Below are 56,735 nucleotides of genomic sequence, written 5' to 3' on the forward strand. Positions count from 1 at the left end.
CAGGCCGGGCACAGCCGACAGGCGGGCCGCAGCACCCGCTCGCGCTCCGGCGGCTGGCGCCCTGAGAGTCTGGTCATCCCGCACCTCCCATCAGGTACAGAAGACCCCCACCACCACACTCTACCAGACAGCCGGCTTTGCCGTCCTAGAAAAAAACTTTGCGGGCCAGCGAACAAGAACGCTCCGACGTGCGCCAAGCCCGCGAGCATTGGCACACGAAACGCCAGCCGCGCATGCGCCGGGAGCCGCACCGGCTGGTGTTTCTCGATGAGACCGGCACCTCGACCAAGATGACGCGCTTGCGTGGCCGCTGTCTGAAAGGGCAGCGTCTTTATGCAAGGGCACCATTCGGCCACTGGCTGACCCAGACCTTTGTGGCTGGGCTCCGTTGCTATGGTCTAACGGCGCCTTGGGTGATCGATGGGCCGATGACCCGCCAGATCTTCGAGACTTATGTGGAGACCCAGCTTGCTCCGACGCTGTCCAAGGGCGACGTGGTGATCCTCGACAACCTGCCGGCGCACAAGAGTGAGAAAGCTGCGCAGTGTCTGAAGCAATGCGGCGCCTGGTTCCTGTTCCTGCCACCGTACAGTCCGGACATGAATCCAATTGAGCAACTCTTCGCTAAGATCAAGGCGCACCTGCGCAAAGCCGAAGCCCGCACCTTTGACGCGCTCTGGCGGGCCATCGGGGACATCTGTGATGGGGTCGAGGCTGAGGAATGCCGCAACTACTTCACTGCCGCAGGTTATGGATTCGTCTGAACAGCCGATGCTCTAACGATGGAAGCCAAGACGTTGGTTGACCTGCCTCAACTCGGACTGAACAATGGTTCAAGGGAATCTGCTCGCAGCTTCGGATGTTGAGCTGCATGTAAAACTCAAACTCGCTCAGAAATGCTTCATGACCAACCTTCACCAGCAAATCTCCGACCTTGAGGCTGAAATAGATGCTTTAACTGATGATGCGGAGCAGTGCCGGAAGAGCATGGTCGTGGCGAAGGCGGCAGTGGGGCTAGGTATTCTTCTGTTCGCGGCGTCTCTCCTGGGCTTACTTCGGTTCGATGCCATTATTCTGGTCGTTGGCATCGCCGCCGCACTCGGCGGAACGGTCTTTTATGGATCCAGCCGGAGCAGCCTCGAGGGAATTTCGGCGAGGGATCCGGACCTATGAAGGCCGCCGCGCCGAGATGATCGACGAACTGAATCCCCGGACGATAGAGGAGCCGTAAAACCTGGAGGAACGCGGCCGAAACCAGGGGCAACCTTAGCGCTTCCGCACGCAATGGTCCAATAACCGACACCGCTGCGTGTTTGCTCAGAAGAGGCCGCGTCGCTTGGCGAATTGGGCGACCAGCTCCGGATATAGCTCCATCGGCGGCAGCGTCTCGAAACTGTAGGGAGCGGGTGTTGACGCCCAGGGAAGCTTCTCGCGAGTCCAGGTTTCGATAAAGGGCGCGAAATCCGCAGCATCATCCAGCATGGTGGTGCGCACGTTGATGAACTCGTCCATGCCCTCGGGCCGCGTGAAGAGCCAGCTCTTACAATGGGCGCAAAAGAAGTGGCGCGTCGCGCCATGAAGGCCGCCGATCACGGGCTCGCCCTGCACGACTTCGAAATTCTCGCTCGGATACAGGACGCTCAACGAGAAGGCGCTCGCGGTCATGCGCTGGCAACCGGTGCAGTGACAGGCCATGGTGACGATAGGCGCGCCTCTGAGGCGAAAACTCACCCGAGCGCACCGGCATTGCCCGTTCCGTATCTCGTCACGTTCCATCACGGTATTGCCCTCCCAACCGCTCCCGTCTCACGCAGCCTGTCTCATCGCCTTTTCGATCACGGCAAAAATCCTGTCATCCACGCATTGAGCCACGTTGAAGCGCATAAAGCCAGAGGCTGTCTGCGAGGCGCTGAATACGTTTCCGGGTGCGAGCACGACACCTTCGTTCAACGCGTAGCGCGCTACGTCGGCAGCGTCGAGACCATCCGAGAGCTTGCACCAGAGCAGCATACCGGCTTTCGGTGTAACCCAAGGTTCGAGGCCGAGGGATTGCAGGCGCGCAGCCGTCCCCAACATGGCTCTGCCGAGGCGCATGCGCAGCGCTTCCAGGTATTTTCGGTAGCCGCTGCTGCCTAGGACGGAGAAGACGAGTTCCTCCGACAGCCGACAGCTCGCGAAGCCGGTGGCGATGCGCAGATCCGTCAGGTTGTCGATCCAATCCGGGCGCGCCGCGATGTAGCCGCAGCGGAAGGCGGCCGAGAGGGTTTTCGAAAAGCTTCCGATCCGCACGACGCGATCGAGGCCGTCGAGAACCGCGAGGCGGGCAGCAGACTCGATTTCGAAATCGGCGAAGATGTCGTCTTCGATGACGATCAGATCGTGGTCCTCTGCGAGCTTGAGGAGCTTGTGCGCCGTGCCGGCGGAGAGCGAGGCCCCGGTTGGGTTGTGCAGCCCGGAATTCGTGATGTAGAGGCGCGGTCGATGCCGGGCGAGCGCCTGCTCGAACAAATCAAGATTCGGCCCGCTCGGCGTATAGGGAACGCCGACGACACGGGCCTGCTGCGCACGCAATAGAGCGAGGAAGTTGAAATAGCATGGGTCGTCGACGAGGACGACGTCGCCGGGTTGTATAAGGAGCCGGCACACGAGGTCGATTGCCTGCGTACCGGAATCCGTCAGCAGGATCTGGTCGGGCCGCGCTTCGAACCCCTGCTCTGCCATGCGCCGAGAGAGGAACTGGCGCAGGGACGCTAAACCGAGCGGCGTGCCATAATCGGTGAGAGCAGCCATGTCCTTCGTTCGCGCAAGGCTGCGCAGGGCGCGTCGCGTCTCCGCTTCGGGCATCCAGGCGCTCGGGAGCCAGCCGCAGCCGGGCTTGAGCACCTCGTCCTTCGCCTCCAGGGATTGCCGCGAGACCCAGAACGGATCAATGGCCCGGTCTAGACGCGGTGCGAGCTCCGTCAGCGACAGGGGCGCCAGCGGTGCGGCACTGTAGAAACCTGAGCCGGGCCGGGAGCGGATCACGCCTTCCGCGGCCAAACGGTCGTAAGCTTCCACGACGGTGGATTTGGACACCTGCATGGTTCGTGCGACGGCGCGGATCGACGGGAGCTTCGCGCCAGGTGTCAGGGAGCGGCGAGCGATCTGCCCTCGAATCGAGATCATGACCCTCTCGACGAGCGTACCGTTCGTTCCGGCGGCAGAAAGATCGCCCACTGTAATGCCCTTCTTTCCATAACAGTTTGGATCAACTGTACTGCAGTGTCTCTGGAAAAGCGATCCTGCTCGGCTGAAATTGGCCTATCGGAGGAGTACGCATGGACAAGGCGACGGAAGGCTGGATCAGTGGTTTTATCGGGGTGCTGATCTTCAGCGGCTCCCTCCCGGCGACCCGCATCGCTGTGGCCGATCTCGATCCTCTGTTTCTGACCGTGGTGCGCGCCTCTATCGCGGGTCTGCTCGGCGCAGCGCTTCTTCTTGCCCTGCGCCAACCGCGGCCAGCGCGCCGCGATCTCCTGCCGCTCACCATCGTGGCCCTTGGCGTGGTGGTGGGGTTTCCGTTGTTGACGGCACTGGCCCTTCAGCACGTTACCGCAGCCCATTCCATCGTCTTCATCGGCCTCCTGCCCCTGGCCACAGCCATCTTCGGCGTCGTGCGCGGCAACGAGCGGCCCAGGCCTGCCTTCTGGATCTTCTCCGGGATCGGTGGATGCCTTGTGGCAGGGTTCGCTCTGGTCCAGGGCGTCTCCGTCTCGCCGGTTGGCGACCTCCTGATGGTGGCGGCGGTTCTGCTCTGCGGCCTCGGCTATGCTGAGGGTGCGACGCTCGCCCGGCGTCTCGGAGGGTGGCAGGTCATCTCCTGGGCACTGGTGCTGTCCCTGCCCTTCATGGTTGGGCTGACGCTTCTCACCCTACCCTCCTCTTGGACCGGAATCGGCCTTCATGCCTGGCTGGGGCTCGCCTATGTGTCCCTGTTCTCCATGCTGATCGGCTTCGTCTTCTGGTATCGCGGTCTGGCGCTCGGCGGAATCGCGGGTGTCGGGCAGCTGCAGCTCCTTCAGCCCTTCTTCGGCCTCGCCCTCTCGTCCGTTCTCCTGAACGAAGCCGTCGGGTGGCCGATGATCGCCGTCACTCTCGGAGTAATCCTCTGTGTGGCAGGCGCTAAGCAGTTCGCGAGGCCGGATCGAACGGGTGTCACGATCCTGTCGAAGATCGGAGCGGGCATACGCTCCTGACCTGTGCTCAATCAGTTGTCACGGCTGTCTCAATGTCGGACGGATCGATCTGCCGGTTGAGCCCTGCATTGAGCTTTTCGCGATCGAGCTCGCCTTCCCACCAGGCCACAATGATGGCCGCAACGCCGTTGCCGGTGATGTTGGTGAGTGCGCGCACCTCGCTCATGAACTTGTCGATGCCAAGAAGGACAGCCATTCCAGGCACAAGGGCCGGGTTCACCACGGCCAATGTCGCCGCAAGCGTGATGAAGCCCGCGCCTGTGACACCACTAGCGCCCTTCGAGGTGAGCAGCGCCACCAGGAGGATGGTGAGTTGCTGGCTGAGCGTGAGGTCGTAGCCAAGCGCCTGCGCGATGAACAGGGTCGCGAGCGTCATGTAGATGTTGGTGCCGTCGAGGTTGAAGGAATAGCCCGTGGGGACCACGAGACCGACGACCGATTTCGAGCAGCCGAGTCGTTCGAGCTTTTCCATGAGCTGCGGCAATGCGCTCTCGGATGAACTCGTGCCGAGCACGATCAGAAGCTCGTCCTTGATGTAGCCGATGAACTTGAAGATGCTGAAGCCGGCGATCCTCGCAATCACGCCGAGCACGCCGAAGATGAACAGGGCCGCCGTGGCATAGAAGGTCACGATCAGGCCAAAGAGGTTTCCCAGGGCTGAGGGACCGTAACGTCCGATGGTATAGGCCATGGCACCGAAGGCCCCAATGGGAGCAGCCTTCATGACGATGGCGATGACGCCAAACATCGCATGCGCCACGTCGTCGATGAAATTGCGCACCGTCGCACCGCGCTCTCCCAAAACGAGCAACGCAAAGCCGAACAGGATCGCGAACAGGAGTACCTGGAGAATGTCACCCTGCGCGAAAGCCCCGACCACGCTGTCGGGAATGATGTGCAGGACGAAATCCACAGGCTTCTGCTCGGCAGCCTGCTTGGCATAAGTGGCCACCGCTGTGGGATCCGCGTTGGCGGCAAAGCCAGCGCCAGGCTTCACGATATTGCCGACCAGAAGACCGATGATGAGCGCGAAGGTCGAGACGACCTCGAAATAGACCAGGGCCTTGATGCCGACACGCCCCACCTTCTTGGCGTCCTGGATATGGGCGATGCCGGACACCACCGTGCAGAAGATGATCGGCGCGATGACCATCTTGATCAGCTTGATGAAACCGTCGCCGAGAGCCTTGACCCAATCGTTCTTGGCCAGATCCGGGAAGAGCCATCCCACCAGGATGCCGAGGAAGATCGCGATCAGCACCTGGATGTAGAGAACCTTGTACCAGGGCTTCTTGCGAGGCCGCGTGACTTCGAGTTGGTCTCTCACTGCAACGCTTGTCATCGCCGCCTCCTGACACACCGATGGCGCGGGTGGCCGTCATCGTTCGGAAACGACGCAGCCGGATCGTCCGAGCAGCTCCTGACTGTTAATTCCTGTAACTCACCTTGGGTCCACGGGAAGTGTCGGGACGGCGCGCACACCCCGATCACCCTTTTGACGGGAGGACCTTTCCCACCCTACTCGTCGGCAGAATCCGTAGGATTCTCCCTCTGAAGACCAAGCTTGGTGCGGTTCCGGCCCTGTCGTTTGGCGGTATACAAGGCACGGTCCGCACGATTGAGAATGGTATGCCGGTCATCCCCCGGGTAGGCTTCGACCAGGCCGGCACTGAAGGAATAGGATTGGGCAACGTCGCCGTTCCGACGCCCTCCCCCGGCGCATTCCTGCCTGACCTGTTCGATGAGCCGGGCCGCATCGATCAAACCTGTGTTCAGAAGGACGACGAGGAATTCTTCGCCACCCATTCGACCAATAAATTCATGCCTGCCGAGCTTCTCCCGGAAAACCGAGGCGAAATGGCGAAGGACCGCGTCGCCCGCATCGTGTCCGTGGGTGTCGTTGATGTCCTTGAAGCGGTCGATGTCGATCATGGTGACGCACAGGCTTGGGCCTGATGGTGCGCTTCCGACCAGGGCCTCGTCGAGCAGTTCCAGGATGTGACGGCGGTTCGGCAGGCCTGTGAGCAGATCCGTCCGGGATGCAAGCACGGCCGCGTTGTGCGCCTGCCGCAAGGTCTTCTCGTTGTGCTTGAGGGATGTAATGTCCGCCGCCACAGTGAGAAGCCATCCATTCGGCAGGATCGTATGGTCTATCCAGAACCATCGTCCGTCCAGCAGATCGCTTTCGAACGATTTCCGCGATACGCTCCGGCGTCGGGGCAAGGTTCTTGCGATCAGAGCCTCGACATCGCCGTCGTCGATCCTGACCCCGATGCCGTTTCTGGCGCCGTAGCGAAGGATCTCCGTAAACGTGAACGGGCCTTCGTATCCCTCCAGGAACATGCTCTGGTAGGTCTTGTTGGCGTAGCGGAGATTATCGTCCGCGTCATAGATGGAAACCGCTTGGCCGCTCTCGTCGAGGGCTCCCACCAAGCATCGGAGAGTTTCGTCATCCAGCTTTGAAACAAAATGACTCATGAGCTACTCGGAGAGACCAAGCTAAGGCACACTAGCTGCAGCCTTATAGAACCTCAAATATACATTATTCCGTGGCACCCAAGCGGCCCATCCAAAAGGCTATTCCAGGCAATCGCTTGGCAGACAGAAGGCATCAGCGGGGCGCGAACAGACCGGCCGGCGAGCTCGGTTGAGCTGGCCGGCCAAGGCAAGGTCAAGCTGCGTGGCTTGAAATTATCAGGCTTCGTGTCAATCCACTCAGATGTGGATTACCCGGTCATAGGCATCCAGCACACTCTCGTGCATGGTCTCCGACAAGGTCGGATGCGGGAAGACCGCATGGATCAGCTCTTCTTCGGTGGTCTCCAGATTCATGGCGATCACGAAGCCCTGGATCAGCTCGGTGACTTCCGCGCCGACCATGTGGGCGCCCAACAGCTGGCCGGTCTTCTTGTCGAAGATCGTCTTCACGAGGCCGTCCGGCTCGCCCAGGGCAATCGCCTTGCCGTTGCCGATGAACGGGAAACGGCCGACGCGGATGTCGTAACCCTGCTCCTTCGCCTTGGCCTCGGTGAGACCCACGGAGGCGATCTGCGGGTTGCAATAGGTGCAGCCCGGGATCTTGGCCTTGTCCATGGCGTGCGTGTGCAGGCCCTTGATGGTCTCGACGCAGATCACGCCCTCATGCTCGGCCTTGTGCGCGAGCATCGGCGGCCCTGCCACGTCGCCGATGGCGTAGATGCCCGGCACGTTGGTGCGGCCGAGGCCGTCCGTGACGACGACGCCGCGCTCGATCTTCACCCCGAGCTTCTCGAGGCCGAGATTCTCGATGTTGCCGACGACGCCGACGGCGGAGATCATCCGGTCGGCGGTGATCGTCTGCGTGCCGCCCTTGCCGTCGTCGATAGTGGCCGTGATGGAGTTCGCGCCCTTCTCCACCTTCGTGACCTTGGCGCCCGACAGGATCTTCATGCCCTGCTTCTCGAAGCGCTTGCGGGCAAGGGCCGCGATCTCGGCGTCCTCGACGGGCAGGATCTGCGGCATCACCTCGACCACCGTCACCTCCACGCCCATGGTGCGGTAGAAGGAGGCGAACTCGATGCCGATGGCGCCGGAGCCCATGACGATGAGAGACTTCGGCATGGCGGGCGGCACCATGGCCTCGAAATAGGTCCAGATCAGCTTGCCGTCCGGCTCGATGCCGGGCAACGCGCGGGGCCGTGCGCCCGTGGCGACGATGATGTTCTTGGCCTGGTAGGTGCCGGGCTCCAGCACGCCCTTCGGCACCGGGTTCTGCGGCTGCATGGCGGGTTTCTTCGGCGCCGTGACCACGACCTCGCCGGGCTTGGAGATGGAGGCCTCGCCCCAGATCACGTCGACCTTGTTCTTCTTGAGCAGCATGCCGACGCCGCCGTTGAGACGCCCGGAGACTCCGCGCGAGCGGTTGACGATGGCTGCAGCATCGAATCCGATCCCTTGAGCCGACAGGCCGTAATCCTTGGCGTGCTCCATGTAGTGGTAGATCTCAGCTGAGCGCAGCAGCGCCTTGGTCGGGATGCAGCCCCAGTTGAGACAGATGCCGCCCAGATGCTCGCGCTCGACGACCGCGGTCTTGAACCCGAGCTGCGCGGCGCGGATCGCCGCCACATAGCCCCCCGGCCCGCCGCCGATGACGATGATGTCGTATTGGTTTGCCATGGAATTGTCCCCCGTCATGCCCGGGCTTGGCCCAGGCATCCACGTCTTCGTGTGCCGGGCGTTGAAAAGGCGTGGATGGCCGGCATGAGGCCGGCCATGACGTCGATCGTTTAAACCAGCATTCCCATCGGGCTTTCGATGAGCTGCTTGAACGCTGCCAGCAGTTCCGCGCCGAGTGCGCCGTCGACCACGCGGTGATCGCAGGAGAGCGTCACGGTCATGGCCTGGACAACGGCGGGAGCGCCGTTCTTCACCACGACCCGCTGCTCACCGGCGCCGACCGCCAGGATCGTGCCCTGTGGCGGGTTGATGACGGCCTGGAAGTTCTTGATGCCGAACATGCCGAGGTTGGACACCGCCGTGGAGCCGCCGCTATATTCTTCGGGCTTCAGGCGGCGGGTGCGGGCGCGGCCCGCCATGTCCTTCACCTCGGCGGAGATAGCGGTGAGCGTTTTGGTTTCCGCCTTGCGCACGACCGGTGTGAACAATCCGCCCTCAATGGCAACCGCCACGCCCACGTCCGAATGCTTCATCTTCAGGATGCGGTCCTCGGCCCAGACCGCATTGGCGTTCGGCACGCGCTGGAGCGCGATGGCGAGGGCCTTGATGACGAAGTCGTTCACCGAGAGCTTGTAGGCGGGCTTGCCGTCCTTGTCCTTGCCGGCCGCGTTGTTGATCTGCTCGCGAAGCGCCATCAGCGCGTCGAGCTCGCAATCCAGCGACAGGTAGAAGTGCGGCACCGTCTGCTTGGACTCGACGAGGCGCTTGGCGATGGTCTTGCGCATGCCGTCGAGGGGCACTTCCTCGTAGGAGCCCACCTCGAACATGGCCTTGACCTGATCGGCCCCCATGCTTGGCGCAAGCTGCGGCGCTGCGGGCTTCGCGGCCGGCGCAGGAGCAGCTGTGGGAGCCGCGGCAGGTTTGGCGCCCCCACCCTGGAGAGCGGAGCGAACGTCCTTCTCGACGATGCGGCCATGCGGGCCGGTGCCCTGGACCGATGCGATGTCGACCCCGGCCTCCCGGGCGATGCGCTTGGCGAGCGGTGAGGCGAAGACGCGGTTTCCGGATGCCTGCCCTGCCCCATTGGGCTTGGCGGCCTGAGCGGGACCGGCGGGCGCTTGGTCGACGCGCGCGTAGCTCATGTGAGCCGAGGCGTCGCCTGGAACGGTGTTGGCCTGCGGCTGGGATTCGGCTGCGGGAGCAACTGGCGCGGGTGCGGCTTCTGCCTTCGGCGCAGGCACCGGAGAAGTATCACCTGCGGCCGGAGCCGTGATGCTCTTCGGATCCTCGCCCTCGCCGGCGATCAGCGCGATGAGCTGGTTGACCGGCACGTCCGCCGTGCCTTCGGGAACGACGATCTTGGCGAGGATTCCCTCGTCGACGGCTTCCACTTCCATGGTGGCCTTGTCGGTCTCGATCTCGGCGATGACATCGCCGGACTTCACCGTGTCGCCTTCCTTCTTCAGCCACTTGGCAAGGTTGCCCTTTTCCATGGTGGGAGACAGGGCGGGCATCAGGATATTGATGGGCATGGCGTTGATGGATCCTGACTTGAATGGTTTTAGTTGATCGCCTGCGTCGAGCCCGGATCGCTCGGATCGTCCAGCTCGGCCTGGATGCCGGCGGTAATTTCGGCGAGAGCCTCCTCCTCGGAGAACTCCGTTTCCATGGCATAGACACGTGCGGCGTGACGGGCAAGGTCCACCAGGAGCACGCCCCAGGTGAACGGATCGTCGAAGGCGCGGCGCAGCGCGATGCTCACCGCCCCGTCGACCACCGAAGCCCTCAGGATCTCGACGCCGCCCTTTTCAAGGGCGTCAGGCGGAACGTTGAGGGCTTCGAATTTCCGTTCAGTCATGATGTCACCTGTAGCAAACGGCCTTCGCCGCCTGCACGACCTCGGCCACCGACGGAAGCGCGAGCTTCTCGAGATTGGCCGCGTAGGGCATGGGCACGTCCTTGCCGGTGACGCGAACCACCGGAGCGTCAAGATAGTCGAACGCGTTCTCCATGATGCGCATGGCGATCTCGGCGCCGACGCCCGATTGCGGGTAGCCCTCTTCCACCGTGACGCAGCGGCCGGTCTTCATGACCGAAGCCACGATGGTGTCGGTGTCCATGGGGCGGATCGTGCGCAGGTCGATGACCTCGGCCTCGATGCCTTCCTTGGCCAGTTCCTCCGCGGCCTTGAGCGCATAGGTCATGCCGATGGAGAAGGACACGATGGTGACATCCTTGCCCTCGCGATGGATGCGCGCCTTGCCGATCGGCACGGTGAAGTCGTCGAGCTTCGGCACCGGGAAGGACTGGCCGTAGAGGATCTCGTTCTCCAGGAACACCACCGGGTTCGGATCGCGGATGGCACTCTTGAGCAGGCCCTTCGCGTCGGACGCCGTGTAAGGCGACACGACCTTGAGGCCCGGGATCTGCGAATACCAGGCGGCGAAGTCCTGGCTGTGCTGCGCACCCACGCGGGCGGCGGCACCGTTCGGGCCGCGGAACACGATGGGCGCGCCGAGCTGGCCGCCGGACATGTAGAGGGTCTTGGCCGCCGAGTTGATGATCTGGTCGATCGCCTGCATGGCGAAGTTGAATGTCATGAACTCGACGACGGGACGCAGGCCCGTGAACGCCGAGCCGACGCCGACGCCGGCGAAGCCGTGCTCGGTGATCGGCGTGTCGATGACGCGCTTCGCGCCGAACTCCTGCAGCAACCCTTGAGTGACCTTGTAGGCGCCCTGGTACTCGGCCACCTCTTCGCCCATGACGAAGACCTTGTCGTCCTTGCGCATTTCCTCGGCCATGGCGTCGCGCAGGGCCTCGCGGACGGTCATGTTGACCAGCTCTGTGCCCTCCGGGATTTCGGCCATGGCGTTGTAGGACGTGCGGTTGGTAATGACCGAGGGAGCCGCCGGCTCAGCCACGGGAGTCACGTCGGTGCCAGGGATCGAGTCGGGCGACGGACGGTCGGCCATCCCTTCCCGCTGCATGTCGGGCGTCGGAGCAGGCTGAGCTTCCTGCGCCGGAGCGGCGGGTGCCTTCGCCGACGAGGCGGCGGCGGACACGTCCTCTCCCTCGCCGGCGAGAATCGCGATGGGGGTGTTCACCGCGACGTTGTCGGTGCCGTCGGAGACCAGGATCTTGGCGAGGACGCCTTCGTCGATCGCCTCGACCTCCATGGTCGCCTTGTCGGTCTCGATCTCGGCCAGCACGTCGCCGGGCTTGACCTGATCGCCTTCTTTTTTCAGCCACTTGGCCAGTTTGCCCTGCTCCATGGTGGGCGAGAGGGCAGGCATGAGAATATCGATCGCCATGAAAGACTCGTGTTGATTGTCGCTAAGGCGAAAATGGGGAGCGGCGCTTACGCACGCCGCTTAGAGGAGGATGTCCGTGTAGAGCTCGGCCGGATCGGGCTCCGGATCGTGCGTGGCGAACTCGGCCGCCTCGTTGACGATCTCGCGCACCTTGCTGTCGATGGCCTTAAGCTCGTCTTCCGACAGTTTCCAGCTCTCCAGCAGACGACGGCGCACCTGCTCGATTGGATCGTATTCTTCGCGCATGCGGGTCACTTCGTCCTTCGTGCGGTACTTCGCCGGGTCGGACATGGAGTGGCCGCGATAGCGGTAGGTCTGCATCTCGAGGATGTACGGGCCCTTGCCGGAGCGGGCATGCTCGATGGCGCGCTGGCCGGCGGCGTAGACCGCGCGGACGTCCATGCCGTCCACCTGCTCGCCGGGAATGCCGAAGGACAGGCCACGCTTCGAGAAATCGGTCTGTGCCGAAGCGCGGGTCACCGCCGTGCCCATGGCGTAGCGGTTGTTCTCGATCACGTAGACGACCGGCAGCTTCCACAGCGCCGCCATGTTGAAGCTCTCGTAGACCTGGCCCTGGTTGGCCGCGCCGTCGCCGAAATAAGTGAGGCAGACATTGCCGTTCTCGCGATAATGGTTCGCGAACGCGATGCCGGTGCCGAGCGACACCTGCGCGCCGACGATGCCGTGGCCGCCATAGAAATGCTTCTCCTTGGAGAACATGTGCATGGACCCGCCCTTGCCCTTCGACAGGCCGCCGCGGCGCCCCGTGAGCTCGGCCATGACGCCCCTGGCGTCCATGCCGCAGGCCAGCATGTGACCGTGATCGCGGTAACCCGTGATCACCTGATCACCGTCCTTCGTCGCCATCTGCATGCCGACGACCACGGCCTCCTGGCCGATATAGAGGTGGCAGAAACCGCCGATCAGGCCCATGCCGTACATCTGGCCGGACTTCTCCTCGAAACGCCGGATCAACAGCATGTCGTTATAGGCGGACAGGTCCTGGGTCTTGTCGAATTGTGGGGAGTTGGGGGCCGCTCCACGATTGGAGCCTTTACCGGAAGTAATCTTGTTAGCCGTGCCAGCACCGGCACGGCCCGCCTTGCGGGCAGCAACAGCCATCGGGTCCTCCGAAGGGTTTCCTCGACGAAAGTTGTAGCGCAGACGGAATCGGAAATCGAGAGGCCCAAAAGGTGTTTTGCGCTGCACAATGAAACGAGTAAGCCCTTGGCATTGCTGCAAAATTCTTAATCAACTGAATTTGAGTTAAGCAGAACTTTTAAGTTATTGTTAATTATGGTCCCGTGATGATCACGAGGTCGTTCTTGTGCACACGTCCTAACATTACGCGCGCCCGCTCTTCGAGCAGATCCCGGTCGATCTGATCGCTCCGAAGCAAGGCGATGCGACGCTCCCACTCGGAGCGCTGGGTCTTTAAACCATCGAGCTCCAAGGAAAGTTCGGCCACCTGTGCCTCATATTTCTGCTGAGCCTCGATGCCCCGCGCGCCGCTATGGGCGTGGTGCACGAAATAAGCCGCCACCCCCGCCGAGATGCTGTAGAGCACCAGCGGAATCAGAAATCGTCGTGCGCGTCTGCGGATCACCATGCGGCAGAGTCTTACCTCGGCATGGTTAAGGAGGCGTTAGAATTTGAGGCCTGACATCCCTCCTCCTCAACGTCATCAAAGCTCTTGTGCCGATGATCCTGATCCGAAAAGCGCCGCGCTCCAGACGATCGAGATGGCCGGTTTCAGGCTCGGCCACGACCCGCGAGTGGGCAAAGAAAAAGCCGCCTTGCGGCGGCTCTCTCAATGCAGTGATATAACTCGCTCTTACGCCAAAGCCTTCAGCGCCGCCCTGCCCGCATAGACGGCCTGCGAGCCCAGCTCCTCCTCGATGCGGATGAGCTGGTTGTACTTGGCCAGTCTGTCGGAGCGGGCGAGCGAGCCGGTCTTGATCTGTCCGCAATTCGTCGCGACGGCAAGGTCAGCGATGGTGGAATCCTCCGTCTCGCCCGAGCGGTGGGACATGACGGCGGTGTAACCGGCGCGGTGGGCCATGTCGACGGCCGCGAGCGTCTCGGTGAGCGAGCCGATCTGGTTCACTTTCACGAGCAGCGAGTTGGCCACGCCCTTCTTGATGCCCTGCGAGAGGCGGTTCACGTTGGTGACGAAGAGGTCGTCGCCAACGAGCTGGCACTTGGAGCCGATGAGGTCGGTCACCGCCTTCCAGCCCTCCCAATCGTCCTCGGACATGCCATCCTCGATGGTCGCGATGGGATAGGCGGAGACGAGCTTGGCCAGATACTCGGCCTGTTGCTGCGGGTTCAGCTTCTGGCCCGTGCCTTCATACACGTAAGCGCCACCCTTGAAGAACTCGGTGGCCGCGCAGTCGAGTCCGATCACCATGTCGGTGCCTGGCTTGTAGCCCGCCTGCTCGATAGACTTCATGATGAAATCGAGGGCCGCCTCGGCGGAAGGCAGATTCGGGGCGAAGCCGCCCTCGTCGCCCACATTCGTGTTGTGGCCGGCGTCCTTCAGGGCCTTCTTCAAGGTGTGGAACACCTCGGCGCCCATGCGCACCGCCTCGGAGAGCGTCGGCGCGCCGACCGGCAGGATCATGAATTCCTGAAAGTCGATGGGGTTGTCCGCGTGGGCGCCGCCATTGATGATGTTCATCATCGGCACCGGCAGGACCCGGGCCTGCGTGCCGCCCACGTAGCGGTAGAGCGGCAGGGTCGAAGCCTCGGCGGCCGCCTTGGCGACCGCGAGGGACACGCCCAGGATGGCGTTGGCGCCGAGACGGGCCTTGTTCGGGGTGCCGTCGAGCTCGATCATGGTCTCATCGATGGCGACCTGCTCTTCCGCATCCATGCCGCCGATGGCGTCCAGGATCTCGTTGTTGACCGCATCGATCGCCTTGAGCACGCCCTTGCCGAGATAGACCGACTTGTCGCCGTCGCGGAGCTCGACCGCCTCATGGGCGCCTGTAGAGGCGCCCGACGGAACGGCCGCACGGCCCATGGATCCGTCCTCGAGGGTCACATCCACCTCGACCGTGGGATTGCCCCGGCTGTCGAGGATCTGGCGGGCGAAAACGTCGATAATCGCGGTCATGGGCAGGCTCCTGCTGGCTGAAGTGCCGCCCTTTCCGCCATAACGGACGGGTGCGGCCTCACGTCATGAATTGGCTTATTGACCGAAACGCCCATGTGAGCAAGGACGGCGAGAGCTTTCCCACTCGATCCAAGGTCAATTCCCATGACGGAAACCACCCTCCAGCTCGGCCATGCCTCCGCCCAGCCTCAATCCCCTGAGGAAGCGCAGCTCGACCGGGTGCCGAACCCGCATACCGATACCGATTATCTCGCCCGCTTCACCGTGCCGGAGTTCACCTCCCTCTGCCCGGTCACGGGCCAGCCGGATTTCGCCATTCTGGTGATCGACTACGTGCCGGGCTCCTGGCTCATCGAATCGAAGTCGCTCAAGCTCTACATGCACAGCTTCCGCAACCATGGCGCCTTCCACGAGGATTGCACGGTCGCCATCGGCAAGCGCCTCGCGGGCCTGCTGGAGCCCCGCTATCTGCGGATCGGCGGCTACTGGTATCCGCGTGGCGGCATTCCCATCGACGTGTTCTGGCAGACCGGCGAGCTGCCGAAGAATCTGTGGCTGCCCGATCAGGGCGTCGCGCCTTATCGCGCCCGCTGAGTCAGTCCTGCCTGGCTGGAGGGGGCGGCGGGGCTCCCCGCTCCCGATAAGAAGGCAGATCGGGGGAGCCGCTCGCCACCGGCTTCCGTTCGAGATCGGCAGTCAGCATCTTCATTTCGTCGATCTCACGGACCTGGGCCTCGATGATGCGATCCGCGAGCAGCCTCACCCGCGGATCCCGGATATGAGCGCGCTCGCTGGTCATGATCGCGATGGAGTGATGGGGGATCATCGCCTTCATGTAGGAGACATCGCTGACGGTCTCCTGGCTTCGGACCAGCCACAAGGCTCCGGCAAAGATGACGGCGCTGGCCGCCAGAATCGCCACGTTGGCGACTTTGTTCCCGTACATGGACCACATGAAGCCGAGCATGACGATGGCCATCGCGGCCCCCATGACAAGGGCCATCCAGGTCCGCGTCTGGCTATAGAAGACGTGGTCCAGCGCATAGGTATTCAGGTACATCAGGCCGAACATGACGATCGTGGAAGTCACGATCATGGCGCCGAAACGTGCATAGCTCATCGTCACCGATCCCGTGTGGTTTCACACGGGCAAACGGATCGGCCGCCTTATTGTTTCGCGGCTCCGGCCGGCTTGGAAGACCGGCCGAGAACGGTGGCCGCCATCACGCCGACGCAGACGATGATCAGCGCGGCGACGGCCGTGGAGGCCGCAAGGCCGATGTTCCGCAAGCCGAAGCCCATCAGCACGACGCCGAGCGCCTGTCCGCAGAAGAACGAGAAGGCATGGAGCGCGACAGCCGAGGCGCGCGCGCCGGGCGCCACTTCCGTCACCTGGGCCTGGAAGGTGTTGTGGAGCATGTAGAAGCCGAGGCCCATGAGCAGCAGGGCCGCGGCGTCGAGCTTCCAGTCGCCGCCGAGTCCAAGGACGAGGAGCGCGGCTCCGGCGAAGAAACCTCCCCCTAGAAGGATCCTGCCGATTCCGAGCCGCCTCAGCATCCAGGTCACGAGCGCGGAATAGACCAGCCCCCCGAGGGCGAACCCGCCGATGGCGAAACCCGCTTCGGCCGCCCCGCCCCCGCCCCGCGCCTCCAGCAGAGGTGCAATATAGGGAAAGATGCCGAACAGGGCGATCGCTTCGACGAAGACCGAGCCGAAGAGAAACAGCGCGCGCGGATTGGACAGGATGCTCCGGTAGCGCAGGATCGCCGTTCTCGGGTCGAACTGTCTGCCCGGCAGAGTGCTTCGGAAGCCGAGGACGGTGGCGGTCAGCGCCAGCGCCATCATGATGGTGGACAGGCCGAACACGCCGCGCCAACCGATGAATTGCGCCAGCAGACCTGCGAGCGAGGAGCCCGCGAGCTGGCCGATGATGACGGCCACCAGATAGCGGCTCAGAGCAATCTGCCGCCGTTCCATTTCGACCCGGTCTCCGATCAGTGCGATGGAAAGCGGCACCGCGCCCCCCGCAGCCGCGCCGGCGATGATGCGCAGAGTGAAGAGCGTCGCCGCATCGGGGGCGAATACGGAACAGGCCAAAGCCAGGAAGAGAATCGACAGCGCCACTTTCATGACGCGCTCCTTGCCGAGCGCGTCGCCGATAGGTCCCAGCACCGGCTGGATGAACGCATAAGGCAGCGCGAAGGCGGCCGACAGGAGCGCTATGGTCTGCGGGGTCGAGCCAAGATCCCGGGCAATGATCCCGACCATCGGCTCAACCGCGCGGCCGGAAAAGGTGCTCGCGAAGCCGCTGGTGGCGAGGATTAGGATCAGGTTGCGGGAGGACATCGAGTTTTTAGCGCTTGTAGCCGGAAAGGGAGCCTAAGCTCCTTACCACGGCGGCGAAGCTAATCGAGCGGCAGAAGTGCAAACCTGCCCTCCTGAAAAGGCATGGAAACAGCCTATGCCGCCCTGCCCTTCGCCAAGGCATCGAACGCCATCAGTTGCGCGAGTAATCCTTCGAGTTCCCTCAGCGGTACCATGTTGGGGCCGTCCGACGGTGCCTTGTCGGGATCCTGGTGAGTCTCGATGAAGACACCCGCCACGCCGACCGCGACGGCGGCGCGCGCGAGCACCGGCACGTATTCCCGCTGGCCGCCGGAGGTCGTGCCCTTGCCGCCGGGCTGCTGCACGGAATGGGTGGCGTCGAAGATCACCGGAGCGCCCGTCTCGGCCATGATCGGCAGGGAGCGCATGTCGGACACGAGGGTATTGTAGCCGAAGGAGGCGCCGCGCTCCGTGAGCATCACGTTGGGATTGCCGGCACCTGTCACCTTAGCCGCGACATTGGCCATGTCCCACGGAGCCAGGAACTGCCCCTTCTTCACGTTGACGACTCGGCCCGTCTTGGCGGCGGCGACGAGAAGATCCGTCTGGCGGCAGAGGAAGGCAGGGATCTGCAGGATGTCGACCACCTCGCCGACCTTTGCGCATTGGTCGTTCTCATGCACATCGGTGATCACCGGCAGGCCGTAGGTCTCCTTCACCTCGGCGAAGATGGCAAGCGCCTTGTCCAGCCCGATGCCGCGCGCGCTGGAGATCGACGTGCGGTTCGCCTTGTCGAAGGACGACTTGTAGACGAGGCCAAGACCCAGCTTTCCCGTTATTTCCTTGAGCGCGGCCGCCATCTCGAGCGCGTGCTCGCGGCTTTCCATGGCGCAGGGCCCGGCAATGATGCTGAGCGGCAGATGATTGCCGAAGCGGACGTTGCCGGCCTCGACGATGGCAGGATGCTGGTTGGTATCGGTCATGCGCCGTCTCTAGCCTGTCTGCGGCATCAAGCAAAGCGACGATGTGCATGGCACGTCTTCGCCCGACAGGCGGCAAAGGATGGCGGCTGGTCCCGCCCTTAACCAAGAGCTGGGAAGGACATTTCCTTCCGACCAAAGATCGATTTACTTTGGGGAAGCTCTAAAACATGCTCCTATCCGCATGGAAATATTGAGAAAATTAACCTTGAGACGATCCTGAACCGGATCGCACAACCACTTCGTAGCGCTTGGGGGCGCTCCTATGTCCGAACAGAACAAGGTGCACGAGCTCGTAGCTCTCAGAACGGCTCTCGGCTTTACCCAGAGCAAAATGGCTCATGAGATCGATCTGAATCTGCGCGACTATCAGGCCTTCGAATGGGGCGAGAGCGAGATCCCGGATCTTTATCTCCGGGCGATCGAGCGGATCGCCATGCTCTACGCCGTGCGGCACAAGAATCCGATGCTGGTGCCCCCGGCCTTGCGGGCGGAGGCCGTTCAGTTCGCCCGCATGGTCGAGGCGGGCGACTGATCCTGAATCCGTTTTCAGAACGTCATCGCCGCCGCGTTGATGATTCCGGCGGCGAGAGACGCTGCGCCGAGGAAAAGGGCAGCCGCCATTTCGCCCCCGGCGATGCGCTGGGACAGGTTCGGCATGGCGATGCGCACCAGCCAGTAGACGAGAATCTGCACGGCCAAGGCAACGAGGCCCCATACGAGGCAATCGACGATGGTCTGGGCGTGGACGATGGCGCTTGCCAGCGGAAGGGCGAAGCCAACGAGGCTGAATCCAAGGGCTGTTGCCGCGGAAATCACGTTCTCGCGGATCAGCGCGAATTCATTGTGCATGGTCGCGAGTGTGTAGACCGCCAGATAAAGACCCACCAGGGCGACGGCGAGTACGAAGAAAATCAGGAAGTCGGCCAAGCCCGCCAGAGATGAAGCCACGATCAGTCCCCACACGATGTTTTCCATCGTCTAGGGGATCATGGTTAATATTACGTTGGCTCGAAGGCGATCGCGACGCCGAACGCCGCGCTCGCCGGCACGATCAGCCGGCTGCCGATATGCTGGTAGGGAATCTCGGCCGCGTCCAGCCACTTCGCGTGGGCGTGGATGTCCTCCACGCGAACCGCGAAGGCTACGAAGGACGGCTGATCGAGCTCGGCCTCCACCGAACCATAGTTCTCGGCCGCGTCGTCGGGCGTGAGCACGTCGATGTGGCTGTCGCCCAACCGGAAGGACAGATCGTCTCCATCGGGGCTCGCCGGCTGCACGCCCGTGAAGGCGGTGAGGAATGCACGAAGCCGCTCCGGGTCGGGCGCCGCCAGGGTGACCGACGAAATCTGCGTCGCCCCGTTGCCATGACGCTGGAATTCCGGATTCCAGAAATTTTCCGGAAAGTGCTGCTGGCAGACGAAGAATCCGGCCTTCGGAGAATCTTGGGCCGAGGCGAAGGCTAGGGTGAAAGCAACCTTCGTTTCGCTGCCGTCGGGACGCCGCCCGCTGCGCTCGAAATGGAACGGCTCGAACGACCCGATGCCCTTCTGCGCGAACAGAGCCGCATCCGTCTCGGCATTCTGGCTGTCGAGGACGAGCATGGCGAGGCCCTCGCGAACTCTGAGATAATCCTGGACGAAGGCGCCGAAGCTGAAGGTGCTTGCCCGGTGAGGCGCAATCGCCGCCCCCTCGCCGATTGTGATCAGCTCGATGAAGGACCCGGGGAGCTGGACGATCCGGTTCTCCGTGCCCCAGGGATGGCGGTTGCGGGCGCCGACCTGGAAGCCGAGACGTCGATAGAAACTCCCGGCTTGATCGAGGTCTTGGACGGCAACAACGAGATGGTCGATCCGGCGGGTCATCGGGCTCTTTCCTGTAGCGAGAGCATAGACTTAGGCACGAATCTGGATTTGGCCAGGATGGACCGCATTTGTGACCAGATGAGACCTGGGCTCAAAAGGAAATCACCGGCTCGAGGCCGGTGATTCCATCACGGCGCAACTGCTCAAACCAGCCGGCTCTGCTCCACGGCCGCATGGATGAAGCTCTTGAAAAGCGGGTGCGGCTCGAACGGGCGGGACTTCAGCTCCGGGTGATACTGGACGCCGATGAACCAGGGATGGTCCTCGTATTCCACGATCTCCGGCAGGATGCCGTCGGGCGAGACGCCCGAGAAGCGCAGACCCTTCTGCTCCAGCTGGTCGCGGTAGGTCATATTGACCTCGTATCGGTGCCGGTGACGCTCGGAAATTTCCGTGCCGCCGTAGATCTCGGACACCTTGCTGCCGGGCTTGAGCGAGGCCTGATAGGCCCCAAGCCGCATGGTGCCGCCGAGATCGCCACCGGAGGCGCGCTTTTCCAGCTCGTTGCCGCGCAGCCACTCGGTCATCAGGCCGACGACCGGCTCGGAGGTGGGACCGAACTCCGTCGAGCTGGCATCCTTGATCCCGGCAAGCGAACGGGCCGCCTCGATAACCGCCATCTGCATGCCGAAGCAGATGCCGAAATATGGGACCTTGCGCTCGCGGGCGAAGCGGGCTGCCCGGATCTTGCCCTCGGCGCCGCGCTGGCCGAAGCCGCCGGGCACCATGATGCCGTGGATGCCTTCCAGGAACGGCGCCGGATCCTCGTGCTCGAAGATCTCGCTCTCGATCCATTCCAGGTTCACCTTCACCTGGTTGGCGATGCCGCCGTGGTGAAGGGCCTCGATCAGGGACTTATAGGCATCCTTGAGGCCGGTATACTTGCCGACGACGGCAATGGTGACCTCGCCCTCCGGGTTGTGGACACGCCCGGAGATGGTGGTCCAGCGGGAGAGATCCGGCGTCTTTGAGCTGTCGAGGCCGAAGGCCGCCAGGACCTCGCTGTCGAGCCCGGCTTCGTGATAGGCGAGCGGAACGTCGTAGATCGAGCGGGCGTCCCGCGCCTCGATCACCGCCGTCTCGCGCACGTTGCAGAACAGGGCGAGCTTGCGCCGCTCGTCCTTCGGGATCTCGCGATCGGTGCGGCAGAGCAGGATGTCGGGCTGGATGCCGATGGAGCGCAGCTCCGCCACCGAGTGCTGGGTCGGCTTGGTCTTCAGCTCGCCTGCGGACGGGATGAACGGCAGCAGCGTCAGGTGGACGTAGATCGCCTGTCCCCGCTCCAGGTCGTTGCCGAGCTGGCGGATGGCCTCGAAGAACGGCAGGCCTTCGATGTCGCCGACGGTGCCGCCGATCTCGACCAAAACGAAATCGAAGCCCTCGTTGCCCGTGAGCACGAAGTCCTTGATGGCGTTGGTGACGTGCGGGATCACCTGGATGGTGGCGCCAAGATAGTCGCCGCGCCGCTCCTTGGTGATGATGTCGAGGTAGATACGCCCAGTGGTGATGTTGTCGGCCTTGGTGGCCGGAACCCCGGTGAAGCGCTCGTAATGCCCGAGATCCAGATCGGTTTCAGCGCCGTCGTCGGTCACGAAGACCTCGCCGTGCTGGTAGGGACTCATCGTCCCCGGATCGACGTTGAGATATGGGTCGAGCTTGCGAAGCCGAACCTTGTAGCCGCGTGCTTGGAGAAGCGCTCCCAGGGCCGCCGAAGCCAGACCCTTGCCGAGCGAAGACACCACGCCGCCGGTGATGAATACGTACCGCGTCATGGACCCCTATCCATAAAGATCGGGCGCCGATTCGCAATCGCGAACTGCGTGACCCGAAACCCATCCACAAAAAGAGAGGGCCGGAGGACCGGCCCTGGTTTTTCACTTACTGCTGAGGCGCTGCGGGCGCCGGCTGGTCGCCCTGGAGGCGTTGCAGCTGTTCGAGCACGTTGCCTCCCTGGGGAGCCGCCGGAGCCTGCTGGCCCGGCGCGGGAGCCGTCGGCGCAGCGCGATCGAGAATCGAACGCGGAGCCCGGGTCGAGGTCGCCATGACGGTCAGCGCGATGCTGGTCACGAAGAAGAGGCCCGCCAGGATCGCCGTCGCGCGGGTCAGCGCGTTGGCTTGGCCGCGACCGGTCATGAAGCCGGAAACGCCGCCCCCGCCTCCGCCGCCGAGACCCATGCCGCCGCCCTCGGAGCGCTGCAGGAGAACCACGCCGATCAGGGCGAGCACGATGACCAGGTGGATAATGATGAGAACTGTTTGCATCGTTTTCAAAAACCTCAAGCGGCTGCGCACAAGGCGTCAGCCGCTCGCAATCCGTTCGTTGCGGCGGCCTGTAGCATAGGTGGGCGCAGGATCAAAGACCTGCAAGCTGCCTTTTCTCAGTTAGCCGAGATACGCGCCAGCGATGGCGAGGAAATCGGCCGCCACGAGGCTGGCGCCGCCGACCAACGCACCGTTGACGTTCTCCACCGCCATGAGCTCGGCCGCATTTGAGGGTTTGACGGAGCCGCCATAGAGGATCCGCACCTTGGGCGCGTCCGCCTTGCCGACGAGGCGGCGCAGCTCGTCCCGGATCAGGGCGTGCACTTCCGCCACGTCCGCGACCGTCGGCGTCAATCCGGTGCCGATGGCCCAGACGGGCTCATAAGCAACCACGAGGTTGAGGCTGTTCGATTCGGCCGGAATCGAGCCGCGCAGCTGCTTGCGGACGACAGCGAGGGTCTTGCCGGATTCGCGCTCCTCGCGTGTCTCGCCGACGCACACGATGGCAGTCAGGCCGGCCCGGTGGGCCGCCACCGCCTTGGCGCAGACATCCTGGTCCTTTTCCTTGTGGTACTGGCGGCGCTCGGAATGACCGACGATCACGTAAGTCGCGCCGACATCGGCGAGCATCTCGGCCGAGAGATCGCCCGTGAAGGCTCCCGATTCCTTGGAATGGCAATCCTGGCCGCCGATGGCCACGCGGGAGCCGACCGATTCATTAGCAAAGAGGGAGAGAAGCGTCGCCGGTGGGCAGACGGCAAGGTCGACCTTGGCTTTCAGGCCGGGCGTGTAACCGGCGTGAATTTCGGTCAGAACCTTGGCCGAACTCTTCAATCCGTTCATCTTCCAGTTTCCCGCCACCAGCGGGCGCGGCCTATCGACGCTCATTCACGGCTCTCCTGTCACGCTTGGATAATTCGGCAGTACAGAGGGTTGAGCCCTCTTTCAACCAGACTTGCCCTTTTCGTAGAGCCCCTGATCGGTTATCGGCAGGTTTAACGAGTTTTTGGAAAACAGGTTCACGATGCTTCGGAACATGCGCAAGGCTGGGCAGACCGTGGTCGGCAAAGCCATCGCCACCATCTTTTTCGGCGCCCTGATCGTCAGCTTCGCCATCTGGGGCATCGGCGACATTTTCCGCGTAACCCCTGCCTCCACGGTGGCAGAGGTCGGCAGCACCAAGATCACGGTCGATCAGGTTCGCAATGCCTATACCAACGAGCTTCAGCGGCTCGGGCGTCAGTTCCGCACGGTCATCAGCCCCGAGCAGGCTCGCGCCTACGGCCTCGACCAGCGGGTGATCTCCAACCTCGTGACCGAAGCCGTCATGGCCGAGCAGGCCAAGAAGATGGGCCTGTCGGTCTCCGACCAGCTCGTTGCCGCCTCGATCATGAATAATCCGGCCTTCAAGGGCGGCGACGGGCAATTCAACCGCGCCCTCTTCGATCAGGCCCTGCGCAATGTCGGTCTCTCCGAAGCCGGTTTCGTGCAGGAGCAGCGCTCCGCTATGGTTCGCCTCCATCTGGCTGAGGCCATCGCCGGCGACGTCAACGTGCCGATGGCCGCCAAGGAAGCCCTCCACCGCTACGGAACCGAGCGCCGTGCTGCCTCCTATCTGCTCCTGACCCCGGCCATGGCGGGAGACATCCCGGCTCCGACGGCGGAACAGCTCCAAACATTCTTCAACGAGCGCAGGAGCGCCTTCCGCGCGCCCGAATACCGGGCCGTATCGGTGCTGGCGCTCGATGCCGCTGCTATCGCCAAGCCCGATTCCGTATCCGAAGCGGATGCCCGGCAGGCATACGAACAGCAGAAGGCCAAGTACGGCACGCCGGAGCGCCGGACGATCCAGCAGATCACCTTCGCGTCGCAAGAGGAAGCCGAGGCCGCTGCCGCCAAGATCAAGGAGGGCACGACGTTCGACGCCGTCGCGGCCGAGCGCAACGTTTCCGCGCAGGATCTGGAGCTTGGCACCTTCACCAAGACGGAGATGCTCGATCAGGCCGTGGCGGATGCGGCCTTCACCCTTGAGCAGAATGCCGTCAGTGCCCCGATTGCCGGCCGTTTCGGCCCCGTGCTCGTGCGGGTGACCCAGATCCAGCCCGAGTCCGTCCGCCCCTTCGAGGAAGTGGCCGGGGAGCTTCGCCAAGTGGTGGCCCAGGATCGCGCCAAGGATCAGATCGAGCGGATCCACGACGAGATCGAGGACCTGCGCGCCGGCGCCAAGCCTCTGGCGGACATCGCCAAGGAAAAGGGCCTGACCCTGGTCCAGGTCCCGGCTGTCGACGCCAGCGGACAGGACAAGGCAGGCAATCCGGTCACCCTGACTGAGAAGGACGCCGTGGTGAAGGCCGCCTTCGCGTCCGACATCGGGGTCGACAACGAGCCTCTGCGCATGGGCACCGGCTATGTCTGGTACGACGTGACCGGCATCGAAGCCTCCCGCGAGAAGAACCTCGACGAGGTCCGCGATCAGGTCATCACACAGTGGCGCGAGGATCAGGTGGCGCAGCGTTTGTCCGAGAAGGCGAACGAACTCACCGGACACCTGGAAAAGGGCGAGACCATCGAGGCCGTCGCGCAGGCTGCCGGAGCCCCGGTCCAGAACGCAACCGATCTCGCCCGCAACACGGCGAAGGATGCCCTCACGGCCGAAGCGGTGAACCGCATCTTCGCCGTTCCCGTTGGCAAGACGGGCCACGCCGCCAACGGCGCGGATGCCCGCGTGATCTTCAGCGTCACCTCGGCCACGGTGCCCCCGCTCGTCACCACCACGCAGGCGGCGCAGAACACCGAGAACCAGCTCCGGACCGGCTTCGGCGATGACCTGCTCAACCAGTACATCGCCCAGGTCCGCCAGGATCTCGGCGTCACCATCAACCAGCAGGCGCTGCGTCGGGCAACGGGCGGCGAATCGTGAGCTCATGACGATCACGCCCGATTTCGAGACGTTCGCTGCGGCCTATGAGGCTGGAGAGGCCGGCGTTCTGCGCGCCACGCTCGTGGGCGACCTGCTCACTCCCGTGGCGGCTTTCCTGAAGCTGCGGCATGACCGCAAAGGATCTGCCTTCCTGCTCGAATCCGTCGAGGGTGGCGCGACCCGCGGCCGCTTCTCCATGATCGGGCTCGATCCCGACCTCGTCTGGCGCTGCCAGGATGGGGTCGCGGCCATCGATCGCCAGGCACTGAGCCGCCGCCAGGAATTCACCGTCGAGGAGGTTCCGCCCCTGGAGAGCCTGCGCGCCCTGATCAAGGAAAGCGCCCTACCCCTTTCCGACGACCTGCCGCCCATGGCGGCCGGCCTGTTCGGTTATCTGGGTTACGATATGGTTCGGCTCATGGAGCGCCTGCCCGAGCCCAATCTGGACGTACTGAAGGTCCCGGACGCGGTCCTCATTCGACCCACCGTAATGGTGGTGTTCGATGCGGTGAAGGACGAGATTTCGCTCATCACCCCCGCGCGCCCGCAGGCTGGAACCTCGGCCAAGGCGGCTTACGAGACGGCGCTCGTGCGCCTGGAGGACGTTACGGCAGCCCTTGAGCGTCCGCTTCCCATCGACGACCGCAGCGACCCGACGCAGATCCAATTCGAGCCGCCAGTATCGAACACGACGCCGCAGGAATTCACCGCGATGGTCGCAAAGGCGAAGGAGTACATCCGCGCCGGCGACATCTTCCAGGTGGTGCTGTCGCAGCGGTTCGAGTCGGCCTTTCCCCTGCCCGCCTTCGCGCTCTACCGCTCCCTCCGGCGGGTCAATCCGGCGCCGTTCCTCTGCTACCTGGATTTCGAGGATTTCCAGATCGTCTGTTCCTCGCCGGAGATCCTGGTGCGGGTGCGCGACGGCAAGGTCACGATTCGTCCCATCGCCGGGACGCGGCCGCGCGGAGCGACCGCCGCAGAGGACCGGGCCCATGCGGAAAGCCTGTTGGCGGACCAGAAGGAACGGGCCGAGCATCTGATGCTCCTCGATCTCGGCCGCAACGACGTGGGCCGCGTGGCCGAGATGGGGTCCGTGGAGGTCACGGATTCCTTCTTCCTCGAATATTACAGCCAGGTGATGCACATCGTCTCGAACGTGGAAGGCAGGCTCGACCAGAGTTTCGACGCCCTAGACGCGCTCGTGGCGGGCTTCCCGGCCGGCACCGTCTCCGGCGCCCCGAAGGTGCGCGCCATGCAGATCATCGACGAGCTGGAGAAGCACAAGCGTGGCCCCTATGCGGGCTGCATCGGGTATTTCGGCGCCAATGGCGAGATGGATACCTGCATCGTGCTGCGCACGGCCCTCGTGAAGGACGGTCGCATGGCTGTGCAGGCGGGCGCCGGCATCGTGTACGATTCCGATCCGGCTTCCGAGCAGCAGGAATGCATCAACAAGTCGAAGGCGCTGTTCCGGGCCGCCGAGGAGGCCGTGCGCTTCGCGAGCCAAGCGAGGATCGGGCAATGAGCCGGGCAATGAGGCTTCCCTTGACCGGGAGCTTCGCTTACGCGAACGTCGGCCCGCTATGACCCGCGTTCTCGTCATCGACAATTACGACAGCTTCACCTGGAATCTGGTGCATCTGCTCGGCCCGCTCGCGACCTCCGTCAACGTGGTGCGCAACGATGCCATCACGACCGATGAAGTGCTCGCCTCCCAGCCCGATGCCATCGTGCTGTCTCCCGGCCCCTGCACGCCGAACGAGGCCGGGATCTGCCTCGATCTCGTGAAGCGCGCCTCGCCCGAAATCCCGACCTTCGGCGTGTGTCTCGGCCTGCAGACCATCGGACAAGTCTTCGGCGGCACCGTTTCGCGGGCGCCCCTGCCCATGCACGGCAAAGTCTCCGAGGTGGAGCACAGCGGGCAGGCGGTGTTCCGCGGCATCAACGGTCCCTTCAAGGCGACCCGCTATCACTCGCTGATCGTGGACCGCGAGACCTGCCCGGCCGACCTGCAGGTGACGGCGGAAACGGCGGATGGCCTCGTCATGGGCCTGTCGCACCGCTCGCTGCCGATCCATGGCGTGCAGTTTCACCCCGAGAGCATCCTGTCGGAGCATGGGGTGACGATCATGCGCAATTTCTTCGAACTCGCAGCGGATTGGAACGCCAAGCACCGCGTCGCCGGCGCAGCCGCTCCAGCAGGACATTGAAACCGATGGAATCGTTCAAATCCTACCTTGCCAAGGTCGCCACGGGCGCGTCGCTGACGCGGGACGAGGCGCGGGATGCCTTCGACGACCTGCTCTCCGGCGAAGTGACGCCCGCCCAGGGCGGGGCGTTCCTGATGGCGCTGCGGGTTCGCGGCGAGGCGCTCGATGAGATCGTCGGCGCCGTGACGGCCATGCGCGGCCGCATGCTGCGGGTCAATGCCCCCGAGAAGGCCATCGACATCGTCGGCACCGGCGGCGACCACAAGGGCAGCTACAACATCTCGACGCTCGCCTCGATCATCGCGGCTTCCTGCGGCGTTCCCGTCGCCAAGCACGGCAACCGGGCGGCTTCCTCGAAATCCGGCACGGCAGATGTTTTGGCAGCGCTGGGCCTGAAGCTGGGCCTCGCTCCCGAGGAGCTGGAGCACTGCCTGAACGAGACGAAACTCTGCTTCATGTTCGCGCAGACCCACCACGCCGCCATGCGGCACGTGGCGCCGGTCCGCGTCGAGCTTGGAACCCGGACGATCTTCAACCTGCTCGGCCCGCTGGGCAATCCGGCCGGTGCCAAGCGGCAGCTTCTCGGCGTCTTTTCAGAGGCTTGGCTCGAACCGCTCGCACAGGTTCTGAAGGAGCTTGGCTCCCAGAAGGTCTGGACCGTGCACGGCTCCGACGGGCTCGACGAGATGACGACCACCGGCCCGACCTTCGTCGCCGCGCTGGAGAACGGTGCGATCCGTCGTTTCACCGTGACCCCCGAGGAGGTCGGCCTGCCGACCGTATCGCTCGACGAACTGCGCGGCGGCGACCCGGAGCACAATGCGGCCCAGCTGCGCGCCGTCCTGGACGGTGCTCGAACGCCCTATCGCGACGTGTCCCTGCTAAACGCGGCGGCCGCCCTCGTGATCGCCGACGAGGCCGAGAACCTGCGCGACGGTCTCGACCGGGCCGCGCGGGCCCTCGACAGCGGCGCCTCCAAGGCGACCCTGGAGCGCCTCGTCAAAGTCTCGAACGCCTGAGCAGCGCCATGGCCGACGTTCTCAGCAAGATCGAAGCCTACAAGCGCCAGGAGATCGCCGCGGCCAAAGCGGCGGTTTCGCCGAGCGAGATCGAGCGCCGGGCCCGTGCGGCCTCTGCGCCTCGCGGCTTTGCGAAAGCCATCGAGCGCCATCTCGGGGAAGGGCGTCCCGCTCTCATTGCAGAGGTAAAGAAGGCGAGCCCATCAAAGGGCCTGATCCGCCCGGACTTCGACCCGCCGAGCCTGGCGCAGGCCTATGCCGAGGGCGGCGCCACCTGCCTGTCAGTGCTCACCGACGAGCCGTCCTTCCAGGGCAGGCCCGAATATCTGGCCCAGGCCCGCGAATCCTCCGGCCTGCCCGCCCTGCGCAAGGACTTCCTGTTCGAGCCCTATCAGGTCCATGAGGCGCGTGCCTGGGGGGCCGATTGCATCCTGGTCATCATGGCAAGCGTCTCCGACGGCGAAGCCCGTGCCCTGATCGACACGGCGCATGATCTCGGCATGGATGTGCTGGTCGAGGTGCACGACCGCGCGGAGCTGGAACGCGCCCTGCCGCTCGGCACCCAGCTCATCGGCATCAACAACCGGAATCTTCGGACCTTCGAGGTATCGCTCGGCGTCAGCGAGGAGCTGGCTCCCCTGATTCCGCCCGACCGTATCGTCGTGGGCGAGAGCGGCATCTTCACGTTGTCCGACATCGAGCGGCTGTCGAAGGTCGACATCCGCACCTTCCTCGTGGGCGAAAGCCTGATGCGGCAGGCGGATGTGGCGGCGGCCACCCGGAGGCTTCTGTTCGGCGAGGCGGCATGACGAAACTCACGCATCTCGATTCATCCGGTCAGGCCAGCATGGTGGACGTCTCCGACAAGGGCGTCACCAGCCGCACCGCGATTGCCGAGGGATGCGTGGTCATGCAGGCGGAGACGCTGGACCTGATCCGCCACGGCGAGGCCAAGAAGGGCGACGTTCTGGGCACGGCCCGGCTCGCCGGGATCATGGCGTCGAAGCGCACGCACGAGCTCATTCCGCTCTGCCATCCGCTCCTGATTTCCAAGGTCAAGGTGGACTGCACCCTCGACGACAGCCTCCCCGGCATCCGCGTGAGCGCCGAGGTGAAGGTATCCGGCCAGACCGGTGTCGAGATGGAGGCCCTGACTGCCGTCTCCGTGGCCTGCCTGACGATCTACGACATGGTGAAGGCGGCCGATAAGGGAATGCGGATCGAGCACATTCGCCTGCGCCGCAAAAGCGGCGGCCGCTCGGGAGATTTCGAAGCGCCATGAGCCTGATTTCGGTCGAGGATGCCCTCTCCCGCGTTCTGGCAAACGTCGAGCAGCCGGTCGGGATCGAGCGCATTCCCCTCGCCGCCTGCGCGGGCCGGACCCTGGCCGAGGATGTCAGCGCGCTGCGCGACCAGCCGCCCTTCCCGGCATCGGCCATGGATGGCTACGCGGTGCGCAGCGCCGATTGCTCCACCATTCCGGCCGTTCTCCGGGTGATCGGCGAAAGCGCGGCGGGCAACCGCTTCACCGGCACCGTCGGAGCCATGGAAGCGGTGCGGATCTTCACCGGCGCACCCGTTCCCGATGGCGCGGACGCGGTGGTGCTGCAGGAGGATACGGAGCGCGCTGGCGATCAGGTCACTGTGAAGGAAGCAGCCCGGCCCAACCGGCATATCCGCGCCGCGGGGCTCGACTTCCGCTTGGGCGACGTGCTCCTGCAGGCCGGCTTGCGCCTCGATTCCCGCCACATCGCTCTCGCGGCCGCCATGGGCCATGGGGCACTGTCCGTCCACCGCAAGCCGTGCGTCGCCGTCCTTGCCACGGGCGACGAGCTGGTGCGGGCGGGCGAGCCCGTCGGCCCCGACCAGATTACCGCATCGAGCCTGCCGGCCACGATCCTGATGGTTGAGAAAGCCGGGGCCGAAGCCATCGATCTTGGCATTGCGCGCGACACGCTCGAATCGCTCGACGAGCGCATTCGGGCCGCCAAGGATGCGGGCGCCGACATTCTCGTCACCCTGGGCGGCGCTTCCGTGGGCGAGCACGATCTCGTGCAGAAGGCCCTGAGCCGCCACGGCATGGATCTCGGCTTCTGGCGCGTAGCCCTGCGGCCCGGAAAGCCGCTCATGCACGGACGTCTCGGATCGACCCTGCTGCTTGGACTGCCCGGCAATCCGGTATCCTCCCTCGTCTGCGCTGTTCTGTTTCTGGTTCCCGCCATCCGGGCCCTCCTGGGCGATCAGAAGGCCGCCGAGGACCCGACGGAAGACGCGATCCTGGGCGCTGACCTGCCGGCCAACGGAGACCGTCAGGACTACATGCGCGCTGCTCTCACCTTCCAGGATGTCCCCTTGAGCCTCGCTCACGGTGCCGAGCGCCTGATGCTGCCCGTCGCGATGCCGCATCTGCTGCAGGATTCATCCATGTTGAGCATCCTGGAGCGCTCCGACGCCCTGCTCGTGCGTCCGCCTCATGCGCCGCCGGCGGCGGCGGGCGAGCCCTGCCGCATCATTCGGCTCGGCCGCTTCTGCTGAAAATATTTCCTGATGATCCCTTATTTCCTCCCTGTCGTACCTTGACGGTAAATGTCGGAGATGCGGGATCTCGTGGCACCAGACGGGACGTCGTGGGATGGCCCTATTCAAGGTCTCTTCCAGCAGCCAATTGGGTTAAATAGGTATAAATCATGGACCGCGAGGGAGCCCGTTCCCTCCCAAATCGCCTCTGACATTCCTGCTCAATCCTCGGAACCGGTGCCTTATCTGCTGCCTTGGCAATATAGGCCGCAACAGGAGGGTCGCTCTCAATTTTGGACCATGGCCCGGGCTTTCGACGCCGTTTTGAACCTCTCAGAGGGCTCTCAGAGGCCTTTTTGGCGGCTCTGAGACGGTCGCGATAGCGGTAGGCTGCGGATCGCGAGGGTGTCCGCTCGTGCCCGAACCGCTCCCGGCACTCCCGCAAGAGGATATCGATGGTGGTCTGCCCGAACCGGCCGGCGAGAAAGCCTGCAACTTCCTGATCCCGCTCGATAGCAGACGCCCGTAGAGGGCAGAGATCGTCTGGTAGGAAAGCCTCAAGCCGCTTCCGATAGGCCAGCAGCTCGGCATATTCAGCAGCCGAGATGGTTACAGTCGCGGGGTACAGGCTTGGTACCCCTTCGCCGGTCCATCGGTCGTCCTGTGGATCAATGGTCTGGTTCGCCATACCTGTACCCCGTCATATATTCAGCGTGAGAGATGCCACCCCTCAGAGGGCGGCAACCTCCAAGTTCTTCTTGCTCTCGGCAAAGGCCTTGGGCTCCAGCCCCATCAGCGAGCAGACATTGAGTTCGTCTTCCGTCAGGCCGTGTCGGGCGTCTTTGCCTCCTGAGGGTCGCCGCGTCAGTCCGCCATCGTGAAGCGAGGGCAGCTTGCTCATCGCCTCAGCCGTGCGCTGCGGCTCCTTCAGGTGGCTCTCGATCCAGTAGTCCCGCAGCGGCGGCATGACCTTCCCGGCCGTGATCGCCTCGTCCACAACCCGCTCGGCATCCTTGCGGGCCTGCTCCGCCTGCATGGCGCTCATCTGGGATTGCAGCGTCGTCACCTGCTCCAGCAGAGTGGCGCTGCCTCCCAGGCCGCGAGACTGAAGCTCCGCGACCGCTTCCTCGGCCGTGTCCGCCTTGGTCAGGCCGAAGGCCTTCTTGATCGTCTCTAGGGCCGCATTGTGAGCCGTCTTCGCCTTTCCGGCGGCAGTCGCCTCCGTCAGGATCGCCGCCTCGTCGGCATCGTCCTTCAAGCCAAGCGCTTGGCGCAGCTTGTCCAGAAACTCGGCGCTCGCGTCCTTGGCATGAAGCGAGGTAAGCGGCAGGTTCGGATCGTTGGTGAGCGAGACCCGCAGGATCTTGATGATCCGGCCGGTCCCCTTCTCCAACAGAAAGACAGGCGACAGGCCGCGATAAGCCTTGTCATCGAGCAGAGACCGGCCCGCCGCGTTCCATTCGACCTTGGCCCAAATCCCATCCTGACGGGCTTCCATCTGCGTGATCCAGCCTCGCGCCGGAGCCGGGTGGCCGGCCGGTGCCGCCTTGTCGGTCGAATGGCTCTCATCGACCGGGATCTTGCCGCCTTCGAGCGAGGCCTTGATGACGCCGTTCGGATCGGCGAGCTGGAACGGGCCGCGCCCATCGGCTCCGGTGAAGGTGTCGGCCGGGCAAATATGGATCCATTCCGGTGCGCCCATGCCATCCGGCAGAGCCGAGAATAACGTGAGAAACGTGTTCATGTGTCGTCCCTGGGAGAAAAGGAGAGCCGGCCTGCTGCGAACAGTCCGCCGGCTCCGGTGAGGATCAGGCCAGCCACGGCACGACGAGAACCTCCGCCGTACCCTTCCAAGGGTTGCTGACGGCGACCGGCGTTCCGCCCACGTCCTGGCTGATCATGTCGTTCGCCACGATGGCGCGGGCGGCACCCTCAAGAGCCGGCGGCACGACCAGCAGGCTCGGCATCACACCGAGCGGGCGGCCGTGATCGCTCTTCATGCCCATCAGGGCGGCACGGGCCGCGCCATAGCTGTCGGAGGTCAGCGGCTGCTTCGATCCATAGGCCAGCTGCCACAGGCCAAAACCGACATTGAAGCGGCCATCGATGCCGTAGACATACTCTTTGCGGTCGAAGACATTGGCGTCGGTCGGCTGGTTCTTCGCCACGAACTTCCAGTCCTTGCGCTCCTGGAGCAGGATGGGTTTCAGGGCGCGCTTGTCGTCGATGAGGAACCACGGTGCACCCGTGCCGCCGTTCGTGTTGGAAACCGATTGCTCGACGCCATTCTCATCGAGCACCTTGTGATCGGTGTCGAAGAAATACTGATCATCATAGCAACGGGTGGACCAACCCTCCTTCAGGAGGCCGAAGGCCAGCATGTCCTTCTTGGCTCCCGCCGTGAGGCCCATCTCGTTGAACAGCGGCTTGTAGACACCGATGTTGTCGTCTTCGATGTCGTTGCGGTCCACGCCGATGGTCAGCTCCCAATCCTTGTTGCGGATGGTGTAGTCGTGCAGCTGGAGGCCGTGAACGATGCGGTCGCCGATCCACTCCCGGATATTCGGCAGCTTGCCGAGCCAGCCGTATTCATTCTCGCGGGTCGTTGACGGCACGATGGTCGCGATCCGCTTGTACTGCGAAGGGCTCTGAGACAACCCCTCCTGAAACGCTGCGTTGAACCCGGTATAGAGGGTTTGCAGGTTGGTTCCGTTGATAATCAAATGCGTTCTCCTAGAGAGGTGTCGGTGCGGTCCTGCCTCCTTGACCCTCGGTTGTGATCCGGCAGAAGGGAGGAGGCTTGTCGTTGTTGGGCTGACCGCTTCGCCCTCATCTGAGCCCTGCCGGATATCTCGTTAGACCCTGCCCACGACCATTCCCCGGTTCGGCGTGATCGGCACGGCCGGGTTGTCGGATTGGACGTTCTTAATAGTTGTGCCGGGAGCGGCCTCGACCACGATCTTGCCGCCGACCGTCTGCTCCTTCTGCGCGCCAAGGGCCGTTGGGACGAAGCCTTTGCTGCCACCGACCGGCGAGATCGGCGTGAAGCCCTTAGCCCCAGCATCGGGATTGAGCGGACCGGCGGGAGCGCCAGTACCACCGGCCGCAGCCGGATTGGCGGCGGGCGATCCGCCCATGCCGAAGAAGCTCTTCACCCCCTCGATGGTGCCCTGGATCTTGGCGATGCCGGCCGTCACATAGGCAATGAAGGCATCGAAGGGCGCACGGATCTGTGCCCACAGTTCCGTGAAGAAGCCGACGAGACCGCTCCATCCTTGCTTGACCGCTTCGACCGCGTTGCCTGCCCAGGCCGCGAGCCCCCCGATGAACTGGCTGCAACTCGCCTTCACCTGCTCCCACACCTGCACCCATCCGGCCGGGAGATTGCTGGTGATGAGCTGATCGAGACCTGTGATGGCCATGCTGAAGACGTTCTTGATGATGTCCCAGGCGGCGGACGCCGCTGTCGAGAGGCCGTTCATCGTGGCCTCGAAGCCTGCCTTCATCCCGGCGAAGTCGCCTGAGAACAGGCCGGAGAAGAACTGCACCACGCCGTTGAAGGTCTGCTTGATGCCGTCCCACAATTGCGTGAAGAACGGCGCGAAGGTGCTCCAGTGGATGACGATGATCGCAGCCGCACCGACCAGTAGCGCGACCAGGATGCCAATCGGCGAGAAGATCGCGGCAATGACACCGCCCAAAACACCGAGCGCCGCTGTGATGATGCCGAACCCGGCCCCAAGGATGCTGAATACAGGTCCCAGCACACCGAGGCCGCCTGCGAGAAGCAGCGCTCCACCAGCCAACGACAAGAAGCTGTCAATCGCGCCGGGAAAGGTCTGATCCACCCAGGCCACGCCCGCGAGAACCGTTTCAAGCGCCTGCGTCATCCACGGCAGGTTGGTCGCGAAGGCGAGACCGACGCGGCGCATGGCCTGATCGCCGATCTCCGAAAACCGCTCCAGCTTCTTTTCCAGGCCAGCCATCCGGGAAGCGAAATCGTCATCGACTATCTTCAGGGTGGAGCGGTTGATCTCGCCTTTCAGCTCCTGATACTTCTCCAAATTGGCGAGCATCGGCAGCAGGAAGCCGATCACCTGCTGATCCTGGAACAGCTCGCCGATCTTCGTGCCGCGCGTCACCTGCTCGATGCGCTGGCGCACCTGGTCGAGAGCCTCGGCATCGTTCGCGCCACCGGCCTTCGCCTTCCTGATGATGCCATCCACTTCCTTCCGGGACACGCCGGTCAGGCGGTTGATCTTTTCGACCACCGCTTCCATCGGGTTAATGCCCTTGGCGGTCGCGTCCTGCATCACTTTGGCGATGTCCACGCCCATATCGGCGAAGTTCTTCTTCGCCTCGGGCGATGCCATCTTGGAGAGGAAGTTCCTGAGGTTGTTGGCCGCCGTCTTCGGATCGGAGGTGCCCTTCATGGCGATCTGCAAGGCGGCCCCGAGGCTTTCCACCGCTTCCATGCCGGTGACACCGAGTGCCGCCATCTGCTGGGTCAGCTCCGGGAACTCTCCGGCCATGTTCTTGAACTCGAAGCGTCCGAGCTTGCCGGCCGTCACCAGCTTGGCCAACGCCAGCTCCATCTGATCCGGGTTGATCTTCAGGGCGTCGTTGAGAGCGAACGCGGTCTGGGATACATCTGCCACGGCGGCATTGGCCGCTGTCGAGATCCGGCCGATGGTCGGCATGAGCCGGTCGATAAGGCCCTGCTCCATGCCGGCCGCCACCAGGAGCTGACCACCGGCCGCGAGGTCGCGCGAACGCTGACCGACATCGAGCGCGAGCTTCTGATAACGCTTGGCCTGCTCGGCAATCGACAGCTCGACGGCCGCGCCGGTCTTGCCGGCCGTGATGGCGATGTCCCTTAATTGACTGTCGAAGGCAGCGGCCGATTGCAGCGGCGCGGCAAAGGAAAGAGCCGCGAGAGCGCCACCCAGGACGCCGACCTCGCGGCCGAACTTGGCGATGGATGAGCCGAGCGAATTGAGCCGGCCGCCCATGTTGGACAGGCTGCGCAGCCGGTTGATCAATCCGCCGATCCCGGAGGAAAACATATCCTTCAGGCGCACGATGACGGAGACGGCCATGGAGCGCCCGCTCATGGGTTTGTCTCCGTTCCAGCCTGCTTGGCGGCCTCGATGTCCTCCTCGGACATGCCGCCGATCCGGGCGGCCTGTGCAATCTGGTAGTTGCCAATTTCGACACAGTCGCTCTCATCGGCCCGGTCGAGAGTGGCCACAAGCGCCGTTGCCGACTTGCGGTCCAGGCGGAGCATCGATGCGATGGCGAGCAGCGAGGCCCCATCGCCGTCGCCGGCACGCGCCAAGCGCACGACGGCGCCGATATCGGCATCCCGCAGCGGCTGGAACCGCAGCTCCTCGAACCGCGTCAGACGCTTGCGCATGAAGCGGTCCCGGATCTCCACGGAAACGGCTTTGCGCAGCGGGAGCGTGACCGATCCATCGGAATTGAGAACGGTTTGACCGGGAAGAGCCGTGCTCATTGGCCACCTCCTCTCTCACGGACCTGTCGGACAGCAATTCCTCTCATATCGATAGGAGGTTTCGCCCCAAGCGACCGGATCACCGTATCCTCAGTGGTGCGGATAGCCCTGGCGATGGCCGAGATGCCTTTGCCTTCGACCCAGTAAAGAAACTCGATGCAGAACGTGCGCGCGATCGGCATCTTGATGTAATCGCCGCCGAACTCCTCGATGAGGGGCTCAAGCTCTTTAGCTGTCAGGAATGATGAGAGCTGCCCGCCCAGTCCCAGGCCGATCTTGCCCGGTACGTAATGACGGAGGCCCCCTAGTTCCATGACGATCTCGAAGGCGCGGCGCGCGCCGTACCAATCGATAAGCAGACCAATTGTTGGACTGGACAGTCGGTTCTTCACATAAGCCCCCGTGGCAACCATTCTGGAGACCAGTTAGGCTGCCTGCGATTTCGGGTATCATGTCCGAAACCAGGGGGATGGCGTCATGCCAGTAGCTACTGGAGTGGGCCGGTTGAGGATGTGGGATCGATGTTCAAGGAAGCCGACGGCATCATGTGCGATCCGCCGCATCTGGCCTCACCGACCGAGGCTCTGACGAGGCCGCCGGGGAGCTGAAATCTCTGCCATAAACCGTCAGTCGTCAACAGGCTTTGGCACCAGTGTAGGAAGAGCTGCGGCCTCGCGAGAGCGGCGATCCGACCGCCGCCGTTTCGAGGATGAGGAAGCGCCGCTCCGTCTGACGGGCCATCCCTCGCGGATAGTTTAGCGGTTAAGAGCGTTTAAGAGCCGTAAGAGCGGCCTTTCGGGCTCCGCCCCTACCATGGCCGCTCTCAGGCAGCCGCGCCCTTTCTCCGGCGCACCATGGCCCGAAGGCCGGTGATGGCCTTGCCGGCCTCATTCTGCTTCAGGAAGCGCAGGGCGGACACCCCATAGCTCTTCTCCAGCCAGCGGCCGAGGGCGGCGGCATCGTCGGACCCGTTCCAGTCGCGCCAGAGGCCTTGGATCAATTCGACCTGTGCCGGGGTCGCCATGCCCTTGCGATGGCCGAAGCCGGATTTTTGAGCCGGCCGGGGCTTTCTTTTGTTAGAAACGAAGCCCAGCGCCTCGAAATAGACCAGCAGCCGGTCGAAGCCGCGTTGATCGAGATTGCCTGACGAGACGACGCCACCACCATAGCAGCACAGGGCCGACATGAAGGCCTCGTCGCTAAAACCCAGCTCCTTTTTGGCGACATGCAGCAAGGCAACCTGTTTCTTCGTCATCACAGATCGATGCGGGAGCTCCCCTACGTCGAAGCCATAGGTTTCAAAGAAGCTCAAGATGCGACCGAACTCGGCCACCGTTACCTGCTCCAGGATCCGCGTTCCGTCCAAGCCTTCAGGGTTGTTGCGGCTGATAGCATAGACGAGAGAAGAAAGCATCGCGTCCGAAAACCCTGCCGCCCTCTGCCATCTCCTCAAAAGGTTGCAATAGTCAGGCGCGACGGATGGCAACCTCCGATCCCGGAACCCGGACACAAAGAGCCGGTCGAGCACCCGAACTGCGCCCCGCGCGTCCAGGTCCTCGACCCGCTCGACCCCACCGAATTGTAGCAGGACGGCGCGCCATTCCCCCGGATGCTTGAAGAGCTGCTGGCGGCCGCGCTCGATCATCTCCAACTGATCAAGGGAAGGCATCGGATCCCTCCTCAACCCTGCGGCCGCGCCATGCGGCGCTCCGCTTCGGCTTCCAGGTCCTTCATGCAGCGGTCCACGTAGTCCAGCACCGCGACGCTGAGGTCGAGGATCGCGAGGTTCTGCTGCGGATCCGTCATGCTGGCTTCGTCGCGCGCAATCCGCTCAAAAGCCCAGGCCATGCCGCGCACCCGCCGGGCCAGCTCAAGGCACTCGGCATTCATGTCGTTGACCGGACCGGAAAATGCCCGCGCCATGCGCCCCGCTTCGGAAGGGCTTTCGTTCGAAGGGTGGCGATCCGTCGCGGTATCCAAACACATGATGAAACCTCTCTGATGATGACTTTTTGAATTGTCTTTAGGCTGTTGGCAGGGTGATTGACCAAGGGGCAGGTTAGCCGCTGGCTTACTGAACTTGCTGTCCGTCGCGGTCCGCCACGAGGCTGGTGACGAATGCTGCGAGTTGTTCGTTCATCCGGTTGAGGAGCGTGCTCCAATGGTCGAAGATGACCTTGGCGTTTCGCGGGTCTTCGGTGAGACGTCCCAGCAAACGATTGTTGACCTGTGTCACCCCATCGGTGAATTCCAGCATGTAGCGGCAGAGCGCTTCGAGCCGTTCCCGACTCAAGGCAGACAAGTCGACCTGGATGATTTCGTTGTCGTCGGACATCATGGCCTCGTGCTGAGCTTGCTGCGGCCTCGGTTCGTGAAGATCGCCTGGAACTGCGGGAAGAGATTGAGAGCAGCCTTGAGGTGCTCGATCCTGATGACACCCGTGTCGGCGGCCTGAGAGCGGGCCTCCTGGAGCAGGGTCACAACCCCATCGGCATGGAAGGCTTCGCCCACGGCGCGACACAGAGCCAAGGCGTCATCGTCTTCGATGTCGAAGGATCTGGCGAGCAGGTCGGTGTCGTCATCCAGGATGCAGCTCACGGTCTCCCGGATCGGCAGGCGGCGACCGATCTGCTGGATGGCGGCCCGCCCGGAGTTCACTAGCTTGAGTACCTCATCGTTGCCGCAAAACATCATCCGCACCTGCGCTTCTTCGCTGATGTGGAGCAGCTCGCGGGCCGCCTTGAGCGTCAGGTTCTGCGCTTCGTCGATAATCACGACCGGTTGGAACATCGCATGCTTCGACAAACGGCGGAGGGTTGCGGCGATGCTGGTCGCGGGCTCCACACACAGCAGCGGGCAAAGCGCTTCAAAGATCGCCATGACGGATGATCCCATCACACCCGTGATGGTGATAAGTCCGGCTTTTGGCCCTTCCAGATTGTCGGAACGGCGAACAATTTCCTTTAGTGTCTTGGTCTTTCCGACGCCAGCCGCCCCGATCACGAGGCCGTTGCGTCCCGTGCGCCACACCCGGTCAAATACTGTGAATATCAATCGGGACACTGTGGTCTCGATGAACGGGATATCGGTCACTGCCGGCGGCAGCGGCTGATCTTGCAGAGCTGCCATGAAGTTGATGGCAGCTTGGATTGTTTCCCTCTGCCGTTCTTCTTCTGTCACAAATGGATCCATGATCATCAAATAGCCCCCTTCTTATCCAAGCCGAGTTGTTGCAGTCGCTTCAGGTGAGCGCGCTTTGCGTCGTTCCGTTTTGCGGATGCTTGTGCCTGCGGCGTCTGGGCGACCTGACGGCCGATCTCGGCCATTTCATCGGTCAGGCGGACGACGGCTGAGGTTTCCGGCTCGGGCAAAGGTTCCTCGCGCTTCGCATGCTCAACCATCAAACTGGTTACACTGATGCGCTGGGTCTGGCTCTTCAGGTCCATTATGACCTTCCGGTCGAGAGCTTGACGGCGGGAGGCTTCGACCGCTCCGGCCTGCTCTGTAAAGCCATATTTGCGGTCAGGGCGCGCGACACCGATGAACTGGTTGGACTTGGTTAAGACCGGGATCGCTCCCCAATCCCCGAATTTGGGCTTGAGGATCTGGACAGTCTCGTCAGGGTGTCGAACCAGCTCGTCGCAGGTATACTCGATGCCTCCAACCGAGATGACACCCTTCACAACCCTGCGGGTCTCGGCAACCGAGAACGCCATCATGAGTTCGTTAGGATCGATGGTGGTCCGCTTCCAGCCCTGCTCCGTCACGGCCCGCCGGAAAGCGGTATTGGGAGATATCCCCTTTAACCGGCCATGCTGAGGCTTGGCGTTGTGATACTCGATGAGACCATAAGCGTCGTCACAGAACTTCTCGAAGGATCCATCGAACGGCACGGGCTCGCGTCCGACATTGGCCGTCTTCTTGTTCATGCGGTCGCCGCCGATGTGCCCCGGCAGTGACGCGAACACCGTGCGTTCGATGTTGCCGAAGAAGCCTTCGATAGTCTTGGCCGCAGCGTTGTATGGCAGAGCCCGAATAATGGGATTGCGTGGGTTGAAGTAGTCCACAAGATCGCGGGAGAGCTTCAACGCATCGCCGATGAACTCGGCCCAATTGTATTCGGACCCGTTATCCACATAGATGTGCTTCGGCAGTCCCCAATGGGGGTCCTGCGTCATGCGGATGAAACTGGCGATGACATCGCTGTTGCGGATGCCACCGCCCTTTTCGACCAAGATCCAATCCATACGTCCGCGATTGGTGGCGACATCCAGCCATGCGATGGCTTTCGGCGTTGCGACTGAGCCGTCCGGTCGGCGGACCAGCACATCCATGTGGTGAACATCGCCGAACACGATCTGCATGGGCTCCAGCCCATCGCCGTGCCGTTTGATCCGCCGCCGGCCATCATGGAATGCTTTGGCGTTGGTTTCAAAAACATGGACCTTCCGGAACCGGCGCTCCGCCTCGATGAGGTTGTCCGGCAACCGGCAGAGTTCCTTGAGCTGCTGCTCTCCAGGGTTGAAGCCGGCGTCCCGCGTCAGGTCGGCAAGGTAAGATGAGGCCAGGAGAGTGACATCCGAGCGCGCGGCTCCATTGGCCCAAAGGTTGCGGATGCGTTGTTTTGCCTTGGTGGCGATGCCTTCCTTGGTCTCGTCTGGCAACTTGACGGCCATGTCCCAGGCGCGGGTCAGGATCGTCTTGCGTTGCCCTGCATCAGACCGTTTGGAGCGCCCTAATCCGGCCAAGCCCTTCGTCTCATAGGCGGCGAGCTTGCGCTGGATGGTTCGTTCCGTGATCTCCGTCCAACGACCATCCGGCCGCATGTGCTTGCGCTCGGCGATAGTGCGGACTGCCTCGCCCCGTTCGCGGGAGTGAAGCGGATGTGGCAAGGCCGGCTGAATGATGCCGTACCACCACTCCCGTTCGATGCGGGCCGGATCGTCGGTTCTGAGATGGCTCTCAGAGACCTCTGAGAGGGCTCTGAAGCGCTCTTGAAGATCAAGAGGGAGGCTCTCAACAAGAACTTCGTGACGAATGCCGCAATGGCCACCGCGACCACGAGTTTGGCGAACAATCAGAGGCGCCCCATGCCACGTGGTTGCATCGCCTCGAATAATCTTCGCCACAGATTTTTCTATGGCCTGTCTGGAGACGCCAGCGAGTTGCGCGAGGCGCGGCAGGTCAATGAACGCCCTCACGCAGCTTTCCCCTTCGGGAAGAGTTCATCAACGATGCGCTGCCGAAGTTCTCTAGCTCGCCGACCGTCCCGCTCTCCTCGAAGAGCTTTCTCGGCAGTTTGCCTGTTGATGCTGTTGCTTCTACACCATGCATTTAAGCTTGTTCCGCGTACGATGAAGGCAGCGCGGACGGCCTTGTAGAGGTCTTCAGAGCCTATAAAGGCAACAGGGAGATAATGCTTAATCTGGTGCATAATGACCACGATTACGCTTATTTAGGTATATGTCAAGTGAGTTAACCGACGAAGAACTTGTTGCGGCCCTCAAAGATGTGCTTAAGCAAAAGGGTGTATCACTACGCCAGATAAGCCAGGATCTTGAGATACCTTACCGCTCTGTTCAAAATTATTTAGGTGGTGAAACGCGCATTCCCGCGTCGATTTTCTTACGGATATGCAACTATCTCGGCATTGAATCGGATTACTTCATATATAAGGACTTCAGACCTCAGGCATCTGAACTGTTCGATGCTGTGTATTACGCGTTGGATCGCGTTGGCTTATTGCCCACACCCAATAGCGAAACCGATCACACCAACCGAAAGATTTTTGTCGCGTCGCTCACAACAGCAATCGCGGATCACTATGATCGCTTTCGGCTTAAGTGGCTTTCCCGAAAGGATGGAGGGGACGCACTCAACGAGCGGAAACGACGTCGTGGCTTTTTCGAGGGGGGCACATAGGTTGGCCAATAGGTTGGCCAATCACAGTCGTCGCATCTTCTTATTTGTTAGAGGTTTGCCAACTAGAAGCAACTTCTCTTAGATTTTTCAATGGGTTGATGTCTGCAGTATCAATATCTGTCGTTGCGCAGTTGAGCAACCCTCAGCACCTCAGATTGAGCAACCTCAAAACCCTTGATTCTTAAGGGCTTCATCATTCTTCAGCGACAAATATCTCTACCAGCACTCCGACAAATAAAAATTCGCCCCCCACCAACGAGCCGCAAACACTCAGGCTTGCGGAACACAGCAAGAACGGCTACCTTGTTCTCGATTTGTTTCAGAATCGCTCCCACAGGGGCAGTAAGGGCCAGCCATGCTGACGCGCAAACAGCACGAATTGCTCCGCTTCATTCATGAGCGGCTGCGTGAAACCGGTGTTCCGCCATCCTTCGACGAGATGAAGGACGCGCTCGACCTCAAGTCCAAATCCGGCATCCATCGCCTCATCACGGCGCTCGAGGAGCGCGGCTTCATCCGCCGCCTGCCGAACCGCGCCCGGGCCCTGGAGGTGATCCGCCTGCCGGAGAGCACCAGCGGTGCGGGCAGCCAGCGGCGCTTCACGCCGAGCGTGGTCGAGGGTGGTCTGGCTGGCAAGGCCAAGGCCGCGCCCCAGCCGGCCTCCGATCCGCGCGACCGGGAAATGTCGATCCCGGTCATGGGCCGGATCGCCGCCGGTGTGCCGATCTCGGCCATCCAGACCCGCAGCCATTCCATCACCCTGTCGGGCGATTTCCTGGCCCAGGGCGATCACTTCGCCCTCGAGGTGCGGGGCGACTCGATGGTGGAAGCCGGCATTCTCGACGGCGACCTCGTGGTGATCCGCCGTCAGGACACGGCCAACACGGGCGACATCATCGTGGCTCTGATCGACGATGAGGAAGCGACCCTGAAGCGCTTCCGCCGTCGCGGCTCCTCCATTGCGCTCGAGGCCGCCAACCAGGCCTACGAAACCCGTGTACTCGGTCCGGACCGGGTCAAGATCCAGGGCAAGCTCGTCAGCCTGGTTCGCCGGTACTGAAGCATCGAGCGCAAAAGTGGAAACCGGTTTTGCGTGGAAAGATGCGCAAAGCCCAAACCTTCAAGCCCCGGCGTGACGTCTAATTCTCGTCCTGTGCTTGAAGGTCTTCCTCAGGAAAATCCTGCTCCGGAACAGGCTGCGCACGGCGTGGTCTTTCCGGAGCAGCCGACATTTCGGTCCGGTGCGGTTCCGCTCCGGACCATGCTCTGACCTCCCGCCCCTTTCGGACGGAACGCAGTTCGACAGCCTCTGGGCGGAAGCGGATCGTGGCGGCGCCGCGCTCCTTCAGACCATCACCGTCCAGGACGAGGGATGCCTTGCATGTGGGCGGCGCCTTGAGCCTCGTGACGATCACTGCGGCGCGCCGACAATCCTCTTCGAACGCCGCGAAATCCTGCACGAACGCGATCCATCGCCCCTCCGCTGCTGCGACCACGCAGCCTGCGGCGTCGCACTTCGCCTCCTGTCGGAGGCTTCCATCATCGGCGCGTCTCGAATCTCCGTCGGCACGCAGCCATTGCTCGGCTACGAAATCGGACGGTCGCCCCACGAGCGACAGCTGTCCACTTCTGCCGCGAATGGCCGCCCCCGCCCCGTCCCTGTCGATGAAGACGTCGTAGCGATCCGGTGACGCGGCCAAGGCCAGCCCTGCCCCGGCCGGTACGAAAGCAAGCCACCGCAGGGCCGAAGCCGGCACGGACACAAGGACCAGCCCGAGGCTCAGAAGGACGAGCGCCGTGTTTCCCAGAGCCGGCACGACGAGCGTCGAGCCGCTGAAACTCCCAACCCAGACTGAGACGTCGAGGACCTGTGACACGGCCGCTCCCATGACCTGCCAGATCGGACGGTCGAGACCGAACGGATAGGCAAGCACGCCGAGAACGGCGGACGGCATCACGACCAGCGAGACGAGCGGCAGAGCGAGCGCGTTGCCGATGAGGCCATAGGGGTTGAGGCTTTGAAAATGATAGGCCGCGAAGGGAGCCGTCGCGAAGCTCGCCACGAGCGTCGTCGTGACGAGGCCGAGCAGGGCCTGACCAATCCAAACGACACCTCGTGCGACAATGCCCCCACCCGCTCCTTCCAATTTCGGCCGGTGCATCAGAGGTACGAGCGCCATCATGGCGGCAACGGCGCCGAACGACATCTGGAAGCTCGGCCCGAGCAACGCCTCAGGCTCCCGCGCCAGCACGATGAGCGCGGCAATCGACAGGTTGCGGATGCTCAACGCTGGACGGTCCACGAGGACCGCCCCGAACATCACAAGCGTCATGACGAGCGAGCGCTCTGTGGCGACATCGGAGCCGGAGAATATGCAGTAGATTGTGGCTCCGATCATGGCTGCGACGGCGGCGATCTTCTTCACCGGCCAGAGAAGCGCGACGCCCGGCGCGAGAGCAAGAAGCGCCCGCGCAAGCCAGAAGAAGGTGCCTGCGGCCAGCACCATGTGGAGGCCCGAGATCGACACGATGTGATAGATGCCTGCGCCGCGAAGCACGTCGTTCGTCGGCTCCGGGATGAGGCCGCGCTTGCCCGTCACCAGCGCGGCGCCGACGCCTCCGGCCGCCCCGCCGATGGCCGAGGCGATGCGTTCGGTCAGCGCATTGCGCGCCTCATCGACCCGAGCCGCCAGCCGGAGGGGCCAATCCGGCCCTTCCAATGAATCGATCAGGCGAACCTGCCCGACCATGGAGCCTACGGCGCCGATGCCCTTGAAAGAGGCATCGCGGGCAAAGTCGTAGCCGCCCGGCCATGCCGCCTGAGGCGGCGGAAGAAGACGCGCCGTACCGACGATCAGCTGACCGGGAGAGAGCCCCTCGCCACTACGCACCGAAACGCGCACCCGATGGGGTCGATCGGCATCCGCCACGTCCTTCATCCCGGTCACGCGCAGAAGCAGCCGCTTTCCGGTCTCACGATCTTCGATGGTCTCGATGAAGCCCGTGATCGGCGTAATGACGAGGTGAGTCAGCGCAGGCGCCGCCACGCTGCGGGCGCGGATCACGCCCGCGGAGAAACCCGCGAAGAGTGCCGCGAGCGCGATCATGGCGGAAAAGATCGCCAGTTTTCGGCGCAACGCCAGCGCAGCAGCACTGCAGACCGTGAAGGCTCCGACCGGCGCCCAGAGGGCCGGTCGGCCTTCGGCCTGGAAGAACAGGACAATGCCCAGTCCGAAGAAGACCGCGATCCAGGGAAAAAGCCGGCGCTGTTCGACTTCGAGGGAGATATTCCGAGACAGCCAGGCGGACCCATCTGGAAGAGCCCAGATCTGAGGTACGCCCGAGGACCAAGGCAACGCCACGACCCGCGCCGTGCTGCGCGGGATCCTGCGGGGCTTTCCTTGGTTGTCTTCCATCGTGGCTTCGGCTTAACGCGGGTCTCTACCCATGCTAGACGACCGCACGCTCCGGCCCAAACCGCCCTGTGGATTGAGTCGGATGACGCTGCGGATGGAAAAGCCGCGCGGCCCATGTTTTCACTCAAGGTTTCCTGCGATGACCGTCGTCACCCGCTTCGCCCCCTCTCCCACCGGCTTCCTGCATATCGGAGGAGGACGCACGGCGCTGTTCAACTGGCTCTATGCCAAGCGGCATGGGGGCAAGATGCTGCTGCGCATCGAAGACACGGATCGGGAACGCTCCACCGACGCTGCCATCGCGGCCATTCTGGACGGCCTGAAATGGCTCGGCCTCGATTGGGACGGGGACGTGGTCTATCAGTTCTCCCGCGCGGCCCGTCACAAGGAGGTCGCCGAGAGCCTCCTGGCGCAGGGCCGCGCCTATTACTGCTATGCCAGCCAGCAGGAGCTGGAGGAGATACGCGAGACCGCCCGCAAAGAGGGCCGTCCCCTGCGCTATGACGGCCGCTGGCGCGACCGCGACCCGTCCGAGGCTCCCGAGGGTGTCAAGCCCGTCATCCGCCTCAAGGCGCCGACCGAGGGCGAGACCGTGGTCGAGGACGAGGTGCAGGGCCGCGTGGTGTGGCAGAACAAGGATCTCGACGATCTCGTTCTCCTGCGCTCGGACGGCACGCCCACCTACATGCTCGCCGTCGTGGTGGACGATCACGACATGGACGTGACCCACGTCATTCGCGGCGACGATCACCTGACCAATGCGGCACGCCAGACGCAGATCTACCAGGCGCTCGGCTGGGACGTGCCGAAGATGGCCCACATTCCGCTCATCCATGGTCCCGACGGAGCGAAGCTCTCGAAACGCCACGGGGCGCTGGGTGTCGAAGCCTATCGCAGCATGGGCTATCTTCCGGAGGCCTTGCGCAACTATCTCGTCCGTCTCGGCTGGAGCCACGGCGACCAGGAGATCTTTTCCACGCAAGAGATGATCGACGCCTTCGATCTCGGCAGCATCGGCCGTTCGCCGGCGCGCTTCGATTTCGCCAAGCTGGAGAACATCAACGGCCATTACATGCGCCAGGCCGACGACGAGCGGCTGGTGCAGGCCCTCGAGGACCTGCTGCCGGAGCTCGACAAGGACGAGCATCATCTGGGACGCACGTTCAAGCCGGCCCTGCGCCAGAAGCTGATCGCCGCCATGCCGGGCCTCAAGGAACGCGCCAAGACTCTCGTGGAACTCCTCGACAGCGCGTACTACCTCTATGCGCAGCGGCCACTGCACATGGACGAGAAAGCCGCGAGCCTCATCGCGGACGGCCGGTCGCGCCTTGCCGGCCTTCCCGAGAAGCTCGAGGCCTTGTCCGACTGGTCGGCCCAGAGCGTGGAAGCGGTCGTGCGCGAGCACGCCGAGACCATCGGGGCGAAGCTCGGCCAGGTCGCGCAGCCTCTCCGGGCCTCCCTGACAGGGCGAGCCACCTCGCCCGGAATCTTCGACGTGATGGTGGTTCTCGGCAAGGATGAAACCCTGTCGCGCCTGAGCGATCAAACGAAGGTTGCGCCTGCTGCATAGCAGGCGTTTCTCGCCTTTAGACGTGCTTGCTCCGTTCCCACGGATAAGCTACCCAAGGCGCCATTATCCTCCTGACCGACCGGCAAACCTCGGTTCCGCAGCCCCGGAGGCCTTCTCCGATCCACCGGTTGCACTAGGTTCTGCCCGGCCTCCTTTTTGAAAGGGCCATGACGCATGAGTTCCAACACCAGCACCGTTACCGTCGACAACAAGTCCGTGGAACTGCCGGTCAAAGAAGGCACCATCGGCCCGAGCGTCATCGACATCTCGAAGCTCTACGGTCAGACCGGGATGTTCACCTACGATCCCGGTTTCACCTCGACTGCCGCCACCGAGTCGAAGATCACCTATATCGACGGCGACAAGGGCGTCCTGCTCTATCGCGGTTATCCGATTGACCAGCTGGCCGAGCACGGCGATTTCCTCGAGACCTGCTACCTGCTGCTCTACGGAGAGCTGCCGACCGCCGCCCAGAAGGCCGATTTCGACTACCGCGTCACGCGCCACACCATGGTGCACGACCAGATGAACCGGTTCTTCACCGGCTTCCGCCGCGACGCGCACCCGATGGCCATCATGGTCGCCTCCGTGGGCGCCCTCTCGGCCTTCTATCACGATTCCACCGACATCTCCGATCCGCACCAGCGCATGATCGCGTCCATGCGCATGATCGCAAAGATGCCGACGCTCGCCGCGATGGCCTACAAGTACTCCATCGGCCAGCCCTTCGTGTATCCGCAGAACGAGCTCGACTACACGTCCAACTTCCTGCGCATGTGCTTCGCGGTGCCGGCCGAGGAATACAAGGTCAACCCGGTGCTCTCGCGGGCGCTCGACCGGATCTTCATCCTGCATGCCGACCACGAGCAGAACGCCTCGACCTCGACCGTGCGTCTCGCCGGCTCGTCGGGCGCCAACCCGTTCGCCTGCATCGCGGCCGGCATCGCCTGCCTGTGGGGACCGGCCCATGGCGGCGCCAACGAAGCGGCACTGAAGATGCTGGAAGAGATCGGCACGCCCGACCGCATTCCGGAATACATCGCCAAGGCGAAGGACAAGAACGATCCGTTCCGCCTCATGGGCTTCGGCCACCGGGTCTACAAAAACTACGACCCGCGCGCCCGCATCATGCAGAAGACCACCCACGAGGTGCTCAACGAACTCGGCATCAAGGACGACCCGCTCCTCGACGTGGCCGTGGAGCTCGAGCAGATCGCGCTGAAGGACGAGTACTTCATCGATAAGAAGCTCTACCCGAACATCGACTTCTATTCGGGCATCACCCTCAAGGCGATGGGCTTCCCCACCTCGATGTTCACGGTGCTGTTCGCGCTTGCCCGCACGGTCGGCTGGATCGCCCAGTGGAGCGAGATGATCGAGGACCCGTCCCAGCGCATCGGCCGCCCGCGCCAGCTCTACACCGGCGAGACAGAGCGCGACTACGTGACGGTCGCCCAGCGCGGGTAAGACAAATAGATATGCTGACATGGGAAAGGGGCCGAAAGGCCCCTTTTTCGTTGTTGTCCATTCTGAATCGTTCGCTCAGTCGCGCAGCTTCGACCTCAGCACCTCTTCGACGATCCGCGCCGCGCGCTCGCTGGGCACCTCGTCGCCGATCTTCATCAGCTTATCGAGCTTGCCGAACGCTTCGAGCTGCCGTTGCCGCTCGGGGGTGTCGCCGAGAAGCGGCAGAAGCGCCTCGGCGAGCTTTTCAGGCGTGCAATCCCACTGGATCAGCTCCGGGATGACGTTCTCGCCGAGGACCAGATTGGTCAGCACGATGGAGGGAGCCTTGATGAGGTACTTCAGCACTTCCTCGATCTTCGACACCCGATAGGCGACGACCATCGGCACGCCGGAAAGCCCAAGCTCCAGGGTCACGGTGCCGGAGGCGGCGAGCGCCGTGTCGGCAGCGCGAAAAGCCGCCCATTTCGCGGCCTCACCCTCCACGATCCTCGGCTTCACGCTCCAGGATTCGGCCCGCGTCCTGATCTCCTGCGCGAGATGCGGGACCGCTGGGATCGTGACCTCGAAGGGGCGCGGCGAGCGGGCCGCCAGCAGCGCCAAGGCCTCGCCGAACGGCTCCATCAGCCGGCTCACTTCGGACCGGCGGCTGCCCGGCAGGACGAGCAGGTTGATGGGGCCGGCAGAACCGTTTCCCCGTTCACCCGGCCCCGGCCTGATCTCGCTAAGCCGCTCAATCAGCGGATGGCCGACATAGGTGGTCGGCGGGCCGCCGAGGCGCCTGTGGGCCTCCGGCTCGAAGGGCAAGAGGGCCAGCAGATGATCCACATAGACCCGCATCTTCGGCGCGCGACCGGGTCTCCAGGCCCAGACGGAGGGGCTGACATAATCGACGATGGGGATCCCCGGCGCCCGCTGCCGGACCGCCTTGGCGACCCGATGAGTGAAATCCGGGCTGTCGATGATGACGAGAAGATCGGGCTTCGCGGCAAGCACGGCATCGGCCGTGAACCTGATGCGCTTCAGGATCGACGGCAGCTGCGCGATAACCGCGGAAATGCCCATGACGGCGATCTCTTCGAGCGGGAACAGGCTTTTGAGGCCCTCCCGCTCCATCGCATGCCCGCCGACCCCGCCGAAGCGCAGGCGTCCGCTCCCCAGCCTCGCCTTCAGGGACCGCATCAGCTTGGCACCGAGCTGGTCGCCCGATTCCTCGCCCGAGACGATCCAGATTGTGAGCGGCTTTTCCTCAGCCAAGGGAGTCCTCCATCCAGGGCAGGTCGACGGCCACAAGGAACAGGCCGAGCCTGTCCGCCGTGCGCAGGGTTTTCTCCTGCTCCAGCACGAAGGTGGAGCCCGCCCCGATGGCGATGCCGGACAAGCCTGCCTTTGCGGCCTCGGAAACGGTGCGGGGGCCGATGGTCGGCATGTCGACCCTCAGATCCTGGCCGCGCTTCGCGGCCTTGATGAGCACCCCGCCCTCCTCGCGCCGCCGCAGGCCGAACCAGGACTGGCGCATCTTCATGACCCGCCAGATCATCCGGTCGGTCCCTTCTGGGCCCTCGATCGCGAGAACGTGCCTCCGGGCAATGACGGCCCCCTGGCCGATATCGAACGCGGACAGGGATTTGAGGAGATCGAGGCCGACGGCGATGGCCTCCCGGTCATCCGCATTGGGCGTCAGCTTGCCGCTCAATGACTGTGAGGCCACGAGATCGGGCGCGAGTTCATGGGCGCCGACGACCCGGTGGCCCCGCTCCTCCAGCAGCATGACGGCCCCACGGAGAACCTGGTCGTCGCCCCGGGTGATGACCTCCTTCACCTCCTGCATGTTCCGCAGGAGCGAATAGGCACTCAGGAGCGCCGAGAACCCGGGACGCCGCACGGCACCGACGAGGGAGACGGCCTGCGGCTGCCATCCTTCCAGGGTGGTCATGATGGTCTTGAGGTCGAGCAGATCGACGGTGGCATGGGCGCGGCGCTGAAGCTCGGCCTCCGCGAAGCCGCGAAACGCCAGAACCCGCACCTCCTGTCCCGTCCGCTCCAGGTGATCCAAGAGTTGGATGGGAAGTTGCCCGGCCCCGGCGACAATCGCAATCGGGCCCTTAGGCATTAGAGCATCGGCCCCAAAAGTGGACGTGCGCTTTTGGGATCCATCCGATGCTCCCTTCTTTTGAAGAGCGCATCGCTGGGCGCGGAAAACCGGGTCCACTTTTCCGCACGATGCGCTAGCTCGCCGAACTGACCGGATCCCGCGGCGTGCAGATCGCGCGATCCCCGCGGTCACGGATGAAGTCGAGAATCTCGTGCACGAAGGGATGATCGTCGAACTCGCCGGCCACGTCCTCGACCCGTTCGGCCAACGTGCCCTCGTCGGCGAAGAGCAGTCGATAGGCCCGGCGGATGTCGTGGATCTGCTCGCGGGTGAAGTTGCGGCGGCGAAGGCCGATGATGTTGAGGCCAGCCAGATGCGCCCGGTTGCCCATGGCCATGCCATAGGGAATGAGATCGTTCTCCAGGCCCGACATGCCGCCCACGAAGGCGTGGGAGCCGACACGGGTGAATTGAATCACGGCAGATCCGCCGCCGAAGATCACGAAATCGCCGACCGTGACATGGCCCGCCAGCATCACGTTGTTGGACAGGATGCAGTCGTTGCCGACCTTCGTGTCGTGGCCCACATGGGAATTGGCCAGGAAGGCGCAACGGTCGCCGATGATTGTGCGCAGGCCGCCGCCTTCCGTGCCGGGGTTCATGGTCACGCCTTCGCGGATCATGCAATCGGCGCCGATCTCGAGCGTAGAGGCCTCGCCCTTGTACTTCAGGTCCTGCGGGATATGGCCGATGGATGCGAAGGGGAAGATCCGCGTCCGTGGCCCAATCTTCGTCCGTCCGGCCAGAGCCACATGGCTCATGAGCTGGCAGCCCTCGCCCAGTTCGACCTCGGGTCCGACCGTGCAGAAAGGACCGATTTTGACACCCTGGCCGATCTTCGCGCCGTCCTCGATGACGGCGGTCGGATGAATCACGGTTTCCATTATTCGAGCACCAGCATGGCACTGACTTCGGCTTCGCAGACGAGGGTGCCGTCCACCTTCGCTTCGCCCTTGTACCACCACATGTTGCGGCGGTTGTTCAGCTTACGCATGTGAAACTCGACCCGGTCTCCGGGCTCGACCGGCCGGCGGAACTTCACCTTGTCAATGGTCATGAAAAATACCTGCTTCGGCTTCGCCTGCTCGGCCATCTTCGCCTTGACGCAGATGGCGCCAGCCGTCTGAGCCATGGCTTCGATCAGGAAAACGCCGGGGAAAATCGGCCGGGACGGGAAATGGCCCGTGAATTGCGGCTCATTGAAGGTGACATTCTTGATGCCGATGCACGATTTGTCGCCGTCGATCTCGATGATCTTGTCGACCAGGAGGAAGGGATACCGGTGCGGGAGAAGCTCCAGGATCTCCATGATATCGGCGGTTTGAAGCGTGGTGGGCGCTTCGGACATGACGTGAACTCCAGGCGGTAGTGAATGCCTTCAACGAACGTTATGAAGACGCATCGTCGTCTTTGGCGGAATCGGTCCGGGATGCAAGCTTTTTCAGGGCCGTGATCTCGCGGAACCAGTCGCGCATGGGGCGGGCGGGAGTGCCGCCCCACCGGGCGCCGGGAGGGACATCGCCATTGACGCCGCTGGTGGCGGCGATCTGGGCTCCCATGCCGATCCGCACGTGCCCTTTCACGGCAACCTTGCCACCGAGGGCCACGTAATCCTCGATCGTCGTGGACCCGGCAATGCCGACCTGGGCGACGATCACGCAATGGCGGCCGATCACCACATTGTGGGCGATCTGGACGAGGTTGTCGATCTTCGTGCCTTCGCCGATCACCGTATCGCGGCTGGCGCCCCGATCCACGGTCGAGTTGGCGCCGATCTCCACGTCGTCCTGGATGATGACCCGCCCGACCTGCGGCACCTTCAGGTGCCCCTGCGGCCCCATGGCGAACCCGAACCCGTCCTGCCCGATGCGCACGCCCGGATGAAGGATGACCCGGTTGCCGATGAAGGCATGGGAGACGGTCACATTGGCGGCGATCGAGCAATCACGGCCGATCTTGACCTGGGCCCCGATGACGGAATGAGCACCGATCAGGGTCCCGGCCCCGATCTCCGCATGCGGGCCGACGACGGCGCCGGGATCGACCCGCACCCCATGCTCCAGCCGGGCGGACGGGTGAACGAACGATCCGGGCGAGATGCCTGTGGATGCAAACGAGGATTCCGGCCGCATGGCGGATGGAAACAGGTTTGCAAGCACCTGCGCGAAGACGCGGTAGGCCTGCGGGGTCACAATCGCAACCGTCTGGGGAGGAACCTTCGCGGAGTAGCGCGGCGTCACGAGACAGGCTCGTGCCCGCGTCGCAGCCAAGGCGCCCACATAGGCCGGATTGTCCATATAGGCGAGATCGCCGGGGCCGGCGCTCTCCAAAGGAGCAACGCCCTTAAGCAAAAACTCCCCGTCGGTGCCGTCGGGGAGCGTTGCATTCGCCATCTCCGCTACCTGACGCAAGGTCAACGCCTGGTTTTGCGGAAAGAAATTGGATTCTGTCATGAAAAATAAGTGAGGGCGCCCAAGGGCGCCCTCCCCGATTAGAAACGAGTGCCGCCCGTGAACCGGAAGGCCTGGGTGCGATCCTCACCGACCCGGGTGCCGTTCGGAAGGAGTTCACCCTCTTCCTTGGTGAGCGCATAGGCGTAGTCGAAGCGGATCGGACCGAGCGGCGAGCTCCACAGGATCGAAGCGCCGATCGACGAACGGATCACCTTGCTGTCGAGAACGTTGATGCAGTTCTGCGGCACGTTGGGATTCTGTACGCAGACGCCGGCATCGGCGGGATCGAAGATGGAGCCGCCATTCAGGCCGAACCTCGTCGGACCTTCGTAGCCGAACAGCGTACCGGCATCGGCGAAGACGGCGCCCTTCAGGCCCAGCTCGCGCGGCAGACCCCAGATCGGGAACTGCATTTCGAGCGAACCGCCGAAATAGGTGGTGCCGCCGACGGCGTTCGCGCGGCTGTCGAGGCTCGAAATGTCACGCGGACCGATGCCGTTCGGTGCGAAGCCGCGGACCAGCGACGGGCCCATGAAGAAGTGGTCGACGATGCGCAGATCGCCGTTGTCGCCGCCATCGTTGTTCTCGAAGCCCATGATGTGACCGCCCTGGACGCGAGCGATACCGATCACATCCTCGAAAAGTTCGCGGTAGTAGCGTGCATCGCCGGTCACGCGGAAGTAGCGCGAGTCGCCGCCGAGGCCGGCGAAGTCCGTCTTCACTTCGGCGTAGAAGCCGTTGCGCGGATCGCGGGTGTTGTCGAGGGTGTTGTAGTTGAACGTCAGGCCGGCAAGCGACGTAATGGTGTCGCCCTGCGATTCCTTGATCGCCAGAGAGGCTTCACCGTTGCCTTCGCAGAATGCGCGGTTCGGCGTTCCACCGGGATTGAGCACGGTATAGCCGGGGATCGGCGCCGTGCAGTCGTTATAGGGCTGCTTCAGGTCGTTCGGGATGTCCACCGACTGCTGGAAGAGCGAGTAGCGGGCCGTGACCGAGAACTCTTCCGTGATCGGAAGGCCGAGGCGCAGCGTACCGCCCGTCATACGGTTTTCGTAACGGGAATACCGGGTCTGGTCGCTGAACTTCGAGTACAGGTCGATACCGGCCGCCATCCGGTAGCCGAGGAAGTACGGCTCCGTGAAGGAGAAGTCGACGCCGTGGGCACGCTGGCCGAGCTGGCCGGCGAGACGAACGAACTGGCCACGACCGAGGAAGTTGGTCTCGGTGACCGAGACTTCGCCGATGAAGCCGTCAGCCGTCGAGTAACCGCCCGAGATGGCGAACGAACCGGTGGACTGATCCTCCACATCCACGTTCACGACCACGCGGTCGGCCGAGGAGCCTGGCTCGTTCGAGATGCGGACGCGCTTGAAATAGCCAAGGTTGTTCAGGCGACGCTCGGCGCGATCGACCAGAACCTGGTTGTAGGCATCGCCCTCGCCGAGCTCGAACTCGCGACGGATCACGTAGTCGCGGGTACGGCTGTTGCCGCGTACGTTGATGCGCTCGATGTAGATCCGCGGACCTTCCTCGATCACGTAGGAGAGGTTGACCGTGCGGGTCGAGGGATCACGCGTGCCGACCGGACGAACCTGAGCAAACGGATTGCCCTGACGGGCCACGTTTGTGGTCAGAGCCTGAACGGACTTTTCGACGGCCTCGGCGTTGTAGACCGAGCCCTCGGAGGTCGCGATGCCCCTGCGGACAGCCTCGGGATCCACACCGGCGAGGCGAGGATCGACACCCACGCTGCCGAAGCGGTACTGCTCACCCTCGTTCACCGTGATGGTGATGACGTAGCCACCGGCATTGGGATCGAACTGAACGTCGCTGGAGACGAGCTGATAATCGGCGTAGCCGTTCTTCAGGTAGTACCGACGAATGAGATCGAGATCGTTCGAGAGACGATCCGGATCGTAGACGTCGTTGCTCTTGAGGAAGCTGAGGATATTCGACTCGCTGGTCTGCATGATGCCGCGCAGGCGGCTGGACGAAACCTGACTGTTTCCGACGAAGCGGATATCCGCCACGCCGGTCTTGTCACCCTCGTTGATGGTGTAGACCACGTCGACCGTCCCGTTGGGCAGATCGACCAGACGGGGCGTCACTTGGGCAAGACCACGGCCCGAACGGCGATAGACCTCGAGGATTCGCTGAACGTCGGCATCGACGGCGGCCTGATTGTAGGGCGCGCGGGCCCGTGCCTGAAGCTGGTCCTCGATCAGAGCCTTCTCGACCCGCTTGTTACCTTCGATGACGACGCGGTTGACGATAGGTCCCTGCGAAGCCGAAGCACGGCGATTCCCCGGCGCCACCTGCTGCGCGAAGGCGCTCTCCGCGGCAGTAATTCCAGCCATGAGCGCGCTGATCGCGACAATGGCGGTAGTGGCCGGCTTTTTCCGGCGAGGCGTGGTCGTCGACATCATCAACTGGCCCGTTCTTTATATTCTGTCCCTAGCGAGGAGGCCCCGCAGGTTGGAGACGAGTGCCGCCAACCTTATCTGTGTGGACCGCTTGTACAAACTTTCGCCGCTATTGCAAACGGCACATCCACAACAGAGTACCAATTTTTGAATAGCGTGGCGTCCTTGTCACGATCCCCGGGCCAGAAAACTGGTGCCAAGGTGAACAAGATCATTCCAGGTGGCAAACAGCATGAGCATCCCCACCAGGGCAAACCCTATCCTGAAGCCGATTTCCTGGGCTTTTTCGCTCAAAGGACGCCCGCGAACCGCCTCAATGGCATAGAACAGAAGATGGCCGCCATCCAGCAACGGAATGGGAAAAAGGTTAATAAGTCCGATCGAGACCGACATGAACCCGATCAGGCTGACCAGGCTGTACACCCCGCCCACGTCGAAGGCCGTTCCCGAGGCCCTGGCGATTCCGATGGGGCCGGAGAGCTGGTCGGTCGATTCCCTGCCTATGGCCAGACGGCGGATGAAGTTGAGGGTCCGCTCGACGAGACTCCAGGTTTCACCTACGGCCGCTTTGACGGCTCCCCAAGGGGAATAGGTCAGGCGCTTGATCGCCGTCGGATCGCGCGAGGCCTCGACCCCGAGAAGCCCGATGCGCTGCTTCCCGAAGGGACTGGTTCTTTCGACCAGGTTCGGTGTTGCCGTAAGGGTAACGGTCTGGCCGTTACGCTCCACGGTGAACGCGAGGGGCTCGCCGGCGCTGGAGCTCACGATCAGCTGCATGTCGGCGAACGTCTCGATCTGCCTGCCGTCGACGGTCAGAATCAGGTCCTTCGACAGAAAGCCGGCCTTCTCGGCCGCGCTTCCGGGCTGGACGGCCTCGATCCTCGGTTCGAGAACCTGC

Annotated in this window: 52 protein-coding genes and 1 pseudogene (1 of these 53 running past the window's edge); 16 read left to right on the forward strand and 37 right to left on the reverse strand. The window is 63.3% G+C overall.

The window, feature by feature from the left end; genetic code table 11:
- Positions 1–149 precede the first annotated feature (149 nt).
- A pseudogene (locus AB4097_RS03645) lies at positions 150–764 on the forward strand (IS630 family transposase); the annotation flags it as partial.
- Positions 765–828: 64 nt separating this feature from the next.
- On the forward strand, positions 829–1,173 hold the full coding sequence (locus tag AB4097_RS03650) for a hypothetical protein (protein ID WP_442037249.1): 345 nt from the start codon (positions 829–831) through the stop codon (positions 1,171–1,173).
- A 144-nt stretch (positions 1,174–1,317) separates the two neighbouring features.
- On the opposite strand, the gene AB4097_RS03655 is transcribed toward AB4097_RS03650, so the two are convergent.
- Both AB4097_RS03655 and AB4097_RS03660 read right to left on the reverse strand, forming a co-directional pair.
- Entirely contained in the window at positions 1,318–1,776 is a 459-nt protein-coding gene (locus AB4097_RS03655) for a GFA family protein (protein ID WP_442037250.1), read from the reverse strand.
- Between the two features lie 30 nt (positions 1,777–1,806).
- On the reverse strand, positions 1,807–3,165 hold the full coding sequence (locus tag AB4097_RS03660; protein ID WP_442037251.1) for an aminotransferase-like domain-containing protein: 1,359 nt from the start codon (positions 3,163–3,165) through the stop codon (positions 1,807–1,809).
- Positions 3,166–3,317: 152 nt separating this feature from the next.
- Between AB4097_RS03660 and AB4097_RS03665 the strand changes: the two genes are divergently transcribed.
- The gene (locus tag AB4097_RS03665) at positions 3,318–4,235 is read left to right on the forward strand and encodes a DMT family transporter (RefSeq protein ID WP_442037252.1); all 918 of its coding nucleotides are present in this window, start codon (positions 3,318–3,320) and stop codon (positions 4,233–4,235) included.
- A 7-nt stretch (positions 4,236–4,242) separates the two neighbouring features.
- Here AB4097_RS03665 and AB4097_RS03670 read toward each other — a convergent pair whose 3' ends face one another.
- The 9 genes from AB4097_RS03670 to eno all read right to left on the reverse strand — a co-directional run bounded on the left by AB4097_RS03670 (position 4,243) and on the right by eno (position 14,822).
- Entirely contained in the window at positions 4,243–5,577 is a 1,335-nt protein-coding gene (locus tag AB4097_RS03670) for a dicarboxylate/amino acid:cation symporter (RefSeq protein ID WP_442037253.1), read from the reverse strand.
- Between the two features lie 176 nt (positions 5,578–5,753).
- Positions 5,754–6,713, reverse strand: a complete 960-nt coding sequence (locus AB4097_RS03675) for a diguanylate cyclase (protein ID WP_442037254.1) — start codon at positions 6,711–6,713, stop codon at positions 5,754–5,756.
- A 237-nt stretch (positions 6,714–6,950) separates the two neighbouring features.
- Positions 6,951–8,390: a dihydrolipoyl dehydrogenase gene (gene lpdA, locus AB4097_RS03680; protein ID WP_442037255.1), complete on the reverse strand. Its 1,440-nt coding sequence runs from the start codon at positions 8,388–8,390 to the stop codon at positions 6,951–6,953.
- 110 nt (positions 8,391–8,500) lie between these two features.
- Complete coding sequence (locus tag AB4097_RS03685) at positions 8,501–9,922, reverse strand: pyruvate dehydrogenase complex dihydrolipoamide acetyltransferase (protein WP_442037256.1); 1,422 nt, start codon at positions 9,920–9,922, stop codon at positions 8,501–8,503.
- Between the two features lie 29 nt (positions 9,923–9,951).
- On the reverse strand, positions 9,952–10,248 hold the full coding sequence (locus AB4097_RS03690; RefSeq protein ID WP_009491179.1) for a DUF5076 domain-containing protein: 297 nt from the start codon (positions 10,246–10,248) through the stop codon (positions 9,952–9,954).
- Positions 10,249–10,252: 4 nt separating this feature from the next.
- Positions 10,253–11,704, reverse strand: coding sequence for a pyruvate dehydrogenase complex E1 component subunit beta (locus AB4097_RS03695; protein ID WP_442037257.1), 1,452 nt, complete (start codon positions 11,702–11,704; stop codon positions 10,253–10,255).
- Positions 11,705–11,764: 60 nt separating this feature from the next.
- A complete protein-coding gene (gene pdhA / locus AB4097_RS03700; protein WP_442037258.1) occupies positions 11,765–12,826 on the reverse strand; it encodes a pyruvate dehydrogenase (acetyl-transferring) E1 component subunit alpha in 1,062 nt (353 codons plus the stop codon).
- A 172-nt stretch (positions 12,827–12,998) separates the two neighbouring features.
- Positions 12,999–13,313, reverse strand: a complete 315-nt coding sequence (locus tag AB4097_RS03705) for an FtsB family cell division protein (RefSeq protein ID WP_442037259.1) — start codon at positions 13,311–13,313, stop codon at positions 12,999–13,001.
- Between the two features lie 225 nt (positions 13,314–13,538).
- Positions 13,539–14,822, reverse strand: coding sequence for a phosphopyruvate hydratase (gene eno, locus AB4097_RS03710; RefSeq protein WP_442037260.1), 1,284 nt, complete (start codon positions 14,820–14,822; stop codon positions 13,539–13,541).
- Positions 14,823–14,966: 144 nt separating this feature from the next.
- Here eno and queF point away from each other — a divergent pair, with 144 nt between their 5' ends.
- Complete coding sequence (queF, locus tag AB4097_RS03715; protein WP_442037261.1) at positions 14,967–15,416, forward strand: preQ(1) synthase; 450 nt, start codon at positions 14,967–14,969, stop codon at positions 15,414–15,416.
- A gap of 1 nt (position 15,417) precedes the next feature.
- Here queF and AB4097_RS03720 read toward each other — a convergent pair whose 3' ends face one another.
- From AB4097_RS03720 to kdsA, 3 genes are all read right to left on the reverse strand, one after another.
- Positions 15,418–15,942 carry a DUF305 domain-containing protein gene (locus AB4097_RS03720; RefSeq protein ID WP_442037262.1) on the reverse strand — a complete coding sequence of 175 codons (525 nt, stop codon included), beginning with the start codon at positions 15,940–15,942 and terminating at the stop codon, positions 15,418–15,420.
- Positions 15,943–15,989: 47 nt separating this feature from the next.
- On the reverse strand, positions 15,990–17,168 hold the full coding sequence (locus AB4097_RS03725; RefSeq protein WP_442037263.1) for an MFS transporter: 1,179 nt from the start codon (positions 17,166–17,168) through the stop codon (positions 15,990–15,992).
- A 113-nt stretch (positions 17,169–17,281) separates the two neighbouring features.
- Positions 17,282–18,130, reverse strand: a complete 849-nt coding sequence (kdsA, locus tag AB4097_RS03730; protein WP_442037264.1) for a 3-deoxy-8-phosphooctulonate synthase — start codon at positions 18,128–18,130, stop codon at positions 17,282–17,284.
- 262 nt (positions 18,131–18,392) lie between these two features.
- Between kdsA and AB4097_RS03735 the strand changes: the two genes are divergently transcribed.
- A complete protein-coding gene (locus AB4097_RS03735) occupies positions 18,393–18,662 on the forward strand; it encodes a transcriptional regulator (RefSeq protein ID WP_442037265.1) in 270 nt (89 codons plus the stop codon).
- A gap of 14 nt (positions 18,663–18,676) precedes the next feature.
- Here the strand turns inward: AB4097_RS03735 and AB4097_RS03740 are convergent, their stop codons facing one another.
- From AB4097_RS03740 to tpiA, 5 genes are all read right to left on the reverse strand, one after another.
- Positions 18,677–19,105, reverse strand: coding sequence for a DUF350 domain-containing protein (locus AB4097_RS03740; protein WP_442037266.1), 429 nt, complete (start codon positions 19,103–19,105; stop codon positions 18,677–18,679).
- 23 nt (positions 19,106–19,128) lie between these two features.
- Positions 19,129–19,992, reverse strand: coding sequence for a VOC family protein (locus AB4097_RS03745; RefSeq protein WP_442037267.1), 864 nt, complete (start codon positions 19,990–19,992; stop codon positions 19,129–19,131).
- Between the two features lie 143 nt (positions 19,993–20,135).
- On the reverse strand, positions 20,136–21,764 hold the full coding sequence (locus AB4097_RS03750; protein ID WP_442037268.1) for a CTP synthase: 1,629 nt from the start codon (positions 21,762–21,764) through the stop codon (positions 20,136–20,138).
- A 106-nt stretch (positions 21,765–21,870) separates the two neighbouring features.
- Positions 21,871–22,254, reverse strand: a complete 384-nt coding sequence (gene secG / locus AB4097_RS03755; protein WP_442037269.1) for a preprotein translocase subunit SecG — start codon at positions 22,252–22,254, stop codon at positions 21,871–21,873.
- A gap of 120 nt (positions 22,255–22,374) precedes the next feature.
- Positions 22,375–23,142, reverse strand: a complete 768-nt coding sequence (gene tpiA, locus AB4097_RS03760; RefSeq protein ID WP_442037270.1) for a triose-phosphate isomerase — start codon at positions 23,140–23,142, stop codon at positions 22,375–22,377.
- A 148-nt stretch (positions 23,143–23,290) separates the two neighbouring features.
- On the opposite strand from tpiA, the gene AB4097_RS03765 reads away from it, so the two are divergent.
- From AB4097_RS03765 to AB4097_RS03795, 7 genes are read left to right on the forward strand one after another with little or no spacing between them, the layout of a single operon-like run.
- A complete protein-coding gene (locus AB4097_RS03765; RefSeq protein ID WP_442037271.1) occupies positions 23,291–25,174 on the forward strand; it encodes a SurA N-terminal domain-containing protein in 1,884 nt (627 codons plus the stop codon).
- 4 nt (positions 25,175–25,178) lie between these two features.
- A complete protein-coding gene (gene trpE, locus AB4097_RS03770; RefSeq protein ID WP_442037272.1) occupies positions 25,179–26,699 on the forward strand; it encodes an anthranilate synthase component I in 1,521 nt (506 codons plus the stop codon).
- Positions 26,700–26,757: 58 nt separating this feature from the next.
- The gene (locus AB4097_RS03775) at positions 26,758–27,384 is read left to right on the forward strand and encodes an anthranilate synthase component II (RefSeq protein ID WP_442037273.1); all 627 of its coding nucleotides are present in this window, start codon (positions 26,758–26,760) and stop codon (positions 27,382–27,384) included.
- Positions 27,385–27,389: 5 nt separating this feature from the next.
- A complete protein-coding gene (trpD, locus tag AB4097_RS03780) occupies positions 27,390–28,403 on the forward strand; it encodes an anthranilate phosphoribosyltransferase (RefSeq protein ID WP_442037274.1) in 1,014 nt (337 codons plus the stop codon).
- Between the two features lie 8 nt (positions 28,404–28,411).
- On the forward strand, positions 28,412–29,212 hold the full coding sequence (trpC, locus tag AB4097_RS03785; RefSeq protein WP_442037275.1) for an indole-3-glycerol phosphate synthase TrpC: 801 nt from the start codon (positions 28,412–28,414) through the stop codon (positions 29,210–29,212).
- The gene (gene moaC / locus AB4097_RS03790; protein WP_442037276.1) at positions 29,209–29,685 is read left to right on the forward strand and encodes a cyclic pyranopterin monophosphate synthase MoaC; all 477 of its coding nucleotides are present in this window, start codon (positions 29,209–29,211) and stop codon (positions 29,683–29,685) included. Before trpC ends, moaC begins: the two co-directional genes overlap by 4 nt.
- Positions 29,682–30,938 (forward strand): molybdopterin molybdotransferase MoeA, encoded by a 1,257-nt coding sequence (locus AB4097_RS03795; protein ID WP_442037277.1) that lies wholly within the window; start codon positions 29,682–29,684, stop codon positions 30,936–30,938. Before moaC ends, AB4097_RS03795 begins: the two co-directional genes overlap by 4 nt.
- A gap of 712 nt (positions 30,939–31,650) precedes the next feature.
- On the opposite strand, the gene AB4097_RS03800 is transcribed toward AB4097_RS03795, so the two are convergent.
- From AB4097_RS03800 to AB4097_RS03845, 10 genes are all read right to left on the reverse strand, one after another.
- Positions 31,651–32,664 carry a phage protease gene (locus AB4097_RS03800; protein ID WP_442037278.1) on the reverse strand — a complete coding sequence of 338 codons (1,014 nt, stop codon included), beginning with the start codon at positions 32,662–32,664 and terminating at the stop codon, positions 31,651–31,653.
- A gap of 64 nt (positions 32,665–32,728) precedes the next feature.
- Positions 32,729–33,643, reverse strand: a complete 915-nt coding sequence (locus AB4097_RS03805; protein WP_442037279.1) for a Mu-like prophage major head subunit gpT family protein — start codon at positions 33,641–33,643, stop codon at positions 32,729–32,731.
- Positions 33,644–33,775: 132 nt separating this feature from the next.
- The gene (locus AB4097_RS03810) at positions 33,776–36,034 is read right to left on the reverse strand and encodes a phage tail tape measure protein (RefSeq protein WP_442037280.1); all 2,259 of its coding nucleotides are present in this window, start codon (positions 36,032–36,034) and stop codon (positions 33,776–33,778) included.
- Entirely contained in the window at positions 36,031–36,435 is a 405-nt protein-coding gene (locus tag AB4097_RS03815) for a hypothetical protein (RefSeq protein ID WP_442037281.1), read from the reverse strand. The genes AB4097_RS03810 and AB4097_RS03815 overlap by 4 nt, the downstream gene beginning before the upstream one ends.
- Positions 36,432–36,827 carry a hypothetical protein gene (locus tag AB4097_RS03820; RefSeq protein ID WP_442037282.1) on the reverse strand — a complete coding sequence of 132 codons (396 nt, stop codon included), beginning with the start codon at positions 36,825–36,827 and terminating at the stop codon, positions 36,432–36,434. Before AB4097_RS03820 ends, AB4097_RS03815 begins: the two co-directional genes overlap by 4 nt.
- A gap of 431 nt (positions 36,828–37,258) precedes the next feature.
- Positions 37,259–38,104 (reverse strand): regulatory protein GemA, encoded by an 846-nt coding sequence (locus AB4097_RS03825; protein ID WP_442037283.1) that lies wholly within the window; start codon positions 38,102–38,104, stop codon positions 37,259–37,261.
- 11 nt (positions 38,105–38,115) lie between these two features.
- On the reverse strand, positions 38,116–38,358 hold the full coding sequence (locus tag AB4097_RS03830; RefSeq protein ID WP_442037284.1) for a hypothetical protein: 243 nt from the start codon (positions 38,356–38,358) through the stop codon (positions 38,116–38,118).
- Positions 38,359–38,506: 148 nt separating this feature from the next.
- A complete protein-coding gene (locus AB4097_RS03835) occupies positions 38,507–38,770 on the reverse strand; it encodes a hypothetical protein (RefSeq protein ID WP_442037285.1) in 264 nt (87 codons plus the stop codon).
- The gene (locus AB4097_RS03840) at positions 38,770–39,633 is read right to left on the reverse strand and encodes an AAA family ATPase (RefSeq protein WP_442037286.1); all 864 of its coding nucleotides are present in this window, start codon (positions 39,631–39,633) and stop codon (positions 38,770–38,772) included. Before AB4097_RS03840 ends, AB4097_RS03835 begins: the two co-directional genes overlap by 1 nt.
- Positions 39,633–41,636, reverse strand: a complete 2,004-nt coding sequence (locus tag AB4097_RS03845) for a hypothetical protein (protein ID WP_442037287.1) — start codon at positions 41,634–41,636, stop codon at positions 39,633–39,635. Before AB4097_RS03845 ends, AB4097_RS03840 begins: the two co-directional genes overlap by 1 nt.
- A 262-nt stretch (positions 41,637–41,898) precedes the next feature.
- Between AB4097_RS03845 and AB4097_RS03850 the strand changes: the two genes are divergently transcribed.
- On the forward strand, positions 41,899–42,357 hold the full coding sequence (locus AB4097_RS03850) for a helix-turn-helix domain-containing protein (RefSeq protein ID WP_442037288.1): 459 nt from the start codon (positions 41,899–41,901) through the stop codon (positions 42,355–42,357).
- A 355-nt stretch (positions 42,358–42,712) separates the two neighbouring features.
- Complete coding sequence (gene lexA, locus AB4097_RS03855) at positions 42,713–43,417, forward strand: transcriptional repressor LexA (RefSeq protein WP_114943830.1); 705 nt, start codon at positions 42,713–42,715, stop codon at positions 43,415–43,417.
- A gap of 79 nt (positions 43,418–43,496) precedes the next feature.
- Here the strand turns inward: lexA and AB4097_RS03860 are convergent, their stop codons facing one another.
- Positions 43,497–45,773 (reverse strand): ComEC/Rec2 family competence protein, encoded by a 2,277-nt coding sequence (locus AB4097_RS03860; protein WP_442037289.1) that lies wholly within the window; start codon positions 45,771–45,773, stop codon positions 43,497–43,499.
- 139 nt (positions 45,774–45,912) lie between these two features.
- Between AB4097_RS03860 and gltX the strand changes: the two genes are divergently transcribed.
- Entirely contained in the window at positions 45,913–47,343 is a 1,431-nt protein-coding gene (gltX, locus tag AB4097_RS03865; RefSeq protein ID WP_442037290.1) for a glutamate--tRNA ligase, read from the forward strand.
- Between the two features lie 174 nt (positions 47,344–47,517).
- Positions 47,518–48,810 (forward strand): citrate synthase, encoded by a 1,293-nt coding sequence (gltA, locus tag AB4097_RS03870; RefSeq protein WP_442037291.1) that lies wholly within the window; start codon positions 47,518–47,520, stop codon positions 48,808–48,810.
- Positions 48,811–48,885: 75 nt separating this feature from the next.
- Here the strand turns inward: gltA and lpxB are convergent, their stop codons facing one another.
- The 7 genes from lpxB to rseP form a co-directional block, all read right to left on the reverse strand.
- Positions 48,886–50,064: a lipid-A-disaccharide synthase gene (gene lpxB, locus AB4097_RS03875; RefSeq protein WP_442037292.1), complete on the reverse strand. Its 1,179-nt coding sequence runs from the start codon at positions 50,062–50,064 to the stop codon at positions 48,886–48,888.
- On the reverse strand, positions 50,057–50,920 hold the full coding sequence (locus tag AB4097_RS03880; RefSeq protein WP_442037293.1) for an LpxI family protein: 864 nt from the start codon (positions 50,918–50,920) through the stop codon (positions 50,057–50,059). The genes lpxB and AB4097_RS03880 overlap by 8 nt, the downstream gene beginning before the upstream one ends.
- Positions 50,921–51,035: 115 nt before the next feature.
- Positions 51,036–51,848 (reverse strand): acyl-ACP--UDP-N-acetylglucosamine O-acyltransferase, encoded by an 813-nt coding sequence (lpxA, locus tag AB4097_RS03885; RefSeq protein ID WP_442037371.1) that lies wholly within the window; start codon positions 51,846–51,848, stop codon positions 51,036–51,038.
- Complete coding sequence (gene fabZ, locus AB4097_RS03890) at positions 51,845–52,309, reverse strand: 3-hydroxyacyl-ACP dehydratase FabZ (RefSeq protein WP_442037294.1); 465 nt, start codon at positions 52,307–52,309, stop codon at positions 51,845–51,847. Before fabZ ends, lpxA begins: the two co-directional genes overlap by 4 nt.
- 40 nt (positions 52,310–52,349) lie before the next feature.
- Positions 52,350–53,414: a UDP-3-O-(3-hydroxymyristoyl)glucosamine N-acyltransferase gene (gene lpxD, locus AB4097_RS03895; protein WP_442037295.1), complete on the reverse strand. Its 1,065-nt coding sequence runs from the start codon at positions 53,412–53,414 to the stop codon at positions 52,350–52,352.
- 38 nt (positions 53,415–53,452) lie between these two features.
- Complete coding sequence (gene bamA, locus AB4097_RS03900) at positions 53,453–55,840, reverse strand: outer membrane protein assembly factor BamA (RefSeq protein WP_442037296.1); 2,388 nt, start codon at positions 55,838–55,840, stop codon at positions 53,453–53,455.
- Between the two features lie 165 nt (positions 55,841–56,005).
- A protein-coding gene (gene rseP / locus AB4097_RS03905; RefSeq protein WP_442037297.1) for an RIP metalloprotease RseP crosses the window boundary here: on the reverse strand, positions 56,006–56,735 show its 3' portion. 434 nt of this gene lie beyond the right edge of the window; the window shows 730 of its 1,164 coding nt (coding positions 435–1,164); the start codon falls outside the window, past its right edge; the stop codon is at positions 56,006–56,008.

Source organism: Microvirga sp. 2MCAF35 (assembly GCF_052115545.1).
Classification (GTDB): Bacteria; Pseudomonadota; Alphaproteobacteria; order Rhizobiales; family Beijerinckiaceae; genus Microvirga.

What these genes read in the sequence shown, in the direction of transcription:
- AB4097_RS03650 (WP_442037249.1), top strand. Translation starts at nt 829, where the DNA reads ATGGTTCAAGGGAATCTGCTCGCAGCTTCGGATGTTGAGCTGCATGTA.
- AB4097_RS03655 (WP_442037250.1), bottom strand. Translation starts at nt 1,776, where the DNA reads ATGGAACGTGACGAGATACGGAACGGGCAATGCCGGTGCGCTCGGGTG.
- AB4097_RS03660 (WP_442037251.1), bottom strand. Translation starts at nt 3,165, where the DNA reads ATGATCTCGATTCGAGGGCAGATCGCTCGCCGCTCCCTGACACCTGGC.
- AB4097_RS03665 (WP_442037252.1), top strand. Translation starts at nt 3,318, where the DNA reads ATGGACAAGGCGACGGAAGGCTGGATCAGTGGTTTTATCGGGGTGCTG.
- AB4097_RS03670 (WP_442037253.1), bottom strand. Translation starts at nt 5,577, where the DNA reads ATGACAAGCGTTGCAGTGAGAGACCAACTCGAAGTCACGCGGCCTCGC.
- AB4097_RS03675 (WP_442037254.1), bottom strand. Translation starts at nt 6,713, where the DNA reads ATGAGTCATTTTGTTTCAAAGCTGGATGACGAAACTCTCCGATGCTTG.
- lpdA (WP_442037255.1), bottom strand. Translation starts at nt 8,390, where the DNA reads ATGGCAAACCAATACGACATCATCGTCATCGGCGGCGGGCCGGGGGGC.
- AB4097_RS03685 (WP_442037256.1), bottom strand. Translation starts at nt 9,922, where the DNA reads ATGCCCATCAATATCCTGATGCCCGCCCTGTCTCCCACCATGGAAAAG.
- AB4097_RS03690 (WP_009491179.1), bottom strand. Translation starts at nt 10,248, where the DNA reads ATGACTGAACGGAAATTCGAAGCCCTCAACGTTCCGCCTGACGCCCTT.
- AB4097_RS03695 (WP_442037257.1), bottom strand. Translation starts at nt 11,704, where the DNA reads ATGGCGATCGATATTCTCATGCCTGCCCTCTCGCCCACCATGGAGCAG.
- pdhA (WP_442037258.1), bottom strand. Translation starts at nt 12,826, where the DNA reads ATGGCTGTTGCTGCCCGCAAGGCGGGCCGTGCCGGTGCTGGCACGGCT.
- AB4097_RS03705 (WP_442037259.1), bottom strand. Translation starts at nt 13,313, where the DNA reads ATGGTGATCCGCAGACGCGCACGACGATTTCTGATTCCGCTGGTGCTC.
- eno (WP_442037260.1), bottom strand. Translation starts at nt 14,822, where the DNA reads ATGACCGCGATTATCGACGTTTTCGCCCGCCAGATCCTCGACAGCCGG.
- queF (WP_442037261.1), top strand. Translation starts at nt 14,967, where the DNA reads ATGACGGAAACCACCCTCCAGCTCGGCCATGCCTCCGCCCAGCCTCAA.
- AB4097_RS03720 (WP_442037262.1), bottom strand. Translation starts at nt 15,942, where the DNA reads ATGAGCTATGCACGTTTCGGCGCCATGATCGTGACTTCCACGATCGTC.
- AB4097_RS03725 (WP_442037263.1), bottom strand. Translation starts at nt 17,168, where the DNA reads ATGTCCTCCCGCAACCTGATCCTAATCCTCGCCACCAGCGGCTTCGCG.
- kdsA (WP_442037264.1), bottom strand. Translation starts at nt 18,130, where the DNA reads ATGACCGATACCAACCAGCATCCTGCCATCGTCGAGGCCGGCAACGTC.
- AB4097_RS03735 (WP_442037265.1), top strand. Translation starts at nt 18,393, where the DNA reads ATGTCCGAACAGAACAAGGTGCACGAGCTCGTAGCTCTCAGAACGGCT.
- AB4097_RS03740 (WP_442037266.1), bottom strand. Translation starts at nt 19,105, where the DNA reads ATGGAAAACATCGTGTGGGGACTGATCGTGGCTTCATCTCTGGCGGGC.
- AB4097_RS03745 (WP_442037267.1), bottom strand. Translation starts at nt 19,992, where the DNA reads ATGACCCGCCGGATCGACCATCTCGTTGTTGCCGTCCAAGACCTCGAT.
- AB4097_RS03750 (WP_442037268.1), bottom strand. Translation starts at nt 21,764, where the DNA reads ATGACGCGGTACGTATTCATCACCGGCGGCGTGGTGTCTTCGCTCGGC.
- secG (WP_442037269.1), bottom strand. Translation starts at nt 22,254, where the DNA reads ATGCAAACAGTTCTCATCATTATCCACCTGGTCATCGTGCTCGCCCTG.
- tpiA (WP_442037270.1), bottom strand. Translation starts at nt 23,142, where the DNA reads ATGAGCGTCGATAGGCCGCGCCCGCTGGTGGCGGGAAACTGGAAGATG.
- AB4097_RS03765 (WP_442037271.1), top strand. Translation starts at nt 23,291, where the DNA reads ATGCGCAAGGCTGGGCAGACCGTGGTCGGCAAAGCCATCGCCACCATC.
- trpE (WP_442037272.1), top strand. Translation starts at nt 25,179, where the DNA reads ATGACGATCACGCCCGATTTCGAGACGTTCGCTGCGGCCTATGAGGCT.
- AB4097_RS03775 (WP_442037273.1), top strand. Translation starts at nt 26,758, where the DNA reads ATGACCCGCGTTCTCGTCATCGACAATTACGACAGCTTCACCTGGAAT.
- trpD (WP_442037274.1), top strand. Translation starts at nt 27,390, where the DNA reads ATGGAATCGTTCAAATCCTACCTTGCCAAGGTCGCCACGGGCGCGTCG.
- trpC (WP_442037275.1), top strand. Translation starts at nt 28,412, where the DNA reads ATGGCCGACGTTCTCAGCAAGATCGAAGCCTACAAGCGCCAGGAGATC.
- moaC (WP_442037276.1), top strand. Translation starts at nt 29,209, where the DNA reads ATGACGAAACTCACGCATCTCGATTCATCCGGTCAGGCCAGCATGGTG.
- AB4097_RS03795 (WP_442037277.1), top strand. Translation starts at nt 29,682, where the DNA reads ATGAGCCTGATTTCGGTCGAGGATGCCCTCTCCCGCGTTCTGGCAAAC.
- AB4097_RS03800 (WP_442037278.1), bottom strand. Translation starts at nt 32,664, where the DNA reads ATGAACACGTTTCTCACGTTATTCTCGGCTCTGCCGGATGGCATGGGC.
- AB4097_RS03810 (WP_442037280.1), bottom strand. Translation starts at nt 36,034, where the DNA reads ATGAGCGGGCGCTCCATGGCCGTCTCCGTCATCGTGCGCCTGAAGGAT.
- AB4097_RS03815 (WP_442037281.1), bottom strand. Translation starts at nt 36,435, where the DNA reads ATGAGCACGGCTCTTCCCGGTCAAACCGTTCTCAATTCCGATGGATCG.
- AB4097_RS03825 (WP_442037283.1), bottom strand. Translation starts at nt 38,104, where the DNA reads ATGCCTTCCCTTGATCAGTTGGAGATGATCGAGCGCGGCCGCCAGCAG.
- AB4097_RS03830 (WP_442037284.1), bottom strand. Translation starts at nt 38,358, where the DNA reads ATGGCGCGGGCATTTTCCGGTCCGGTCAACGACATGAATGCCGAGTGC.
- AB4097_RS03835 (WP_442037285.1), bottom strand. Translation starts at nt 38,770, where the DNA reads ATGTCCGACGACAACGAAATCATCCAGGTCGACTTGTCTGCCTTGAGT.
- AB4097_RS03840 (WP_442037286.1), bottom strand. Translation starts at nt 39,633, where the DNA reads ATGATCATGGATCCATTTGTGACAGAAGAAGAACGGCAGAGGGAAACA.
- AB4097_RS03850 (WP_442037288.1), top strand. Translation starts at nt 41,899, where the DNA reads ATGTCAAGTGAGTTAACCGACGAAGAACTTGTTGCGGCCCTCAAAGAT.
- lexA (WP_114943830.1), top strand. Translation starts at nt 42,713, where the DNA reads ATGCTGACGCGCAAACAGCACGAATTGCTCCGCTTCATTCATGAGCGG.
- AB4097_RS03860 (WP_442037289.1), bottom strand. Translation starts at nt 45,773, where the DNA reads ATGGAAGACAACCAAGGAAAGCCCCGCAGGATCCCGCGCAGCACGGCG.
- gltX (WP_442037290.1), top strand. Translation starts at nt 45,913, where the DNA reads ATGACCGTCGTCACCCGCTTCGCCCCCTCTCCCACCGGCTTCCTGCAT.
- gltA (WP_442037291.1), top strand. Translation starts at nt 47,518, where the DNA reads ATGAGTTCCAACACCAGCACCGTTACCGTCGACAACAAGTCCGTGGAA.
- AB4097_RS03880 (WP_442037293.1), bottom strand. Translation starts at nt 50,920, where the DNA reads ATGCCTAAGGGCCCGATTGCGATTGTCGCCGGGGCCGGGCAACTTCCC.
- fabZ (WP_442037294.1), bottom strand. Translation starts at nt 52,309, where the DNA reads ATGTCCGAAGCGCCCACCACGCTTCAAACCGCCGATATCATGGAGATC.
- lpxD (WP_442037295.1), bottom strand. Translation starts at nt 53,414, where the DNA reads ATGACAGAATCCAATTTCTTTCCGCAAAACCAGGCGTTGACCTTGCGT.
- bamA (WP_442037296.1), bottom strand. Translation starts at nt 55,840, where the DNA reads ATGATGTCGACGACCACGCCTCGCCGGAAAAAGCCGGCCACTACCGCC.